This is a genomic window from Haloprofundus halophilus (assembly GCF_003439925.1).
GTDB lineage: Archaea > Halobacteriota > Halobacteria > Halobacteriales > Haloferacaceae > Haloprofundus > Haloprofundus halophilus.
Genome location: NZ_QQRR01000002.1, coordinates 883512 through 938789 on the forward strand (window position 1 = coordinate 883512; position 55278 = coordinate 938789).

General features: G+C 67.6%; 56 protein-coding genes (2 of these 56 running past the window's edge). 30 read left to right on the forward strand and 26 right to left on the reverse strand.

What is annotated here, in order from left to right; translation table 11 throughout:
* The 3 genes in view from DV709_RS14225 to DV709_RS14235 are tightly spaced (at most 45 nt apart) and all read left to right on the forward strand, a layout consistent with a single transcriptional unit that may run on beyond the window.
* A protein-coding gene (locus tag DV709_RS14225) for an acetoacetate decarboxylase family protein (RefSeq protein WP_157972746.1) crosses the window boundary here: on the forward strand, positions 1–72 show its 3' portion. It extends 687 nt beyond the left edge of the window; the window shows 72 of its 759 coding nt (coding positions 688–759); the start codon falls outside the window, past its left edge; it ends in the stop codon at positions 70–72.
* Positions 73–117: 45 nt separating this feature from the next.
* Positions 118–1167 carry a mevalonate kinase gene (gene mvk / locus DV709_RS14230; RefSeq protein ID WP_117595062.1) on the forward strand — a complete coding sequence of 350 codons (1050 nt, stop codon included), beginning with the start codon at positions 118–120 and terminating at the stop codon, positions 1165–1167.
* The gene (locus tag DV709_RS14235) at positions 1164–1925 is read left to right on the forward strand and encodes an isopentenyl phosphate kinase (RefSeq protein ID WP_117595063.1); all 762 of its coding nucleotides are present in this window, start codon (positions 1164–1166) and stop codon (positions 1923–1925) included. The genes mvk and DV709_RS14235 overlap by 4 nt, the downstream gene beginning before the upstream one ends.
* Positions 1926–2013: 88 nt before the next feature.
* Here the strand turns inward: DV709_RS14235 and DV709_RS18320 are convergent, their stop codons facing one another.
* From DV709_RS18320 to DV709_RS14250, 4 genes are all read right to left on the reverse strand, one after another.
* A complete protein-coding gene (locus DV709_RS18320) occupies positions 2014–2148 on the reverse strand; it encodes a hypothetical protein (protein WP_256360030.1) in 135 nt (44 codons plus the stop codon).
* A 73-nt stretch (positions 2149–2221) separates the two neighbouring features.
* Positions 2222–3163 (reverse strand): DMT family transporter, encoded by a 942-nt coding sequence (locus tag DV709_RS14240; RefSeq protein WP_117595064.1) that lies wholly within the window; start codon positions 3161–3163, stop codon positions 2222–2224.
* A gap of 21 nt (positions 3164–3184) precedes the next feature.
* Positions 3185–3988 carry an MBL fold metallo-hydrolase gene (locus DV709_RS14245; RefSeq protein WP_117595065.1) on the reverse strand — a complete coding sequence of 268 codons (804 nt, stop codon included), beginning with the start codon at positions 3986–3988 and terminating at the stop codon, positions 3185–3187.
* A gap of 60 nt (positions 3989–4048) precedes the next feature.
* Positions 4049–5110, reverse strand: a complete 1062-nt coding sequence (locus DV709_RS14250) for an inositol monophosphatase family protein (RefSeq protein WP_157972747.1) — start codon at positions 5108–5110, stop codon at positions 4049–4051.
* A 138-nt stretch (positions 5111–5248) separates the two neighbouring features.
* Here DV709_RS14250 and DV709_RS14255 point away from each other — a divergent pair, with 138 nt between their 5' ends.
* On the forward strand, positions 5249–8065 hold the full coding sequence (locus tag DV709_RS14255) for an ATP-dependent helicase (RefSeq protein WP_117595067.1): 2817 nt from the start codon (positions 5249–5251) through the stop codon (positions 8063–8065).
* Between the two features lie 42 nt (positions 8066–8107).
* Here the strand turns inward: DV709_RS14255 and DV709_RS14260 are convergent, their stop codons facing one another.
* Together DV709_RS14260 and DV709_RS14265 are read right to left on the reverse strand one after the other, a co-directional pair.
* A complete protein-coding gene (locus DV709_RS14260) occupies positions 8108–8614 on the reverse strand; it encodes a DUF6789 family protein (RefSeq protein WP_117595068.1) in 507 nt (168 codons plus the stop codon).
* A gap of 108 nt (positions 8615–8722) precedes the next feature.
* Positions 8723–11440 carry an AAA domain-containing protein gene (locus DV709_RS14265; RefSeq protein ID WP_117595069.1) on the reverse strand — a complete coding sequence of 906 codons (2718 nt, stop codon included), beginning with the start codon at positions 11438–11440 and terminating at the stop codon, positions 8723–8725.
* Positions 11441–11579: 139 nt separating this feature from the next.
* Here DV709_RS14265 and DV709_RS14270 point away from each other — a divergent pair, with 139 nt between their 5' ends.
* From DV709_RS14270 to DV709_RS14285, 4 genes are all read left to right on the forward strand, one after another.
* A complete protein-coding gene (locus DV709_RS14270) occupies positions 11580–11990 on the forward strand; it encodes a hypothetical protein (RefSeq protein ID WP_117595070.1) in 411 nt (136 codons plus the stop codon).
* 57 nt (positions 11991–12047) lie between these two features.
* Positions 12048–12599, forward strand: coding sequence for a hypothetical protein (locus DV709_RS14275; protein WP_117595071.1), 552 nt, complete (start codon positions 12048–12050; stop codon positions 12597–12599).
* Between the two features lie 126 nt (positions 12600–12725).
* Positions 12726–12941 carry a hypothetical protein gene (locus tag DV709_RS14280; RefSeq protein WP_117595072.1) on the forward strand — a complete coding sequence of 72 codons (216 nt, stop codon included), beginning with the start codon at positions 12726–12728 and terminating at the stop codon, positions 12939–12941.
* A 201-nt stretch (positions 12942–13142) separates the two neighbouring features.
* Positions 13143–16736, forward strand: a complete 3594-nt coding sequence (locus DV709_RS14285) for a glucodextranase DOMON-like domain-containing protein (RefSeq protein WP_117595073.1) — start codon at positions 13143–13145, stop codon at positions 16734–16736.
* Between the two features lie 36 nt (positions 16737–16772).
* Here the strand turns inward: DV709_RS14285 and DV709_RS14290 are convergent, their stop codons facing one another.
* The 3 genes from DV709_RS14290 to DV709_RS14300 all read right to left on the reverse strand — a co-directional run bounded on the left by DV709_RS14290 (position 16773) and on the right by DV709_RS14300 (position 20552).
* Positions 16773–18992, reverse strand: coding sequence for a glycoside hydrolase family 3 N-terminal domain-containing protein (locus DV709_RS14290; RefSeq protein ID WP_117595074.1), 2220 nt, complete (start codon positions 18990–18992; stop codon positions 16773–16775).
* A gap of 85 nt (positions 18993–19077) precedes the next feature.
* Positions 19078–20034, reverse strand: a complete 957-nt coding sequence (locus DV709_RS14295) for a zinc-dependent metalloprotease (RefSeq protein ID WP_117595075.1) — start codon at positions 20032–20034, stop codon at positions 19078–19080.
* A gap of 83 nt (positions 20035–20117) precedes the next feature.
* Complete coding sequence (locus DV709_RS14300; RefSeq protein ID WP_117595076.1) at positions 20118–20552, reverse strand: hypothetical protein; 435 nt, start codon at positions 20550–20552, stop codon at positions 20118–20120.
* 235 nt (positions 20553–20787) lie between these two features.
* Between DV709_RS14300 and DV709_RS14305 the strand changes: the two genes are divergently transcribed.
* From DV709_RS14305 to DV709_RS14335, 7 genes are all read left to right on the forward strand, one after another.
* Entirely contained in the window at positions 20788–21282 is a 495-nt protein-coding gene (locus DV709_RS14305) for a 50S ribosomal protein L11 (RefSeq protein ID WP_117595077.1), read from the forward strand.
* A 329-nt stretch (positions 21283–21611) separates the two neighbouring features.
* On the forward strand, positions 21612–22253 hold the full coding sequence (locus DV709_RS14310; protein WP_117595078.1) for a 50S ribosomal protein L1: 642 nt from the start codon (positions 21612–21614) through the stop codon (positions 22251–22253).
* Positions 22250–23296: a 50S ribosomal protein L10 gene (locus tag DV709_RS14315; protein ID WP_117595079.1), complete on the forward strand. Its 1047-nt coding sequence runs from the start codon at positions 22250–22252 to the stop codon at positions 23294–23296. The genes DV709_RS14310 and DV709_RS14315 overlap by 4 nt, the downstream gene beginning before the upstream one ends.
* Positions 23297–23320: 24 nt before the next feature.
* Complete coding sequence (rpl12p, locus tag DV709_RS14320; protein WP_117595080.1) at positions 23321–23650, forward strand: 50S ribosomal protein P1; 330 nt, start codon at positions 23321–23323, stop codon at positions 23648–23650.
* A 161-nt stretch (positions 23651–23811) separates the two neighbouring features.
* Positions 23812–25086: a tripartite tricarboxylate transporter permease gene (locus DV709_RS14325; protein WP_117595081.1), complete on the forward strand. Its 1275-nt coding sequence runs from the start codon at positions 23812–23814 to the stop codon at positions 25084–25086.
* A 92-nt stretch (positions 25087–25178) separates the two neighbouring features.
* On the forward strand, positions 25179–25358 hold the full coding sequence (locus tag DV709_RS14330) for an HVO_2753 family zinc finger protein (protein WP_058582930.1): 180 nt from the start codon (positions 25179–25181) through the stop codon (positions 25356–25358).
* A gap of 2 nt (positions 25359–25360) precedes the next feature.
* Entirely contained in the window at positions 25361–25627 is a 267-nt protein-coding gene (locus DV709_RS14335; protein ID WP_117595082.1) for an elongation factor 1-beta, read from the forward strand.
* Positions 25628–26019: 392 nt separating this feature from the next.
* Here DV709_RS14335 and DV709_RS14340 read toward each other — a convergent pair whose 3' ends face one another.
* Both DV709_RS14340 and DV709_RS14345 read right to left on the reverse strand, forming a co-directional pair.
* Complete coding sequence (locus DV709_RS14340; RefSeq protein WP_117595083.1) at positions 26020–26331, reverse strand: hypothetical protein; 312 nt, start codon at positions 26329–26331, stop codon at positions 26020–26022.
* Between the two features lie 139 nt (positions 26332–26470).
* Complete coding sequence (locus DV709_RS14345) at positions 26471–27637, reverse strand: cystathionine gamma-synthase (protein ID WP_117595084.1); 1167 nt, start codon at positions 27635–27637, stop codon at positions 26471–26473.
* 96 nt (positions 27638–27733) lie between these two features.
* Between DV709_RS14345 and DV709_RS14350 the strand changes: the two genes are divergently transcribed.
* The 8 genes from DV709_RS14350 to DV709_RS14385 all read left to right on the forward strand — a co-directional run bounded on the left by DV709_RS14350 (position 27734) and on the right by DV709_RS14385 (position 33969).
* A complete protein-coding gene (locus tag DV709_RS14350; RefSeq protein WP_058582934.1) occupies positions 27734–28027 on the forward strand; it encodes a 50S ribosomal protein L21e in 294 nt (97 codons plus the stop codon).
* 1 nt (position 28028) lies between these two features.
* Positions 28029–28385 carry an RNA polymerase Rpb4 family protein gene (locus DV709_RS14355; RefSeq protein WP_117595085.1) on the forward strand — a complete coding sequence of 119 codons (357 nt, stop codon included), beginning with the start codon at positions 28029–28031 and terminating at the stop codon, positions 28383–28385.
* A gap of 41 nt (positions 28386–28426) precedes the next feature.
* A complete protein-coding gene (locus DV709_RS14360) occupies positions 28427–29023 on the forward strand; it encodes a DUF655 domain-containing protein (protein WP_117595086.1) in 597 nt (198 codons plus the stop codon).
* 93 nt (positions 29024–29116) lie between these two features.
* Positions 29117–29989, forward strand: coding sequence for a 16S ribosomal RNA methyltransferase A (locus DV709_RS14365; protein WP_117595087.1), 873 nt, complete (start codon positions 29117–29119; stop codon positions 29987–29989).
* Positions 29982–31160 (forward strand): mechanosensitive ion channel family protein, encoded by a 1179-nt coding sequence (locus DV709_RS14370; protein ID WP_117595335.1) that lies wholly within the window; start codon positions 29982–29984, stop codon positions 31158–31160. The genes DV709_RS14365 and DV709_RS14370 overlap by 8 nt, the downstream gene beginning before the upstream one ends.
* Positions 31157–31789, forward strand: coding sequence for a HemK2/MTQ2 family protein methyltransferase (locus DV709_RS14375; RefSeq protein ID WP_232819749.1), 633 nt, complete (start codon positions 31157–31159; stop codon positions 31787–31789). Before DV709_RS14370 ends, DV709_RS14375 begins: the two co-directional genes overlap by 4 nt.
* An 87-nt stretch (positions 31790–31876) precedes the next feature.
* A complete protein-coding gene (locus DV709_RS14380) occupies positions 31877–32899 on the forward strand; it encodes a 5-methyltetrahydropteroyltriglutamate--homocysteine methyltransferase (RefSeq protein ID WP_117595088.1) in 1023 nt (340 codons plus the stop codon).
* A complete protein-coding gene (locus DV709_RS14385) occupies positions 32896–33969 on the forward strand; it encodes a methionine synthase (RefSeq protein WP_117595089.1) in 1074 nt (357 codons plus the stop codon). The genes DV709_RS14380 and DV709_RS14385 overlap by 4 nt, the downstream gene beginning before the upstream one ends.
* A gap of 272 nt (positions 33970–34241) precedes the next feature.
* Here the strand turns inward: DV709_RS14385 and DV709_RS14390 are convergent, their stop codons facing one another.
* From DV709_RS14390 to rpl7ae, 8 genes are all read right to left on the reverse strand, one after another.
* Positions 34242–35081: a hypothetical protein gene (locus tag DV709_RS14390; RefSeq protein WP_157972748.1), complete on the reverse strand. Its 840-nt coding sequence runs from the start codon at positions 35079–35081 to the stop codon at positions 34242–34244.
* Complete coding sequence (locus DV709_RS14395) at positions 35078–35395, reverse strand: 2Fe-2S iron-sulfur cluster-binding protein (RefSeq protein WP_117595091.1); 318 nt, start codon at positions 35393–35395, stop codon at positions 35078–35080. Before DV709_RS14395 ends, DV709_RS14390 begins: the two co-directional genes overlap by 4 nt.
* Position 35396: 1 nt before the next feature.
* Positions 35397–36845 carry a selenium-binding protein SBP56-related protein gene (locus DV709_RS14400; RefSeq protein ID WP_117595092.1) on the reverse strand — a complete coding sequence of 483 codons (1449 nt, stop codon included), beginning with the start codon at positions 36843–36845 and terminating at the stop codon, positions 35397–35399.
* Between the two features lie 104 nt (positions 36846–36949).
* Positions 36950–37540, reverse strand: a complete 591-nt coding sequence (locus DV709_RS14405; protein ID WP_117595093.1) for a hypothetical protein — start codon at positions 37538–37540, stop codon at positions 36950–36952.
* A gap of 186 nt (positions 37541–37726) precedes the next feature.
* Positions 37727–38206, reverse strand: a complete 480-nt coding sequence (ndk, locus tag DV709_RS14410) for a nucleoside-diphosphate kinase (RefSeq protein ID WP_117595094.1) — start codon at positions 38204–38206, stop codon at positions 37727–37729.
* Positions 38203–38385, reverse strand: a complete 183-nt coding sequence (locus DV709_RS14415; RefSeq protein ID WP_117595095.1) for a 50S ribosomal protein L24e — start codon at positions 38383–38385, stop codon at positions 38203–38205. The genes ndk and DV709_RS14415 overlap by 4 nt, the downstream gene beginning before the upstream one ends.
* A 4-nt stretch (positions 38386–38389) precedes the next feature.
* Complete coding sequence (locus tag DV709_RS14420) at positions 38390–38614, reverse strand: 30S ribosomal protein S28e (protein ID WP_058582947.1); 225 nt, start codon at positions 38612–38614, stop codon at positions 38390–38392.
* 6 nt (positions 38615–38620) lie between these two features.
* A complete protein-coding gene (rpl7ae, locus tag DV709_RS14425; protein ID WP_117595096.1) occupies positions 38621–38983 on the reverse strand; it encodes a 50S ribosomal protein L7Ae in 363 nt (120 codons plus the stop codon).
* A gap of 276 nt (positions 38984–39259) precedes the next feature.
* On the opposite strand from rpl7ae, the gene tmcA reads away from it, so the two are divergent.
* Both tmcA and DV709_RS14435 read left to right on the forward strand, forming a co-directional pair.
* A complete protein-coding gene (tmcA, locus tag DV709_RS14430; RefSeq protein WP_117595097.1) occupies positions 39260–41542 on the forward strand; it encodes a tRNA(Met) cytidine acetyltransferase TmcA in 2283 nt (760 codons plus the stop codon).
* Positions 41543–41579: 37 nt separating this feature from the next.
* Positions 41580–42062 carry a DUF456 domain-containing protein gene (locus DV709_RS14435; protein WP_394338692.1) on the forward strand — a complete coding sequence of 161 codons (483 nt, stop codon included), beginning with the start codon at positions 41580–41582 and terminating at the stop codon, positions 42060–42062.
* Between the two features lie 169 nt (positions 42063–42231).
* On the opposite strand, the gene DV709_RS14440 is transcribed toward DV709_RS14435, so the two are convergent.
* A complete protein-coding gene (locus DV709_RS14440; RefSeq protein ID WP_117595098.1) occupies positions 42232–43947 on the reverse strand; it encodes a glutamate--tRNA ligase in 1716 nt (571 codons plus the stop codon).
* Positions 43948–44078: 131 nt separating this feature from the next.
* Here DV709_RS14440 and DV709_RS14445 point away from each other — a divergent pair, with 131 nt between their 5' ends.
* Entirely contained in the window at positions 44079–44441 is a 363-nt protein-coding gene (locus DV709_RS14445) for a hypothetical protein (RefSeq protein ID WP_117595099.1), read from the forward strand.
* Positions 44442–44480: 39 nt separating this feature from the next.
* Here the strand turns inward: DV709_RS14445 and idsA3 are convergent, their stop codons facing one another.
* Positions 44481–45527 (reverse strand): geranylfarnesyl diphosphate synthase, encoded by a 1047-nt coding sequence (gene idsA3 / locus DV709_RS14450; protein WP_117595100.1) that lies wholly within the window; start codon positions 45525–45527, stop codon positions 44481–44483.
* Positions 45527–46879 (reverse strand): ribonuclease J, encoded by a 1353-nt coding sequence (locus DV709_RS14455; protein WP_117595101.1) that lies wholly within the window; start codon positions 46877–46879, stop codon positions 45527–45529. The genes idsA3 and DV709_RS14455 overlap by 1 nt, the downstream gene beginning before the upstream one ends.
* Before the next feature lie 379 nt (positions 46880–47258).
* Between DV709_RS14455 and priS the strand changes: the two genes are divergently transcribed.
* The 3 genes from priS to bcp all read left to right on the forward strand — a co-directional run bounded on the left by priS (position 47259) and on the right by bcp (position 49876).
* Entirely contained in the window at positions 47259–48416 is a 1158-nt protein-coding gene (priS, locus tag DV709_RS14460) for a DNA primase small subunit PriS (protein ID WP_117595102.1), read from the forward strand.
* A complete protein-coding gene (locus DV709_RS14465; RefSeq protein WP_117595103.1) occupies positions 48413–49351 on the forward strand; it encodes a hypothetical protein in 939 nt (312 codons plus the stop codon). The genes priS and DV709_RS14465 overlap by 4 nt, the downstream gene beginning before the upstream one ends.
* 66 nt (positions 49352–49417) lie before the next feature.
* Positions 49418–49876, forward strand: coding sequence for a thioredoxin-dependent thiol peroxidase (bcp, locus tag DV709_RS14470; protein ID WP_117595104.1), 459 nt, complete (start codon positions 49418–49420; stop codon positions 49874–49876).
* Positions 49877–49898: 22 nt separating this feature from the next.
* Here the strand turns inward: bcp and DV709_RS14475 are convergent, their stop codons facing one another.
* From DV709_RS14475 to DV709_RS14485, 3 genes are all read right to left on the reverse strand, one after another.
* Positions 49899–50843 (reverse strand): DMT family transporter, encoded by a 945-nt coding sequence (locus tag DV709_RS14475; protein ID WP_117595105.1) that lies wholly within the window; start codon positions 50841–50843, stop codon positions 49899–49901.
* 388 nt (positions 50844–51231) lie between these two features.
* Positions 51232–53493: a CDC48 family AAA ATPase gene (locus DV709_RS14480; RefSeq protein ID WP_117595106.1), complete on the reverse strand. Its 2262-nt coding sequence runs from the start codon at positions 53491–53493 to the stop codon at positions 51232–51234.
* The gene (locus DV709_RS14485) at positions 53490–53741 is read right to left on the reverse strand and encodes a DUF7127 family protein (protein WP_117595107.1); all 252 of its coding nucleotides are present in this window, start codon (positions 53739–53741) and stop codon (positions 53490–53492) included. The genes DV709_RS14480 and DV709_RS14485 overlap by 4 nt, the downstream gene beginning before the upstream one ends.
* 205 nt (positions 53742–53946) lie before the next feature.
* Here DV709_RS14485 and DV709_RS14490 point away from each other — a divergent pair, with 205 nt between their 5' ends.
* Complete coding sequence (locus tag DV709_RS14490) at positions 53947–54732, forward strand: alpha/beta fold hydrolase (protein WP_117595108.1); 786 nt, start codon at positions 53947–53949, stop codon at positions 54730–54732.
* A 128-nt stretch (positions 54733–54860) separates the two neighbouring features.
* On the opposite strand, the gene panB is transcribed toward DV709_RS14490, so the two are convergent.
* Positions 54861–55278, reverse strand: partial view of a 3-methyl-2-oxobutanoate hydroxymethyltransferase gene (gene panB / locus DV709_RS14495; RefSeq protein WP_117595109.1) — the 3' portion only. Its footprint extends 392 nt past the window's final position; only the last 418 of its 810 coding nucleotides appear in the window; its start codon lies off the right edge, out of view; the stop codon is at positions 54861–54863.

The following is a 55278-nucleotide window of genomic DNA, read 5'->3' on the forward strand; positions in this document are numbered from 1 at the left end:
CCTCGCCTGAAGGCACACGTCCACGCGCCGACGCCCTCGCCCGAACGAGAGCGAGTCGCTGACGACGCCTGACTCGATTCGCATACCCTTAAGCGGACTCTCTCTCTCTGTTCGCCCATGACCGTTTCGAGCGCCCCGGGCAAGGTGTATCTCTTCGGGGAGCACGCCGTCGTCTACGGCGAACCCGCGGTGCCCTGCGCCATCGAACGCCGGGCGACCGTCACCGTCGAACCGCGAGACGACGACCGGATTCGCGTCGAGGCGCAGGACTTGAGCCTCGACGGCTTCACCGTCGAGTACGGACAGTCGCCGGGTGAACGCCCGGACGTCGACGTGCCGACGCCGCTCGTCGAGGCGGCGACCGGCTACGTCGACGCCGCCGTCGAGCAGGCGCGCGACGCCGTCTCCGACTCCGGCGCGGGGTTCGACGTCACCATCGAGAGCGAGATTCCGCTCGGTGCTGGGCTCGGCTCCTCGGCGGCGGTGGTGGTCGCGAGTATCGACGCCGCGACGCGCTCTCTCGGCGTCGAACTCGACTCACGGGAGATAGCCGAACGGGCCTACAGAGCCGAGTACGAGGTCCAGGACGGACAGGCGTCGCGGGCGGACACGTTCTGCTCGGCGATGGGCGGCGCGGTCCGCGTCGAGGGCGACGACTGCCGGACGATAGACACCCCGAACCTCCCGTTCGTCGTCGGCTTCGACGGCGGCGCGGGCGACACCGGCGCGCTGGTCGCGGGCGTCCGCGAACTGAAGGAGCGCTACGGCTTCGCCGCCGACACCGTCGAGACTGTCGGCGACATCGTCCGTCACGGCGAGTCGCTGCTCACGGACGCCGAGGGCACGGAGGCCGACGAGGAGCTCCTGGAAGAACTGGGCGAGCTGATGAACTTCAACCACGGGTTGCTGGAGGCGCTCGGCGTCTCCTCGCGGTCGCTCGACAACATGGTGTGGGCGGCGCGGAGCGCGGGCGCACACGGTGCGAAACTGACCGGCGCGGGCGGCGGCGGCTGCATCGTCGCGCTCGACCCGACGCCGGAGACGGAGACGGGTCTCCGCTTCACACCCGGCTGCGAGGACGTGTTCCGCGCGGAGTTGGCGACCGAAGGCGTCCGTCTAGAGGCCGAGAACGGCGGCGACGCGCCCGCCGAGGGGACGGCCGAATGACGACCGTCCTCAAACTCGGCGGGAGCGTCGTCACCGACAAGGACACGCCCGAAACCGTCGACGACGAGGCGCTCGCCGCCGCCGTCGACGCCATCGCGGAGTCGGGTGTCGAACGGCTCGTCGTCGTCCACGGCGGCGGGAGTTTCGGCCACCACCACGCCGCCAACTACGGCGTCAGCACGACCGAGGGAACGGCCGACGCGACGGGCGCGCTCGCCATCCACGCCGCGATGAAGCGTCTGAACGACGCCGTCGTCTCCCGGTTGCAGTCGCGGGGCGTCCCGGCGCTGCCGGTCCACCCGCTGTCGGTCGCGGCGCGGCGAGACACCGACGAACCCGACCGGAACGGCGCGTCGCTCTCGCTCCCGCTGGACTCGACGGAGACGCTGCTCGGCGAGGGGTTCGTCCCGGTACTCCACGGCGACGTGGTCGCGCACGCGGGCCGCGGCGTCACCGTCGTCTCCGGCGACGAACTCGTCGTTCGACTCGCCGACGGCCTCGGGGCCGGCCGGGTCGGCCTCTGTTCGACGGTGCCCGGGGTCTACGACGAGAACGGAGTCGTCGTCGACGAGATTCGGTCGTTCGCAGATGTCGAATCGGCGCTCGGCGGGAGCGAGTCGACGGACGTCACTGGCGGGATGGCCGCCAAAGTCCGGGCGCTGTTGGCGCTGGACGCCCCGTCGCACGTGTTCGGTCCGGACGGTGTCGGACCCTTCCTGGCGGGAGAGTCGCCGGGGACGAAAATCGACGGTCGGTGAGCGGTTTTCCGAGTCAGTAGCTGCGACGCTATTGGCGGGTACAGGCGGAAAAAGCAGGGTTTCGAGCGAGCGTCCGACGTGTCTCCGCTCAGGCTTCGAGACCGAGTTTCGTCAACTCCTCGTCGGTGTGTTCCTCGCGGAGTTCGTCCTCGTCGTGTTCTGCCAGCAACTCGCGGCGCTCGTTCTCGCTCAGTTCGTCGATGGTAGTGAAGTGGTGGCACATAGCACGAGAAGGTTGGTCGGTGACGGGTAAGTGGGTTTCGTGCTCCGAGCGGCGTGACACTCACCGTCGGCAATCAATCGGACCGCGAGTCGGCCGACCCCGCCCGGTCCCGGCGTCGGTCGAGCGCCGCCGCGATACTGTCGGACTTCACCAGCAGGAACGCGACGAAGACGCCGAGAAAGCCCACGACCGTCGTCCCGTCGAGCGTCTCCTGCAGCACGAAAAAGCCGAACAACGCCGCGAAGGGCGGTATCGCGTACTCCAACAGCCCGGCCTGAATCGGCCCGATGCGGTCGAGCAGGCGGAAGTAGGCGAAGAACCCGGCCGCGCCGGGAATCAGCGCGAGGTAGACGAGCCATCCGAGCGCGTCGGTCGTCGCTGAGGAGAGTGCGGCCGGGGCGAGTGACTCGCCCGGGAGCGCGACGGTCGCGAGCGAGAGGAGCGCGGCACCGACGAGGAGCGTCCACGCCTGCAGCGAGACGGGCGAGAGCGTCGCGTCGTCCTCGCGGGTGAGGACGGCCCCGAGCACCCACGCGACGGCGGAGGCGAGCACCAGCCCTGCACCGACGCTCGCCGACAGGTCGTTCGGGTCCAACTGGGCCATGAGGACGACGCTGAGAAAGCCGACGAGAATACCGACCGCACCCGTCACCGAGAGGCTGTCGTCGTGCCGTGTGAGGCGTGCGAACGCCGGCGTTGCGACCGGAACCAGCCCGAGGAGCGTCGCGGCGAGCGCGGCGGAGACGTACTGCTGACCGGCGAAGAGCAGGGCGTGGTGGAGGCCGATGTTGAACGCGCCGCCGGTGAGAATCGGGAGCCAGTCGCCGCGTCCGTTCGGCACCCAGCTCTTTCGGGCGGCGAAGACGACGACGAAGAGGGCGAGCGCCGCCAGCGAGAACCGGAGCGCCGCCAGCGTCACCGGGGGAAACGAGTCGAGCGCCGCCTTGGTGGCGACGAACGCGGTCCCCCAGACGGCGGCGATGCCGACGAACAGCGCGGCGTCGTTGCGGCTCACTACCTGCGGTTTCGGCGGGGTCTATTCAGGGATTTCGAATCGCAGACCGTCGCGGGCGATTCGCACGTCGCCGTCGAACTGCGCCTCGACGCTGTCGAGCATCTCCCGGTGCTTTCCTTCGGTGTGCGGGTAGAGGTGAGTGAGGTAGAGACGGTCGACGTCGCGGCCGGCGAGCGCCTCGCCCAACTGCGTCGGCGTCGGGTGGTTCGACACGTCGACCTCGTCGGGGAAGGAGCAGTCGTGCGCGAGCACCCGGGAGCCGTCGGCGAAGTTCGCGAGCCCTTCGAACGCCTCCGAGTCGCCCGAGAAGGTGAACGCGTCGCCGAACCGGTAGGCGAGACACGGTACCGAGTGGCGGGTCTCGTGCGCTTCGACCGAGTACCCGGCGACCTCGAACGGTTCGTCGGCGGCGACCTCGCGGACGGCGAGGTCGACTCGGCCCTCCAGGTAGTCGAAGGCGGTCAGCAGGTCGTCGACGAGCGATTTCGTCCCCGGCGGACCGACGACCTCGAGGTGTTCCTCGCCGGCGAGCCAGCGGGCTTTCAGGAGCGCCAGGAGGTCCGAGACGTGGTCGAGGTGGTGGTGGGTGAGGAGCACGGTGGCGACGCCCTCGTAGCCCACGTCGGTCTGACTGAGGCGGTGGAGGACGCCCGCGCCGCAGTCGACGAGCAGGGGTCGTCCGTCGGGTTCGCCGCCGTCGGCTCCGCTCCCGTCGGCGCCGTCGCCGTCGCTATCCCCGTCGACGCTCGGTTCGAGCAGCAGTCCGGTCTGAACGCGGTCCGGAAGCGGCATCGCGCTCCCGGTGCCGAGGAAGGTGACGCGCATACCGAGACGGTCGCGCTACACCCCGAAAGTGGTTCGGGCGGAGAGCCGGAGAACGGACCGTCAGTTCTCGGGCAGCAAGTCGTCGAGAGTCGCCCGCGGGTTGCGGTAGCGGCCGAGGACCGACCCGTGGAGTTCGCCGTTCGTGGCGAGCACGTTCCCCCGCAGGACGGTCTGGACGTCGTCGTCGCCGCGGAAGTCGGTGACGCGGCCGCCCGCCTCCCGGACGATGAGCGTCCCGGCGGCGACGTCGACCGGTTTCAGCGCCCAGCAGGAGAACGTGTCGAACGCGCCCTCCGCGAGCAGCACCATGTCGACCGCGGCGGCACCGAGCTGCCGGATGCCGAGCGACTCCGCGACGAACTCTCTGAACAGGAGCAGGTAGCGCGGGTCGATGGCGCTCGCGCCGCTGTAGAAGCCGACCGAGTTGAGCGACTCCTCGATGGTGGAGACGTTCGTCACCGACAGCGGAACCACCGACTCGACCTGCGTCGGGTTCCCGCCGGTGTCCTCGAACTTTATCGCCCCCTCGCCGGCGACGGCGGCGTACACCTCGTCGCGCGGCGAGTAGTAGACGAGGCCCGCGTGGAGTTCGCCCTCCCTGACGACGGCGATGGAGACGCAGAAGTGCGGGATGCCGCGGACGTAGTTGGTCGTCCCGTCGAGCGGGTCGATTATCCAGACGAAGTCGCCCGAGCGCGTGCCGCCCTGTTCCTCGCCGAACAGCGCGTGGTTGTCGTCCTCGAACTCGTCGCCGAGTTCCTCGCGTATCCGCTGTCGGATGGCCCGCTCGGCGTTTCTGTCGACCTCCGTGACGAGTTGCTGGGGGGCCTTCGTCTCGGCGGTCTTTATCTGTCCGAACTGTTCGTCGTGGATCGCCGCCGCCTCGCGGGCGGCCAGCAGCGCGATTCGGAGGTAACGGTCCTCCAGTACCGCGCCGTCGGTCTGCTGTCTGGGAACCGCCGACTGGCCTCCGCGGCGGCCGAGCGCGCTCGCGACGTCGCTCCATCCCGCCGCGCCGCCGACGCCGGCGGTCGCGCCGGCCGCACCGAGCGCTTTCAGCGTGCGTCGTCGGTTCCTGTCGAGTTCGCCGTCGGTTCCGTGGTCTCGATTCGGTTCGCGCATGACACGCGGAAACGTACCGCGCCGAGCACTGTAATTAACGTCCATGATAGTACGTGCAGCGCCGCGGCGCGGCGACGGCTGGAGGCGTCGGAGACGTACGGCACAACCCACTTACCCCCTCGGTTCTCAGAAGAATCAATGAGTGGTCGGGAGCTGTTGGCGGCGTCGGGTGTCGATTTCGACGCCGAGGCGGTGACCATCGAGGACGAGTCGGTGCTCGACCTGTTGGAGCCGGCGGTCCGAGAGTGGTGGGTCGACCAGTTCGGCGAGTACGTCCCCGGCAACGGCGGTTTCTTCACCCCGCCGCAGCGCGAGGCGGTGCCGCTCATCCACGAGCGGGAGAACGCGCTCATCTGCGCGCCGACGGGTTCCGGCAAGACGCTGGCTTCCTTCACCGCCATCATCGACGAACTGTTCCGGCGGGACAGAGAGGAGGAAGCGGGGCTAAAGAACTCGGTGTACTGTCTGTACGTCTCGCCGCTGAAGTCGCTCGCGAACGACATCCACCGGAATCTGGAGGTCCCGCTGGAGGGAATCACCGAGCGGATGGCCGACCGCGGCGTCGACGCCGAACTCCGCCACGCCATCCGCCACGGCGACACCGACTCCGCCGACCGGCAGAGGATGCTCGAAGAGACGCCGCACATCCTCAACACGACGCCGGAGACGCTCGCCATCCTGCTGAACTCGCCGAAGTTCAAGGAGAAACTCCGGACGGTGGAGTACGTCGTCGTCGACGAGATTCACAGCCTCGCGGAGAACAAGCGCGGGACGCACCTGTCGGTGTCGCTCGAACGGCTCGAAAACATGACCGAGTCGTCGCCGACGCGCATCGGCTGTTCGGCCACCGTCGAACCGCTGTCGACGATGGCGGAGTTCCTCGTCGGCGAGGAGGACGGCGAGCCCCGAGAGTACGAGATCGTCGACACGCGGTTCGTCCGCGAGTTCGACGTTCGACTGGAGTGTCCGACCGACGACCTCGTCGACACGCCGCGGCAGGAGGTCCAGGAGCGGTTCTACGACCGCCTGCACGAACTCGTCACGTCGCACACGAACACGCTCGTGTTCACGAACACCCGGTCGGGCGCGGAGCGAGTACTGCGGAATCTCCGAGAGAGGTCTCCGAAGACCTTCGACGAGTCGAACTCCGGGTGTCACCACGGGTCGCTCTCGAAGGACCGGAGACAGGAGATAGAGCGACAGCTGAAAGCCGGCGAACTGGACGTGGTGACGACGTCGACGAGCCTCGAACTCGGTATCGACATGCCGCACGTCGACCTCGTCGTGCAGGTCGGGTCGCCGAAGTCAGTCGCCTCGCTGCTCCAGCGCGTCGGCCGCGCGGGCCACCGCCTCGGACAGACGGTTCGAGGGCGCGTCGTCGCGCTGGACCGCGACGAACTCGTCGAGTGCGCGGTGATGCTCAAGAAGGCCGAGGAGGGGTTCGTCGACCGGGTGTTCGTCCCCGAGAACGCCTACGACGTGGCGAGCCAGCACGTGTACGGGATGGCGATAAACGGGGTGAAGCGCGAGGCGGAGGTGAAGGCGACGCTCCGGCGGGCGTACCCGTACCGCGACTTCTCCGAGGCGGAGTGGGAGCGGTTGATGGCGTATCTCACCGCCGACTACGCGGGGCTCGAGGAGAAGAACGTCTACGCGAAAATCTGGCGCGACACCAACGACGCGCCCGACGGAGGTGAGCGATCCGACGGATCGCGAACGTCGTCGGACGATCCGTCCGACGAAAATCACCACTACGAGGAGTTCGACGTGGGCGAACCGCTAATCGGCAAACGCGGGCGGTTGGCCCGCGTCATCTACATGACGAACATCGGCACGATTCCGGACTCCTTCACCTGCGACGTGTACGTCCGCGGGTCGAAGGAGTGGGTCGGCAATCTGGACGAGAACTACCTCGACACCCTCGAGAAGGGCGACGTGTTCGTCCTCGGCGGGTCGAACTTCGAGTTCAGCTACCGCCGCGGCTCGAAAGTGTACGTCGACCCCACGTCGTCGCGGCCGACGGTCCCCTCGTGGTTCTCCGAGCGCCTGCCGCTGTCGTACGACCTCGGCCGCGAGATTCTGGCGTTCCAGGGCGAACTGCTCGCGCGGTTGGCCAGCGGCGGCCGCCCCGGCGTCCGCACGTGGCTCCGCGAGTTCCCGATGGACGAGAACAGCGTCCGCGCCGTCGCCCGGACGTTCGACGAACAGGTCCGCTACGGCGGCCCGGAGACGGTGAGCACCGGCTCTCGGCTCGCCGTCGAGGAGGTGCTCGACAGGGACGAGTACCGCCGCAACTTCTACGTCCACTCGAACTACGGCCGGAGGTTCAACGACGGCCTCTCGCGTCTCGTCGCCGCCCGCTGCGCCCGGCGCTCGAACGCGAACGTCAAAGTCGCCGTCGCCGACAACGGCTTCACCGTCTCGATGCCGCTGAATCGGAAGGTGGACGTAGCGGACGCGATTCGGTCGTTGGACCCCGAGACCGTCCGCGAGGAGCTCCGACGGGCGCTCACGGGGACGGACCTCCTGAAGCGCTACTTCCGAATCAACGCGACGCGCTCGCTGATGATTCTGAAGCGGTACAAGGGGTACGAGAAGACCGCCGCCCAACAGCAGGTGTCCTCGGAGATGCTGCTGTCCTTCGCGCAGGACCTCGACGCCTTCGCCGTGATGGAGGAGACCTACCGGGAGATAATCGAGGACAAACTCAACGTCGCCGGAATCGCCGAGGTGCTTCGGGGGGTACGGGCGGGCGACGTGAGCGTGACCCACCGAGAACTGTCCTCGCCGTCGCCGCGGGCGTTTGGCCTCGCCACGCTGATGGCCAGCGACGTGGTGCTCGCCGAGGACGAGTCGGCGGTCCTCAGGGAGTTCCACGCGCGCGTCCTCGACGAACTGGGCGAGGACGACGAACTCGAGCGACTCCGCTCGGACGCCACCGGAACCGACGACTGAGACGCGAAAAAGAGCGTACTCGGCGAACCGCGGGGTACCGTCTCAGACCTCGTACTGCGGAATCGCCGCGTAGCGGTTGTAGAGATAGCCGAGGACGTAGCCGTACACCCAGTGGGCGACGAGCGTGAGCACGAGGTAGCCCGCCAGCGTCGCGCCCGTCTGCTCGGAGTAGAACGCGATGGCGAACCCCGTCCAGACGATGGTCGCGTAGGAGACGCCGCGGCGCGCGAGCGTCTTTCCGGGCAGGAACACCGCCAGCGAGACGAACAGCAGCGGGAGCGTCGTCATCCCGCCCCCGACGAAGATGAACGACCCGATGAGGAAGCTATCGCCGAGCATCACGATCTCGGCCAGCCCCGCGAACGCCGCCGGTTCGAGCACGCCCAAGAGGATGCCGACGACGAGTATCGGCGTCATCGCGACCATCCCGCCGAATCCGGCTCCGGCGGCGACGGTCACCATGTCGAGACTCAGTCCCGCCTCCTGGTCAGGGGTCTCCTGGGTTACGCCGGTGTCTGTCATCGCCGGATTATCCGAGCCGTTCGACATACTCCGATAGTAGGATGCGCGGAGCAAAAGCGTTCGCGCGAATTCGAGTACGAGAGACTGTCGTGAGCGGATTACACTCTCGTGCGGGACACGAACGAGACGCCGTTCTCACCGCGCCCAGTCGAGCATCCGGGCGTAGAAGGCGTCGGAGCCCAGCGCCTCGGCGTCGCCGACGAGCACGAGCGACTTCTTCGCCCGCGTGAGCGCGACGTTCACCCGGCGGTAGTCCTCGAACAGCGGCCCGTCCAACTCGCCGGTGGCGACGAAGGAGACGACGATGACCTCCTCGCTGGAGCCCTGGAATCGGTCGACGGTGTCGACGGTCACGTCGAGGCGCTTCGTGAGTTCGGCGACCTGCGCGCGGAACGGCGCGATGACGCCGATATCGTCGGGGTCGACGCCCGCCGCGACGAACGACTCGACGACTTCCGCGACCCGATCGGCTTCCGTCGGGTTGGCGTTGCCCTCCCTTCGACCGTCGGGGTCGACGAACGAGACGCCGCCGCGGAGTTCCTCGGGGAGCCTCGACTCGTCGACGCCCGGCAGGTCCGAGAGCCGCTGGGCTGCCACCTCGCCCGTCGCCGGGCGGAGTTGACCGTCGTAGAACTCGGTCGAGGAGAACGCCTGAATCCGCTGGGCCATCCGGTACTGGCGGTCGAGCATCACCGACGCCTCCGGGTAGGCGTCGATGAGGCGCTCGAACAGCGACTTTTGGAGGTCGTTCTCTGCGCGGACGACGGGCGGCAGTTGCTCGTGGTCGCCGACGAGGACGAACCGCTCGGCGAGGTTGAGCGCCGCGAGCGTCCCCGGTTCGGTCAGTTGCGACGCCTCGTCGACGAGCGCCGCGTCGAACGCCTGCTCACGGAGGATGCGCGACCCGCAGGAGGCGGTGGTGGCGGCGACGACGCTCGCTCCGTCGAGTTCCGCCGCACGCTCGTTCGGGTCGCCGTCGCGCACGAGGCGGAGGTCCTGCATGTCGTCGCGGACGCCGTTCTCGGTACCGACCCTGACTATATCCTCGAACCCTTGCTCGCGCAGCGCTTCGAGCGCGTTGTCGACGGCGCGGTTCGTGAAGGCGGTGAGCAGCACTCGGTCGCCTCGCTCGACCAGCGCGCGAATCGTCCGGGCGATGGTGTACGTCTTCCCGGTTCCCGGCGGTCCGTGGACGAGCGCGCAGTCCTCGGCGTTCACCGCTACGTTGACCGCCGCGTTCTGCGCCTCGTTGTTGTCGATGTACGTCGTCTCGTCGTCTCGGAACTCGGGTTCTCGGCGGCCGAACAGGACGTCTTTTCGCTCTTCGTCGCCCTTCAACAGCGCGTCGTGCAGTGCCGTGAGCATCCGGTCGACCGAGAGGTCCGAGGGGTACACGTCGAGTCGGCAGAGGTCGACGGGTTCGTCGGCGGTGACGACGACTTCGTCGCCGAGCGTCCGGATTCGGCACAGTTCGGCGTGACCCGCTACGGGGTCGCCGTCGGAGGCCAGCGCCACGTCGCCCTCGCGGAGTTTCGAGACGGCGTCGTCGGTCTTCCTCGCGCGGAGTTCCCAGCGTCCGCCCGGCAGTTCTCGGCGGTCGAGCGGTTCGAGACCGATAACCGCCCTGTCGTCGTCCGCGCGTTCTTCGGCCGTCTGCTCCCACAGCTTCCGGTACTCCTCGTGCGTCTCGCGGCGCTCCTCCTCGATGGCGTCGTAGAATCGCCGGAAGTAGTCGAGTTCGTCGTCGGGGAGCGCCGTGCCGATCTGCCCGGCTTTCGAGCGCTGGTTCAGGCGGCCGGAGACGACCATGCAGGTGTCCTGCTCGAAGCAGTACTGACACTTCGCGTCGGCCTCGAACCCGGTCGGCACGTCGCCGTGGTACTCCATCGCCGCGATTTCGTTGCGGGTGCGGACGACGAAGTCGAGCAGGCCTTTGCCGATGGAGAAGTCCTTCGCGGGCGAGAGGTCGCCCGTCTCCTCGGAGCGGTCCAGCGCCGTGTTCTTCGTGTAGAGAAGCGTGCCAGTATCGACGGGGACGCCGCGTTCTTCGAGCAACAGCGCGTAGCAGGCCGCCTGAATCTTGTCCTGGAATCTGGGGTCGCGCTTGAGGTTCTTGCCCGTCTTGAGTTCGACGGGCGACCCGCGTCGGAGCGCGTCGGCGCGACCCTTCACGCCGAAGGTGGGGCTGATGAGGGTGTACTCCGAGCGCCACTCGTCCTCCATGGGACTACCGTCCCACTCCGGTGAGACGTCTGCCGACGTCTCGCCGTCAGTGAGCGTCCCCTGCGCCAGCCAGCCCTCGATGGCGGCGGCGTTTCTCCGGACTTCGTCCTCCACCTCTTTTCGCTCGCGGCCGAGCAAGCCGAGCTGGAGCCCCGCCTCGGCGACTCTGTCCGAGATGGCGTCGTCGAGGTCGCAGCCCCGGAGCAGATCGCCGAACACCTCGTGGACGATGGTCCCCTTCACCACGGGGTAGTTCAGTGGAATGCCCGAGAGCTTGTTCAGGTAGTACATCCGCGGACACTGCACCCACGAGCGGATGTCGGTCACGTTGACGAGGAAGCCGGGTTCGAGGACGACGTAAGAGTCAGAGCCGGTCGTGTAGCTCACCTCGCCTTGGTACTCGTTCGGCTCCGCCTCCGTCAGCAGCAGTTCCATCCCTTCGTCGGCGTGCTCGGCGGTGTGGGTCCACTTCCCCCACAGCGTCACCGTCACCGACTCGTCGCCGTCGAGGAGCGTCTCGGCGTTCTCGTCCGTCGGTCGGACCGAGAGGTCGGCGACGTTGCGCTCGCCGTACTTCGTCTCGACCGTCCGGGGACCGTCGACGGCGACGATGTGGCCGCGTACGTTCACTACGAGGCTCTGTGCCCCGTGTCTGAAAAACCCTGTCGGTCGCCGGGAAAAACCGGAGTACCGAAGGGGTCGCCGAACCGAGAGTCGGGTATGTGCGACGCGAGCGAAGGTAACGACGGGTACGAGGCGGACGACACCGATGAGTGAACCGGAGCGCACCGACCGGAGCGCAGATGCCGGCGAAGCGAGAGCGGATTCGGACGCTCGAACGGCCGGCGACGACGAGACGGCCCCGCAGTTCGGCCGGAAGTGGCGACTGCTGCTCCTGGGGATGCTCGGCTTCGTCGCCGTGACGACGGTGCTACAGTTCCAAGTCGAGGGTACGAGCGCGCTCCCCGAGATAGTGGTGAGCCTCTACGTCGTCGCCGTCGTCGCCTACGGTGTCGTCGCGGACGCGATGCAGACCCGCCGGTTTCGCATCGCCCTCTACGCCGGGGCCGTCGCGTGGGGCGCGGTCAGACTCGTAGAGGGCGACACGTCTCTCGTCACCTACGCGCTCCTGGGAATCGGCGCGTTCCTCCTGACGAGGGAACTGACGTTCGCGGACTGATACCGAACCGGACTGTCCGACCGACACACTCATTCGAGCGGCACGCCAACGCGACCCATGCGCGTCAGAGCGTGGCGGGACATCCTCGAAGAGGTGACCGCCGACGGTAGCGACGGCGAGGACTGGCGAGCGGTCGCCGGACGTCGCCGCGAGGGCGTCGGCGAGGACCTCGTGCTCGGACACCCGAACCGGGGCGTCTACTTTCTGAAGACGTACGCGAAGAACCCCTACGAGCTCCGCGGCGTCGGCGCGCGGGTCGCCCGCCGCGTCGACGACGGCCTCGAACCGCTGCTGCCGAACCGCGAGAGCGCGGGACGGTTCGCCGTCCAGAACCCGCCGGAGGACGACGAGCACGCGAAGACGATGGCCAAGCGCGTCCGGGAGACGGTCCGGGTCCACGGCGACGCGCCGACGACGCCGGACGACTTCTTCACCGACCTGATGGAGGCGCTCGACAGCCCCGCGTTCGGCCCGATGGAGTTCGACCCCGAGGAGCGCCCCGACTCGCTGGACGCCTTCGGCGACGAGTTCGAGGAGGCCGAGCGCCTGCTCGACGCCGAACTCGACGACCTCGTGGACGAAGACGAGGTCGGCCGCGGGTTCCAGTGAGCGGTACGCCGGAGGGGCGCGGCCGGCGACAGTGAGTAGCGTTAAAACGCCTCCGCGCCCTGGCATCCGTATGAACCGTTTCGACGCGAGGCGTTCGACCGGCGACTGCGGAGGCGGACGCGACTGATGGTCGGTCCGAGCCTCTCGGACGACGAGCGCGACGCCGCCTCCTTTCGACTGAAACTGTTCTTCGTCCTCCTCGTCGGCGCGTCCGGCGGCCTCATCGCCCTCCAGGTCGACCCGACCCCGGTGGAGCTCGCGCTCTCGATTCTCGGCGGGCTTCTCCTCGGCTGGCTGTTGCTGGTGTTTCTCGTCCGCTCGTTCCGACAAGAGCCGCGGTGACGGCAGTCGTCGTCCCCGTTCGTTCTCGCCTCTCTCGCTCTCACGGTTCCGCTTACTTCCGCCTCTCTCGTCTACTCTCGTCTCCGCGAGGTCGATTACGCACCGGGGGGCGAGTTACGACTACCGACCGAGTACGTTATTTTGAAACCGCGTCAACCTGCAAAACATTAATGAGGTAGCATTTCCTCACGAATGTTAGTCATGCAACGGAGACAGTTCCTGCAGGGTGTCGCTGCGACCGGTACCGTCTCGCTGGCAGGCGTTCCGCGGGCTACGGCGGCGGGCACCGCCCCGGGTGCGCCGGGGTCGGACTCGTTCTGGACGACCGGCGAGAAGTACGGCGTCGGCACCGTCGCCGACCACGGCGACTCCGACGCTTCCCACGTGTGGTTCACGCTGACCGAGGGCGCGCTGACCGAACCGCGCTTCCCCCGCGTCGACCTGATGTGCCTGCGCTCGGTCGACGTGGTCGTCGCCGACGGCGACGGCTACGTCGCGCGGACGTACAACGTCGACCGCACCGACGACGACACCGGCGCGGACCCCGTCGAACGGCGAACCGAACGCGTCGAGGACGACGCGCTGTTGTTTCGGCAGACGGTTTCGGCCGTCGACCGCGACTGGACCGTCGAACTGGAGTACGCCGCCGCCGCCGAGAACGACGCCATCCTCGCCGACGTGTCGTTCGAGTCGAGCGCCGAGTACGACGTGTATCTGCTCGTCGACGCCGCGCTCTCGAACAGCGGGGTGGCCGACACGGCGCTGGTCACCGACTCGGACGCGCTCGCCGGCTTCGACACCGACGACAACGACGACGAGGCGGTCATCCTCGACGAGGACGGCGACCCGTACAACGTCGCTTCGGCGGTCGTCTCCGACTCGGGCTTCGACTGGACCACCGTCGACTTCGTCGGCGGCGACAGCCTCTCGCCGCTTCTGACCGACGGCGACGACGCGACGCGCTACGACCGCGCCGAGGACGGCAACGTCGCGCTCGTCGGTCGCCTCGGGACGGGCGTCGACTCGCTCTCGGAGACGGTGGCGCTCGGCTTCGCGGAGGGCGGCGAGGAGGGCGTCGCCGACGCCGAGTCCGTCGCCCGAGCGTCGCTCGCCCGCGGCTACGACGCGGTCCGCGCGGACTACGTCGCCTCGTGGCGCGACTACGTGCCCGACCCGCCGGCGTGGCTCGACGCCGACCTCGCCTCGCAGTATCGCGCGGCGGCGATGGAGCTGAAAGCCGTCGACGACAAGACGTTCGCCGGTGCGGGGCTGGCGAGCCCCTCGGTGCCGTGGGGCGTGGCGGTGAACGCGAACGAACCGCGGGACTACGGCTACAACTACGTCTGGGCGCGCGACCTCTACCAGGTGTTCACCGCGTATCTCGCCGCCGGCGACGTCGACAGCGCCCTCGAAGCGACCGAGTACATCTACGAGTACCAGCAGGACGAGCGGGGGTTCATCCCGCAGAACACCTACATCGACGGGCGGACCCGCTGGGGCGGCGAGCAGATGGACAACATCTCCTTCCCGCAGGTGATGGCGTACCAGCTCGCGGAGCGCCACGGCATCGACTTCTCGGCGGCGAACTACGACTACGAGAACGTCCGCCGCTCGGCGAACTACGTCGCCGACAACGGTCCCGAGAGCGCCCAGGAGCGCTGGGAGGAGGAGTCGGGCTACTCGCCGTCGACCATCGCCGCCGAGATCGCGGGGCTGGCCTGCGCCGCGAGCCTCGCCGACGACGAGGGGCGAGCGGCCGACGCGCTCGTCTGGCTGGCGCTGGCCGACGACTGGACCGCGAACGTCGAGGCGTGGACCGCCACAGAGACCGGGACGGACGAACACACGCGGACGCCGTACTACTTCCGCGTCAACGACGACCGCGACCCCGAGGACGGCGCCGACCGCGGCCTCGCCAACGGCGGCCCGACGCTCGACGAGCGCAACGTCGTCGACGCGGGCTTCCTCGAACTCACGCGACTGGGAATCAAACCGTGGGACGACGAGGTGATTCGCAACTCGCTGGCCGTCGTCGACGACACCATCCGCGTCGAGACGCCGAACGGCCCCGGTTTCTACCGGTACAACGGCGATGGCTACGGCGAGCAGGGACCGAACGACGAGAACTATCCGCGCGGCGCGCCGTGGTCGCTCGACAACGCCGGCAAAGGTCGGCTGTGGCCCATCTTCACCGGCGAGCGCGCCGAGTACGAACTGCTCGCGGGCGACGAAGACCCCGCTGCGCTGCTCGACACGATGCGGGGGTTCGCCAACGACGCTGACATGATTCCCGAGCAGGTGTGGGACGTGCCCGAACCCACCGACTACAACTGGGAGTTCGGCGAGGGCACCGGGTCGGCGACGCCGCTGTCGTGGAGCATGGCGCAGTTCGTCCGCCTCGCGCACGGCGTCGACGCGGGCGAACCCGTCGAGACGCCCGCGTTCGTCCGGCAGCGGTACGTCGAGGGTGAGACCCCCGAATCGCCGTCGCTGTCGGCGTCGATTCCCTCGACGACCGACGGGGAGACGGTCCGCGTCGAGGGCGACACCGACGGCGCGACGGTCGTCGTCCGGACGCCGGTCGAGAGCGTCGTCGCCGACGGCGGGTCGTTCGCCGTCGACGTGGCGGTCGACGACGGCCAGAACGCCGTCACCGTCGTCGCCGGCAGCGACGCAGACTCGCTGGTCGACACCGGGACGGCGGTCGTCCGCGAGACGGTGACGCGCGTCGCCGTCGGCGACCCGGTGGCGAGCTTCGACGACCCCGAAGGCGACGACGACGGTCCGGGCGGCTACGTCTACCCGACGAACGAGGCGTTCGTCGACGGCGCGTTCGACCTCCGGCGCGTGGAACTGTTCGAGACCGACGACCGCTACCAGTTCCTCGTCACGCTCGACGAGCTGACGGACCCCTTCGGCGGCGACGCCGGCTTCTCGCTGCAGACGTTCCACGTCTACCTGCGCGCGACCGGCGAGGGAGCCGACGGCGGTTCGACGGAGACGCGCGAAGGCGTCGACGCGGCGCTCGAAGCGCCGCACGACGCGCGCATCGTCGTCGAGGGGTTCACCGGGGAGTTCTCCCCGCGCGTCGAAGCCGCCGACGGCAGCGTCGTCACCGAGGACGTCGACGTCGTCGCCTACGCCGACGCGGACGCCGTGAAGTTCGAGGTGCCCAAGTCGGCGGTCGGCGACCTCGCGGAGCGGGAGTTCGCGCCGGTCGTGCTCGGTCAGGACGGGTTCAGCGTCGGTCGAATCCGCCCCGTCGTCGCCGAGGCGGGCGGCTACGTCTTCGGCGGCGGCGAGAACGACGACAGCAACCCGAACGTTCTCGACCTGCTGACGCCCGAGGGCGTCTCCCAGTCGGCGGCGCTGGCCTACGACGACGGCCCGGCGGAGATTCCGTACGTCGCCGTCGAGTCGGGACTCGTCGCCGAGCGCGTCGCAGTCGAGGTCGAGTCGACCGTCGCCCCCGAGTCGAGGGGCGTGATTCCGGTGTCGGTCGAGAGCGACGCGACGCTCGACCCGGAGACCGTCAGGTTCGGCACGTCGGAACGCGTCGACGACGGTGAGGGCGCAGCGCCGGCGCACGGCGGGCACGAAGGCGGAAGATACCACTTCCGGACGCAGGAGACCGGCGTCGGCGCGGAGACGGAGACGCTCGTCCTCGTCGGCGAGACGGACGACGGCACGCCGGTTCGCGGCGAGGCGACGGTCCGCGTCGTCGGTGGTCGCGGCAACGGCGGTCGCGGCAACGGCGGCAACGACGACTCGAAGGGGAAACCGGGCGGCAACTGAGCGACGCTCCGTCGCGTCGCGCGACTCGGCCCGCCGCTACTCCGCGACCTCGAACGACGCCTCGTCGTCGCCGACGAACACCCGGTACTCGCCGGACTCGACGACGCGACCCTCGCGGGGCTTGTAGAAGCCGAACTCCTCGGCCGGAATCGACACCGTGAGCGACGCCGACTCGCCGGGGTCGACCGACACCTGCCCGAAGCCGACCAGCCAGCGCTCGGGGCGGACGCGCGAACTCACCTCCTGGCGGGCGTAGACGTGGACCGTCTCGGTGCCCGGTCGGTCGCCCGTGTTCGAGACGGTGGCCGTCACGTCGAGTTCGCCTTCCTCGCCGATTTCGGCGCGCTCGACGGCGACCTCGTCGTACTCGAACGTCGTGTAGCTCAGTCCGTGCCCGAACTCGTACAGCGGGTCGTACGACGGCGGGTGCTCGTCGTCGCCGATGGGCCGCGGGTGCGCGAGGTAGTCGTGGTGCTGCGGCAGGTCGCCGGTCGACCGCGGCACCGAGATGGGGAGTCGCCCCCGCGGGTCGTTCTCGCCGAACAGCGTCTCGGCGACGGCGCGGCCGCCCTCGGTGCCGGGGTAGTAAGCCATCAGCAGACCCGCGGCGTTGTGGTCGAGCCACTCGACGGCGAGCGGGCGGCCGGTGACGAGCACGCCGACGACCGGCGTCCCGGTCTCGTGGACGCGGCGGGCGAGTTCGCGCTGGGCTTCCGACAGCCGGAGTTCCGAGCGCGTCGGCCACTCGCCGGTCTCGACGCCCGCCTGCGCGGCGGGGCCGAACTCGTGGAGGTACCAGCCCTCGCCGAGCGCCAACACCGCCACGTCGGCCTCCGCCGCCTTCTCGGCGGCGGCATCCAAATCGAGCGTCTCGTTGAGCGTCGCTCCCTGTTCGTAGGTGACGCTCGCGCCGTGGTCCTCGCTCTTCGCGCGGAGCGCCTCCAGAATCGTCTCGCCCGCGGCGTCGTCGGCGTCGAGGACGCTCCACCCGCCGAGTTGGTGGACGATGTCGTCGGCGTTCGGCCCGCCGACGAACACCTCCTCGTCGCCCGACAGCGGGAGGACGCCGTCGTTTTTCAGCAGCGTCACGCTGGCGCGGGCGGCCTCGCGCGCCAGCTCGCGGTGGTCGTCGGTGCCGACCGAGTCGCTCGCCTCGTCGGCGTCGACGTAGGGCTCTTCGAAGAGGCCGAGTTCGAACTTTTGTTCGAGGACGCGGCGGACGCTCGCGTCGAGCGTCTCCTCGTCGAGTTCGCCGGCTTCGACCAGCGAGGCGAGGTTCTCGGCGTGTTCGACGCTGCCGACGGAGGCCACGTCGAGTCCGGCGGCGTGCGCCTGTCGGACGGCGTCGCGCTGGTTCTTTGCCGTTTTGTGGTCGTCGGCGAGCTGGCGAACGCCGTTCCAGTCGGAGACGACGTGACCCTCGAACCCCAGCTCGTCGCGGAGCAGGCCGGTGAGAACCCGGCGGGAACTGTGGGAGGGCTCGCCGTCGACGGAGTTGTAGCTCGGCATCACGGAGTCGACGCCCGCGTCGAGCGCGTCCTCGAACGGTCGGACGAACGTGTTTCGGAGCTTGTACTCGGAGACGTCGACGGGCGAGGCGTCCTCGCCGCGCTCGGGTTCGCTGTACGCCGGGAAGTGTTTCGCCGTGGCGAGGACCGGTTCGTCGCTCTCCTGGTAGCCGCGAATCTTCGCCGCGGCCATCGTCGCGCAGAGCAGCGGGCTCTCGCCGAACGTCTCGAAGATGCGCCCCCATCGGGGCTCTCGTCCCACGTCGCAGGTCGGCGAGTAGTTCTGGTGTGCGCCGGTTCGGCGCATCTCCTTCGCGGTGATTTCCGCACCGGCTTCGATTAGCTCGGGGTCCCACGTCGCCGCAGCGCCGAGTCCGTTCGGGAAGACGGTGGTGTCGGCGACGTAGGCGTGGCCGTGGACCGCGTCGACGTTCAACAGCAGCGGAATCCCGAGTCGCGTCTCCTCGCGGGCGACGCGCTGGAGGTCGTTCGCTATCTCGGCGACTTCGGTCGGGTCGGTCGCCAGCGGCGCGGCCCAACCGAACGGCGCGGCGACGCCGAGGTGGTGGTTGCGGACCGCGTCCGCGATGTCCTCGAACGTCTGCGCTTCGCGGAGGTGGCCGCCCCACGTCCCGGCGAGTTGGCCGGCCTTCTCCTCGACGGTCATCCGGTCGAGGAGGTCCGAAACGCGCTCGGCGGTGTCGAGTTCCGGTCGTCGGTACGGCGGCGTCTCGTCGTCGTCACTCATGAGTGACAGTAGCGAGAAGAGCGTGAAGAACGTTCGTGCATCGACGGCAGCGTCGGTGGCGAGTCGCGGAGGCGAGAGTCGGCTCTCAGGCGTCGACGCGCGCCAGCCACAGCCCGGGGTCGTCGAGTTCCTCGTCGGTCGGGAGGTTCTCCGGTTTCTCCCAGACTTTGCTGGCGGCAGCGACGCCGCGGACCTCGGCGACGGATTCGAAGAAGCGCGCGCCGCGCTCGTACTGACGGCGCTTGAGTCCGAGGCCGAGGAGGCGTCGCGCGAGTTGCGCCAGCGGACCGCCGCCGCGACGGCGCGCGTCGAGTTTCCGCCGGAGGTCCTCGTAGTCGTCGTCGAACGCGCGGTCCATCAGCAGTTCCGCGTAGCCCTCGACGGCCGTCATCGCCGTGTCGAGTTCGCGGAACGCCTCGCGGTCGATGCTCCCCTCGGTGAGCGCGTCGACGCCGCGCTCCATCCGGGATTCGAGGTGGCCCGAGAGCCACGGGGCCGCGCCGAACTCCGCGGCGTGCGACACCTCGTGGAACGCGATCCAGCGGCGAAAGCGCGGGTAATCGACGTTCAACTGGTCGGCGACCTTCCGGATGTTGGGGTGGACGAAGTAGAGGCCGTGGTCGTCGTCGCCCTCCGCGAGGAGGAGCGGGTCGTACTGGCCGAGGACGTTGCTGCCGAGAAACGAGAGCATGAACGACATCGTCCCGGTGTTGAGCGTGCGGGCGACGCCGGGAAAGATACCGTCGGCGCGCTCCTCCAGCGGGCGCATCACGCGCTCGAACGTGCGGATGTTGGCGTCTATCCAGTGGTGGCGGTTCTGGACTTCGATGGCCTCGGGGAGTTCGAACTCGACGTCGCCGACCGTCCGGAGGCGGCTGCGAGCGTCGCGCACGTCCTCGGCGTAGCCCGTTCGTTCTGCCGTCGAGAGGTCGAGACTGCCGGGGTCGGTGGCGGCTTTCGCGGCGTCTGCGACCGCGTCCCAGTCGATAACGCCCGTTCCGGACGCACCCGCGACGGCCCGGACGCTACGATAGAGATTCATACGGGTACTCTGTGGGCACGGCAGAAAACGCTTCGTGTGAGGGTGTCGCGCCGGCGGGAACGTCTCGCCGGCGACGCCTTCGCTCAGGCTTCGTCGCTGAGTTCGTCCAGCTCTTCGAGTTCGTCGAAACCGGCGTCGTCGCCCATCAGGCTCTTGGCGGCCGCCGCGATGACGACGATTAACACGAGCGAGAGGAGCAGTTTACCGCCGTTACCGGAGTCGCTCGCGTCCTCGTCCGCCTCCTCGGTGGCGTCCGACGCCGACTCGTCGCGCGCCTTGCGCTCGCGGTTCTCCACGTCGGCGGCCGTCTCTATCTGGTCGACCGCGTCGCTGGTGCCGCCGTCGCTCGTGGCCCCTCCGCGTTTGCCGAGTAGTTTCGAGACTGTTCCCTTCGCCCCGGTCGAATCGCCCTGTTCGTCGGCGTCGCCTTTCTCGCCTGTGAACATGGGTGCGGTATTGGTGGGGCTGAAGCTGAATCCGTCGTGCAAGTGAACCTCGAATAGTGTGAAGTCTCCCATAGCTGTAGATAATCCGACGAGGACGAACTTAGACGTTGTGGCGGGCCAGATGGGGGTCGCGCGAACCGAAATCGCACATCGTCGGTTTCGAGTCCGGTGTGTGACCGACGGACACGGAACGCGGCCGACGACAGTTCTTCGGTTCCCCGCCCACCCCGCCTCCCGCGTGTGACGCCCTCACACCGTCTGCGGCCGAAAGACAATCGTTAAAAGTCGCCGCGGGAATATTCGGGATATGGCTGGAACTATCGAAGTGCTCGTCCCCGGCGGGCAGGCCAACCCCGGACCGCCGCTCGGCCCGGAACTCGGCCCGACGCCGGTGGACGTGCAGGCCGTCGTACAGGAAATCAACGACCAGACCGACGCGTTCGACGGCATGGAAGTCCCCGTCACCGTCGAGTACGAGGACGACGGCTCGTTCGAGATCTCCGTCGGTGTGCCGCCGACGACGGCGCTCATCAAAGACGAGGCGGGCTTCGACTCCGGCAGCGGGACGCCGCAGTCGGAGTTCGTCGCCGACCTCTCCGTCGAGCAGGTCAAGAAGATCGCCGAGCAGAAGAGCACGGACCTGCTGGCGTACGACGTGAAGAACGCCGCCAAGGAAGTCGGCGGCACCTGCGTCACCCTCGGCGTCACCATCGAGGGCGAGGACGCCCGTACGTTCAAGCAGCGCGTCGACTCCGGCGAGTACGACGACGTGCTCGCCGAGCAGAGCGAAGCGAGCGCTTGAGGCGTGAGCGGAGCGAACGCCTGAGTGTGCTCGCGGAAGAACAGACGGCGTAGTTCCACTTCACGCCCTTTTCGCGCAGTTAGAGAGAGAGCAGCAGCGCGATTGAAACGACCGAACGGCACAGGTTCACGCGGTCGCCGTCTCCGACCACGGTCTGACGGACGACGTCGAGCCCCTCCGAACGGCCGCTATCGACTGCGAACGCCTCACACGCGCCGACTCTCGCTTCGACGCTTTTAAGTCCGCGATGACCCACCTTCCAGTGAGACAGGCAGACGCCTGTTTCACTGACCCGTAGGAGCAGTTCCTGCGTACTACGGAGGTGAATAATGGCAGACGACTCTATCGTACAAGCGGTCTCTCGCGCGCTCGACGAGGCACCGGCTCGCAACTTCAGCGAGACGGTCGACCTCGCCGTTAACCTGCGCGACTTAGACCTCAACGACCCATCGAATCGTGTCGACGAGAGTATCGTCCTTCCGTCCGGAACCGGCCAGGACACCCAGATTGTGGTGTTCGCCACGGGAGAGACGGCGCTCCGCGCCGAGGACGTCGCAGACGACGTTCTCGACGGAAACGACCTCGAAGAGCTCGGTGACGACTCCGACGCCGCCAAGGACTTGGCGGACGAGACGGACTTCTTCGTCGCCGAAGCCAACATGATGCAGGACATCGGTCGCTACCTCGGTACCGTACTCGGTCCCCGAGGGAAGATGCCGACGCCGCTGCAGCCCGACGACGACGTCGTCGAGGTCGTCAACCGAATGAAGAACACGGTCCAGCTTCGCAGCCGCGACCGACGCACGTTCCACACGCGCGTCGGCGCAGACAGCATGTCCGCCGAGGAGATCGCGGACAACATCGACGTCATCGTACGTCGCCTCGAAGCCGACCTCGAGAAAGGCCCGCTGAACATCGACAGCATCTACGTGAAGACCACCATGGGCCCCTCCGTGGAGGTGGCCGGATGAGCGAGAGCGAATCCGTCCGCAAGACGGAGACGATCCCGCAGTGGAAACAGGACGAGGTCGACGAACTCGTCGACTTCGTCGAGAACTACGCGTCGGTCGGTGTCGTCGGCGTCACCGGCATTCCCAGCCGCCAGCTTCAGAACATGCGGCGGGAACTGCACGGCAGCGCCGCCGTGCGGATGAGCCGCAACACGCTGCTCGTCCGCGCGCTCGAGCAGGTCGACAGCGGCTACGAGGACCTCGTCGAGCACATCGACGGACAGGTCGCGCTCGTCGGCACGAACGACAACCCGTTCGGGCTGTACAAACAGCTCGAAGCGTCGAAGACGCCCGCTCCCATCAACGCGGGCGAAATCGCGCCCAACGACATCGTCATCCCCGAGGGTGACACGGGTGTCGACCCGGGTCCGTTCGTCGGCGAACTCCAGCAGGTGGGCGCGCAAGCGCGCATCATGGACGGCTCCATCAAGGTGACCGAGGACTCCACCGTCCTCGAAACCGGCGAGGAAGTCAGCGCCGAACTCGCGAACGTCCTGAACGAACTCGGCATCGAGCCGAAGGAAGTGGGGCTGGACCTGCGCGCCGTCTACTCCGAGGGTACGCTGTTCGACCCCGAGGACCTCGACATCGACGTCGACGAGTACCGCGCGGACATCCAGTCCGCCGTCTCGGCGGCGACGAACCTCTCGGTCAACGCCGTCTACCCGACGACGCAGACCGCGCCGACGCTCATCGCCAAAGCGACGAGCGAGGCGAAGGCCGTCGGCATCAGCGCCGCTATCGCCGAACCGGACCTCGTGCCGGACCTCGTCGCGAAGGCGGACGCGCAGCTCCGCTCGCTCGCGGCGCAGATCGACGACGAAGAGGCGCTCCCGGAGGAACTGCGCGGCGTGGAAGCGCCCGCAGCGCCCGCCGAGGAGTCCGCCGAGGAGGAATCGCCTGACGAAGAAGACGCAGACGCCGACCAGGCGGCCGAGGAAGACGCCGACGACGACGACGACGACGACGACGGCGGCGACGCACTCGGCGCGATGTTCGGCTAATCAACACTAACGGAGAACACAACAATGGAATACGTTTACGCAGCTCTCATCCTGAACGAAACGGGCGAAGAAATCAACGAAGACAACGTCACCGCGGTGCTCGAAGCCGCCGGCGTCGACGTCGAGGAATCCCGCGTCAAGGCGCTCGTCGCCGCGCTGGAGGACGTCGACATCGAGGACGCCATCGAGACGGCCGCCGCGGCACCCGCCGCCGCGCCCGCCGGTGGCTCCGCCGACAGCGAAGAACTCGACACCGTCGACGAAGACGAGGCCGAGGAAGACGAGGCCGAAGCCGAAGAGGACGAAGAAGACGACGAGGCCTCCGGCGAGGGTCTCGGCAACCTGTTCGGTTAAACCGGACGCGTCAGCCGACTCCGCCGCCTCGCTTCGACGACTACATCCCGCGTTTTTTGGCCACTCGACCGGCGAGCGACCGCTCACTCTCGCACACACCGCGTTCGTCAGCCGAGCATCACGCGACCGTTTAAATCCGAAGACGGGACCAACTCACCGGGATGGACCCGCTCGCGGTCGGACTCGTCCCCTCAGTTCGCCCGACGCTCGCGCTCGCGCCGACGGCGGAGTTACTGCTGTTCGCCGTCTGCGGCGTCTGCCTCGGCACCGTGAGCGGACTCGTACCGGGCGTCCACGCGAACAACTTCGCGCTACTGCTGGCGGCGGTCGGCCCGACGCTTCCGGGGTCGCAGACCGCCGTCGGTGCGGCGATTCTCGCCGCCGGCGTCGTCCACACGTTTCTCGACGTGGTGCCGGCGCTCGCGCTCGGCGTTCCCGACCCGGCGATGGCGGCGACGGCGCTACCCGGTCACCGCCTCGTCGTCGCCGGCCGAGGGCGGGAGGCGCTCAGACTCTCCGCGTTGGGTAGCGTACTCGCCGTCGCGCTGGCGGTACCGCTCGCGCTGCCGGTGACGTGGCTGATGACGGAGGCGTATCCGGTCGTCCGGGCGTACCTTCCGGTCGTTCTCTCGGCCGTCGTCTTGCTCCTGTTCGTCACCGAACCGTCCCGTCGTGCGGCGCTCGCAGGCGCGTTCTGTTTCGTCCTCGCGTCCGCTCTCGGCGTCTCGACGCTCGATCTGGAACCCGAGGCACCGCTGGCGCTCGGCGGGATGCTCGCGCCGCTGTTCTCGGGGCTGTTCGGCGCGCCGGTGCTACTCGACGCGTTCGACGGTGCAGGCGTCCCGCCGCAGGACGACGCGGCGCTTGCGCTCTCCGGTCGGGAGGTCGGCTGGACCGCCGGGGCCGGGTCGCTCGCGGGCGCGTTCGTCGGATATCTACCGGGCGTATCGGCTGCTGTCGCGTCGGTGCTGTCGCTGCCGCTCGTGCCGGACGTCGACGACGAGGGCGCGCGCGAGTTTCTCGTCGCGTCGAGTGGTGCCAACACGTCGAACACGGTTTTTGCGCTGTTCGCCCTCGTCACGCTCGGGACGCCGCGGACCGGCGTGATGGTCGCACTCGAAGACGGCGGCGGTGGCGTCGGTGCGGGGGCCCTCCCCGCGCTGTTGGCGACGACCGCTCTCGCTGCGCTCGCGGGGTTCGTGCTCGTCGTGGTCGTCGGCGACAGCTATCTCCGCGTGGTCGGGCGGACGAACTACGCCGTCGTCTCGGCGACGATACTCGTTCTCCTGGTCGCGCTCTCGTGGCTGTTCGCCGGTCTCGTCGGCGTCGGGGTTTTCGTCGTCGCCTCGCTCGTGGGCCTCGTTCCGGTGCGACTCCGTACGCGGCGCGTCCACCTGATGGGCGTCCTCGTCGGTCCGCTCGTTCTGGGCGTTTGAGTCGCATCCGCACACCGTCCGGCGGTCTGCGGCGGGCGACGAACCGGGAATGAAAGACAATCGTTAAAAGTCGTCGCCGGGTTTGTCTGGGTATGAGCCAGTCGGAACAGCGACAGGAGCGACAGTGCGTCTCCTGTGGCATCAACATCGCCGGGATGAGCGCGGCGTCGTTCAAGTGCCCGGACTGCGGGCTGACCATCTACCGATGCGCGAAGTGCCGCAAACAGAGCAACCTCTACGAGTGCCCGGACTGCGGGTTCATGGGGCCGTAATCATGGGGAAAGTCGCAGCCAAGATGAAAGTCATGCCGCAGAGCCCCGAGATCGACCTCGACGAACTGCAGGAGCGTCTCGAAGACGCGCTGCCCGAGGGCGGGAAGATCAACGGCTTCGAGCGCGACGAAGTTGCATTCGGTCTCGTCGCCCTCCTGCCGACGGTCATCGTCCCCGACGACGCCGGCGGCACGGAGGCCATCGAGGAATCGTTCAGCAACGTCGACGGCGTCGAGAGCGTCGCCGTCGAGAACGTCGGTCGCATCTAAGACCCACCTTTTTACTGCGGAGGGTGCGCTCCGCACACCCCCGCTTGCAAAAATCTGGACTAGAAAGCCGTTCGTGCGGCTTGACGGTCCCGCTCGCGGTCCGGATTCTCGTTCGCCGGCAGCACCGCTACGAGCGACCGCTACCGTCCACAGCGACTACCGTACTGCGACGAACGCTTATCAGCGAAGACGGGGCCAGACATCCCATGCGCTGACGAGTCGTCACGGAGCGGTCGAGGCGGGTGCACGGCGCGCCGCTCCGCGAGTCGTGGGAATCGGTGTGCCGTCTGTTCGCCACCAGAGCCCGAGGTTCGTTCGAGTCGAGCGTTCGAAGAGTGGTGTCTGTCCGGGAGACGTCCACTACCTGGAAGTCGACAGCGAGCGTCGAGTGACTACGCCTCTCCGACCGCGTCGCGTTCTCCGTACTCCTTCAGTGCGACCCCGGCGAGGACGCCGAGTCCTCCTCCGACGCCGATGCCGAAGATCAGCAGTTGTCCGCCGAACGCCGGGAACAGCGCCGCGAGGGCGAGTCCGAGCATCGAACCGAGGAGCAGTCCGATGACGACGCCGAATCCGAACATCTCGGCTTTGGCGCTCGAATCCCACCTGGCGTGGACGTCGCCCGGTTCGGTTGGTGACGATTCCGACTGTGCTTCGGCGTCGGGAGTCAGCGAGTCTGTGAGTGAGGTTGTCTCTTGTACCATAAGGAAGTGTACGAGTTTCATGGTATAAGGTAACGCGGAACGTATCGCGTTAGCGTACGTACTCGCAGTACGGACCGATATCGAGGAAGGAGGGTGTACTTCGACGTATCGCACCCTTCGGTGCCGACAGCAGATTGCGTCAGTCGAGCGCCGCGTCGAACGCCTGCTGGAAGTCGGCCTTCTGGTCGTCGACGTGTTCGATGCCGACGCTGACGCGGATGAGACTGTCGGTGAGGCCGGCGGCGACGCGCTCCTCGCGCGGAATCGCGGCGTGGGTCATCGGTGCGGGCTGTTCGATGAGACTCTCGACGCCGCCGAGGCTCTCGGCGAGCGTGAACACCTCGGTGTTCGAGACGACCGCGCTCGCCTGGTCGAGCGTGCCGTCGAACTCGAAGCTGAGCATGCCGCCGAAGTCGTCCATCTGCGAGGCGGCGACGTCGTGTTGCGGGTGCGAGTCGAGTCCCGGGTAGTAGACCCGGTCGACCGCCTCGTGGTCGTCGAGCCACTGAGCGAGCTCGCGGGCGTTGTCGCAGTGGCGGTCCATCCGGACGGGGAGCGTCTTCGTCCCGCGGAGGACGAGGAAGCAGTCGAACGGACTCGGCGTCGCGCCGACGCTGTTCTGATAGAACCCGAACCGCTCGTCAAGTTCCTCGTCGTCGGTGACGAGCGCGCCGCCGACCACGTCGGAGTGGCCGCCGAGATACTTCGTCAGCGAGTGGCTGACGACGTCCGCGCCGTGTTCGAGCGGGCGCTGGAGGTACGGCGTCGCGAAGGTGTTGTCGACGGCGCAGAGCGCGTCGTTGTCGTGCGCGATGTCGGCGAGCGCCGCGATGTCGTTGACGCGCATGAGCGGATTCGTCGGCGTCTCGACCCACAGCAGCTTCGTCTCCTCGCGCATCGCGCCGGCGACGGCGTCGTGGTCGGTGGTGTCGACGAAGTCGAACTCCACGTCGTACTGCTCGTACACCTGCGTGAAGATGCGGTGGGTTCCGCCGTAGACGTCGTCGCCGGTGACGACGTGGTCGCCGGATTCGAGCAGGTTCATCACGGTGTTTATCGAGCCCATTCCCGAGGAGAAACACCGGCCGTGCGCGCCGCCTTCGAGGCTGGCGAGGTTCTCTTCGAGGGCCGTCCGCGTCGGGTTGCCCGTCCGCGAGTACTCGTAGCCGCGGTGCTCGCCCGGCGCGTCCTGTTCATACGTCGAGTTGGCGTAGATGGGCGTCATCAGCGCCCCCGTCTCGGAATCGGGTTCCTGTCCGTCGTGAATCGCGCGCGTCTCGATTCGTGGCTCCGAACTGTCGTCCATACGGAGGTCTGTTCGTACGGGCGTGTTACTCTTACTCTTCCGCGGCGCGGGAACGTGTCTTTTATAATCCGACCGTGAGTAACCCACTCCACGACCATGCCGAGTTCGAACGGTCCACTCAAGGGAAGCACGAGAGGCAAGCTGACGAACCATCCGCGAGAGCGCGGGACCTCCCCGCCGCAGCGCGCGATTCAGGAGTTCGAGGAGGGACAGAAAGTCCACCTCAACATCGACCCGAGCGTCCGCAAAGGTCGATTCCACCCGCGTTTCAACGGCCACACCGGCGAAGTCCTGGGTAAACAGGGCCGCGCGTTCAAGGTCGAGATCAACGACGGTGGAAAGGCGAAGACGGTCATCACCCGTCCGGCGCACCTCCGCGCGCAGAAGTAGGATGACGATATTCAAAGAGAAGCTCGACGAGGAGTACCTCACCATCTCGGAGGTAAAGCCGCTGCTCCAAGAGGTCGAAGCGGAGCGAGCGGCCGACGAGGAGCGCGAGCTCCGCTACGAGTTGGCGCGTTCTATCGAGCACGTCAATCGCTTTGCGGTCCTCGACCCGGAGGAGTCGCGCGAACTCGTCGAAGAGCTGCTCGAACTGGAGAAAGTCGACGAACAGACCGCGTTCAAGATCGCCGACCTTCTCCCGCAGGACCGCAACGAACTCCGCGCCGTCTACGCGCAGCAGCGCTACGCGCTCTCCGGCGACGAACTCGATGACATTCTCGACATCGTCGCCAAGTACGCGTAGCCGGCCTATTTTTAAATAGCCCGTCACCGTACACGTTCGTTATGTCTGGTTCCGAACGCGGTGACGACGAAGCCGAGAGTCGACCGCAGTACGCAGTCGTCCTCGACTACCTCCCGTACGGGAGGTCGGACGACGACCGCCCGAGGTACCAGAAACAGCCGATAGCGTACGCGCTCGGCGAGAAACAGTTTCGGCTCGTCGAGCTCACCTTCGACGACGACGCCGACGTGAGTATCGGTGACCGCGTCGCCATCGAACCGAACTCGGCGCGAGAGCACATCCAGCGCATCCGAACCGTCGAGTACGGTGACCTCTCGAACAGCGCGGTCAACGAACTGGAGTACGTCGTCGCCGACATCATCGACGGCGACGAGGAGCGCTTCGTCGAGTTCTACAACGACGCCCAACCCATCACGATTCGCCTCCACCAGTTGGACCTTCTCCCCGGCATCGGCAAGACGCTGCGAAACAACATCCTCGAACAGCGGAAACGACAGCCGTTCGATAGCTTCGAGGACCTCCAAGAGCGCGTCTCGGGTCTCCACCGACCCAAGGAGGTGCTCGCGGAGCGAATCATCGAGGAGCTCCGCGACGAGGACCTGAAGTACAAGGCGTTCGTTCGCCGGTCGAACGGCTGAGAGCGTCAGCGGCCCCTCACCGAACGCCGCAAGGGGCCGAGAACCGCGGACCGGAACGGGAACTTTACCCACGTCGGGCGTGAAAGCCGCCCAATGACTGGGTCGGACGGAGAGTCCCACAGTTCGCAGCGACGCAACCCGGACGCCCTGATTCGACGGGCCGGCGTCCGCGGCGACCCCGACCACGACCAACACTTTCTGGTCGACGACCGCGTGCTCGACCGCATCCCCGACTACCTCCCCGAGGGGACCGACACGAGCCACGTCCTCGAAATCGGCGGCGGTCCCGGCGCGCTGACCGACCGGCTGCTGGCCGTCGCCGAGCGCGTGACCGTCGTCGAGCGCGACCCGACGTTCGCCGCGTTTCTCGAACGGGAGTTCCGCGAGGAGGCCGAAGCGGGTCGGTTGACGGTCGTCGAAGGGGACGCGCTCAACGTCAACCTCCCCGAGTTCACCGCCTGCGTGGCGAACCTCCCCTACGGCGTCTCGAGCGAGATTGCGTTCCGACTGCTGCCGGAGAAGCGGCCGATGGTACTGATGTTCCAGAAGGAGTTCGCCGACCGGATGGTCGCCGAACCCGGCACTCCCGAGTACGGCCGCCTCTCGGTGAGTACGCAGCACTACGCCGAAGCGGAGCTTGTCGAACCCGTGCCGCCGACGGCGTTCTCCCCGCCGCCGGCCGTCGACAGCGCCATCGTCCGCCTGACGCCGCGCGACCCCGACTACGACGTCGACGACGAACAGTTCTTCCTGGACTTCGTGAAGGCGGTCTTCACCCAGCGTCGCAAGACGGTCCGAAACGGCATCCGGAACACGGCACACATCTCGGGGTTGTCGGACCCCGACGCCGTCGTCGACGCCGCGCCCGAAGAACTGCTTCGCAAGCGAGCGGGGAAGGTGACGCCGGAGGAGTTCGCCGAACTCGCCGCCATCGCGTCCGAGTTCCGCAGGGGTGGCGATGGATAACGCGTGGGTCCTCGTCGCGGAGGAACCGAGTTGGCGGGGACTGATTCCGTGGTTGGCGAACGCCGAACCGTACCCCGAGGCGCAGATTCTCGTCACAATCGTCATCTCGGTGGCGCTGCTCGCGTTCAGACGCGGCGCGCACGAGTGGGCCGAGGACCGAGGGTGGAACGCTTCGGAGCTGTTCGTCTCGGGCGTCGTCGCGCTCGTCTCGACTATCGGCATCGTCGTCCTCGTCGGAACGTGGGGTCTGACGAGGGAGCTACGGCGAGCGTACGCGACCCTCGACCTGACGCAGATGCTCCCGAAAGTCGCGCTCGCGTTCATCCTCATCGGGGCCGCCTACGCGCTGACCGGGTTCATCGGCCGCCTCATCCAGCGACTCGCCGGGACGAGCGACATCACCGAACACCAGCGCGAGATCCTCTTTCGGCTGACGCAGGTCGGCATCTACTCGCTCGTCGGGCTGGTCGTCATCGGCCTCATGACCAACGACATCGGCAACCTGTTGGTCGGTGCCGGCTTTCTCGGCATCGTCGTCGGGATGGCCGCGCGCCAGACGCTCGGGTCGGTGCTGGCGGGGTTCGTGTTGATGTTCTCGCGCCCGTTCGAGATCGGCGACTGGGTCGAAATCGGCGACAGCGAGGGCATCGTCACCGACATCTCCATCGTGACGACCCGACTCCAGACGTTCGCGGGCGAGTACGTGATGATACCCAACGACGACGTGAGCGCGAAACCCATCGTCAACCGGACCCGGAAAGGCCGACTCCGCATCGAAGTCGACGTCGGTGTCGACTACGACGCGGACGCGGACCACGCCGCCGAAGTCGCGCACGAAGCCGTGAAGGGTCTCGACGACGTGCTGACGGTGCCGTCTCCGCAGGTCGTGCTCAAGGAGTTCGGCGACTCGGCGGTCATCCTGGGCGTCCGCGTCTGGATAGACAACCCCAGCGCGCGCCGCAAGTGGCGCACCCGGACGGCGGTCATCTCGGCGGTGAAGTCCGCCTACGAGGAGGAGGGTATCGACATCCCGTTCCCGGTGCGCGAACTGATGGGTCGGGGACCGGCGGGCGGTCTCGAACTCGCCGGAGAGTCGCGGTCGATGCAGGCCAGCGCCGACGGCGGCGAGAGCGCCGGCCCGAGAGAGAACGGCGGGGGTGAGAACCAGTGAACGACGACGAGGAACAACCGGAGACGACCCGCGACTCGCTGGCCGACCGACGCGGCGTCGAAACCCACGTGTATCAACCGGCGGAAGACTCGGGGCTGCTGGCGAAAGCCGCGGTCGAACACGCCCGCGGGCGGACGCTCGAAGTCGGCACCGGGTCGGGCTGGGTCGCCGCGAAAGTCGCCGCCGAGACCGACGCCGACGTCGTCGCCTCCGACCTCAACCCCCACGCCTGCCGGCAGGCGAAGGCGCGGGCGGACGACCTGCGAGACGAGGGGGGAGACGGGTTCGACGTCGTCCGCGCTGACCTCTTCTCGCCGTTCGCCGACGGCGCGTTCGACACGGTGCTGTTCAATCCTCCCTACCTCCCCACCGACCCCGACAACGAGTGGGGCGACTGGATGGAAGTCGCGCTGTCGGGCGGCGAGTCCGGCCGAGAGCTCATCGACCCGTTCGTCGACGGTGTCGGTCGAGTGCTCGCCTCGGGCGGGCAGGCACTCCTGCTCGTGAGCAGTCTCTCGGGCTACGACGAGGTGGTCCAGCGCGCCGAGAGCCGCGGATTCGACGTCGACGTCGCCGCCGAGGAGTCCTACCCCTTCGAGACGCTGTCGATTCTCCGACTCGTCGGCTGACTCGCGTCGGACCGTCGCGCCGAGATAACTCTTGGGCATTTTCTTCATTAGCAAATATTAAGCGTCGGCATTTCTTAGCCACGAGTGATGACCGAACTCGTAGCCACGACGCCGGGGCTGTATCCGTTGCCCGACTGGGCGAAACAGCGGCTCTCGGAGTTGAAAGGCCACCAGAAAGGCGACCTCATCAGCGGCGACGAGGGGCCCGAAATCATCGACGCGTACGAGCAGGCGCGCGAAGAAGTCGTCGCCGACCAGCGGGACGCGAACCTCGACCGAGTCGTCGAGGGGCAGCTCCGCTGGGACGACAACCTCGCGCACCCGCTGACCGTCCACGACAGCGTCGAGACGGGCGGCATCGTCCGTTACTACGACAACAACAACTTCTACCGCGACCCGCGAGTCGTCGACGAACTCGGCTTCTCCGGCGACGTGGCGGCGGAGCTGAAAGCGACGACGGAGCTGCTCGACGGCGACGACTCGCTGCAGGCGGTCCTGCCCGGTCCGTACTCGCTTTCCGACCTCGCGACCGACGAGCACTACGGCGACGAGGCGGCGTTCCTGGACGCCGTGGCCGAGTTCCTCGCCGGCGAGGTCGAGGCGTTCCCCGAGCACGAGACGCTGTTCTTGCTGGAGCCGTCGCTCGTCGAGAACGCGCCCGGTGACGGCCTCGACGCGCGAGCGAGCGAGGCCGTCGACGCAGTCGCCGCCGCGACGGACGCCGACGTGGTCGTCCACAGCTACTGGGGCGCGCTGGAGGAGAAAGTGTACGCGCACCTGATGGACGCCGACGTCGACGCCATCGGCTTCGACGTGGTGTCGGGCGACCGCGACCAGACGTTGTACAACGTCAACGAGTACGGTACGAAAGACAGCGTCGCGCTCGGCCTCGTCGACGGCCAGAACACGCTCGTCGAATCGCCGGAGACCGTCCGCGACCGCATCGAGTGGGTGCAGGACCAGATTCCGGCACAGGAGTTCGACGCCGTCTACGCGACGAGCAACACCGAGCTGTTCTACCTGCCGGTGAACAAGTATCGAGAGAAGCTGACCGCGCTGGCCGAGGGCGTCGCCCTCGCTCGCGGCGAGGAGACGGAGGTACAAGCATGAGCCGAGACGCCGACAACAGAGCGCAGTTCCACCCCGAGAACCACGAGAACGACCACTTCCTCCTGACGACGGTCGTGGGGAGTTATCCGAAGCCGAAGTGGCTCAACCGCGCGAAAGACCTCTCGGAGGACGAGGAGGCGCGCTTCGACGCCGACAACCTCGCGGAGGCGTACGACGACGCCTCGGAGGTCATCACCCACGAGCACGAGCGCGCCGGACTCGACACCGTCGTCGACGGCGAGATGCGCAGAAACGAGATGGTCGAGTTCTTCGCGCACCGCATCGACGGCTACGAGTTCAACGGCCCGGTCAAGGTGTGGGGCCACAACTACTTCGACAAGCCGAGCGTCGCGAGCGAGGTCGAGTACGACGAACCGTGGCTGGTCGACGAGTTCGAGTTCACCCGCGACGTCGCCTCCCGGCCGGTCAAGGTCCCCATCACGGGGCCGTACACGCTGGCTAACTGGTCGTTCAACGAGGCGTACGAGAACGAGGAGGAACTCGCGTACGACCTCGCCGACCTCGTCAACCTCGAAATCGAGAAACTCGTCGAAGCGGGCGCGCGCTACGTCCAGATAGACGAGCCCGCGCTGGCGACGACGCCCGACGACCACGCCATCGTCGGCGAGTGTCTCGAACGCATCGCCGACGGCATCCCCGACGAGGTCCGCATCGGCCTGCACGTCTGCTACGGCGACTACTCGCGCATCTACCCCGAACTCAACGAGTTCCCCATCGACGAGTTCGACGTCGAACTCTGCAACGGCGACTACGAGCAGATAGACGTGTTCACCGAACCGGAATTCGAACCGGACCTCGCGCTCGGCGTCGTCGACGCGCACACCGCCGAAGTCGAACCCGTCGAGGAGATAAAAGAGAACATCAAACAGGGGCTGAAGGTCGTTCCGCCGGAGAAACTCACCATCTCGCCGGACTGCGGGCTCAAACTGCTGCCGCGCGACATCGCCTACGGCAAGATGGAGAACATGGTCACGGCGGCCCGCGAAGTCGAGGCGGAACTCGACGCGGGCGAAATCGATCTCGACGCCCCCGTCCCGACCGCCGACTGACGCGCCGCTCCGATTTCGATTTACGGTTAGGCGTCATCATCACGTCGGTCGCTTTGACGACGGCGTCGACGGAGTCGCCCTCCGAGAGTCGGTTGCGTGCGCTGAGTGTCGTGCAGGATGTGTGCCACGAGCAGCCGCAAAGCGTTCGCCGCAACCGGACGAGCGAAAAGCGGACGGAGATTGAGACGGTCGACGCGGCGCCCTTTTGCTGCCGTTTCGGAGCGACCTGAGTGGGGGCTGCGTCTGCAGGCCGGAACGGTCGCGGCGCGCCGCTACTTCGCGACGTCGTGACTCTCATCTCCGGGAATCTGCCCGGAAGATACGACGACACCGGACCCGGCGTCGTCGGTCGCGACGTGTGTTTCGCGCTGGCGTCCGACTCCGTGAGGGTCTGTTCCGTGCGGGCCGACTCCGTGAGAGTCTGCTCCGTGCGAGTGTCTGGCGGTGTGTACGCCGACCGTTGCGAGGACGCCGCCGCTCAGACTGAGCGCGACGACACGCACCGCCGGCGGCAGCACCGCGACCGCCGCGCCGCCGCCGACGGCTCCGAGGACGAAAACCGCCTGAACCGCGAGAACGGCGGCGACGGCCCGTCGGCGGCTTCGCGCGCCGTAGAGAGCGCCGACGGCCGCGGTCTCCCCGGCGGCGTGGAGCGCGAGCACCAGCGCGCCCGCGACGCCGACGACCACGTCGGTGGCCGCGGCGGCGGCGAGGAGCCCCCCTTCGAGCCCCCGGTGGACGAGAACCGCTCCGAACGCCGCGTCGCCGTCGACTTCGCGACCCTCGCGCCGATACAGCAGGGCGGTCGCCGCCGCGCCGCCGGCGCTACCGCCGAGAAGCCCGAAAAGCGGGTCGTCGAAGAGGGCGACCAGGACGGCACCCCCGCCGAGGAGAACGAGCAACGCCGCGAGCATTCGAGTCGGCAGTCCCGATGCGGCCGCGCGACGCGCGACGGCGACGCCCGACACGCCGACGGGAGCGGGGACTGCGAGGACGGTGACGACGACGGCGACGACCGTCGCGGCGGCGACGACCGCGAGAGCGGCGGGTCGGTCGCGGGTTCGGACGCGACCGGAACGACTGTCGGGGAACCGACGGCGGTTCCGGGTCACCGCCACGGGTTCTCCGTTAGTTCGGCCTGCACGTCGGCTCCGACCGCGAGACGGCAGTCCGTGCGCGGTTCGGCGACGCAACAGAGCACGTATCCCCGCCGGCGCTGTCGCTCCTTGAGCGCTCGCGGCGGACGACGGTACTCGACCTCGCCCGCTCGCAACCGGCCGGTACACGTCCCGCACGCGCCGGTCCGACAGCCGAACGGGAGCGCGACGCCCGCACGCTCGGCCGCGGTCAGGACCGTCTCTCCGGGTTCGGCGTCGACGGTCGCTTCCCTCCCGTCGCGCCAACCCAGCGTAACTCTCGCGGTCACATCATATCCACACGTCGCTGGTGCAGTCCGTGTCCGGCCAGCGGATCTCGTGGGCGCGCGCCGGTCCGGCGGGCATCTCGCCGAAGTCGACGAGGAACTCCTCGTCGAGCGTCATCGTCCCCTTCCGGGGATCGACGTCCGCCTTCAACATCACCGACCCGCGCTCGGCCTCCTCCGGGAAGAACTGGTTGTCCCACGTCGAGTACAGCGACGTGGTGAAGTACAGTCGCTCGCCGTCGACCGACAGCTGGAGCATCTGCGGCCCGGCGGCGAGTTGGCGGTCCGCGACCGGGGCCTCCTCGCCGAAGAGACCGCCGACGGCGAGCGTGTCGACCAGCCGCGGATGCATCGGGTCCGAGACGTCGTACATGTGGGCCTCGCCGTGGAGCCAACACGAGAGGAAGAGGTATCTGTCGTCCATCGAGAGGAGGAGGTCGGTGATAACCCCGGGGGCGGGGTCGTCCATCCCCTCGGCCTCCCGCGGTTCGATGTCGATGACTTTCTCGGCCGCCCACTCGCCGTCGCGCTCGTAGGCGTAGAAGACGTTCGACGAGAGCGCCGCGCCGACGAACGCGCCGGCCCCCTCCGGCGAGTGGAAGAACCGAACTTCGAGCGGAAGGTGACCCTCTTCGCCGAGGTCGAGCGTCTGTTTCACCGTCCGGTTCTCCCAGTCCCAGACGTGGATGCGACGGCCGTAGTTGCCGGCCTCGACGTCAGCCGGGTCGAAGCCGGGCTGGTACGTCTTCGGAGCGGCCCACTCCGAGGAGATCATCACGTTGCGCCGGGGTTGGTACCAGAAGTCGTAGTTCATCTCTATCTGGTCCGGCGACTCCCAGCGACCGACGATGTCGAACTCCTCGTTCAGTTCGAGGAACCCTCCCGGGAGTTCGCCGTCGGCGTTGCCGAGCATGCTCACGATAATCGTGCCGCCGGGCGCGCAGTGGACTGTGTGGGGCGCGGAGAGGTCGTACTCGAACACCTCCTCCGGTTCGATCACTTTCGTGATTTCGGGGTGTCGCGGATCATCGGTGTCGACGATGTGGATCCGCGAAGAGCGCTGGCCCGGGACGACGAGATACCGTCGGTCGAGTCCCTCGACGTGGCAGGAGGACGAACAGGCGTTCCAGCCGAAGTGGTGGAGCTCGTCGCCCTTGTTCGGCATCTCCATCCGGTCCGTGACCTCGCCGTACGTCGCCGAGTCGGGGTCGAGGTCGACGACCGCGAGGAAGTCCGGCGCGTCGACGTCCGTTCCGACGTAGAGCGCCGGAACGTAGGCGACGGTCTCGGGTTCGGATTCCTCGATTGCGGCCTGCGGGGTCGCATAGCCCGGACCGCGGTGGTCGTGGTGGTCGTGGTGGTCGTGGTGGTCGTGGTGGTCGTGGTGGTTGTGGTGGTCGTGATCTGCGTGATGGTCCTGCGCCGAATCTTGTGGTTTGTTAGCACTCCCCATAAGTGGAGGAACCTCTCACGCTTTCTTAACTCATTTGCCAGCTTCGCCTGTACATCCCGAATGAGGGATTTTCAGGGGTATCAGCCTCCGTTTCGTCCTGAACGTCACGTCCGTCGTTTGTCCCGCTCCGAGGCCCACCGAACCCCCGCCCCGAGGAGAGCCGTCAGCGGGAAGTCGAACCTCGGCTCCTCTCTCTTCCAGTCGACGACCCACTCGCCCCTCGCGTCCCTTCTGACGGGGACTTCGGTCCCCAAGAGCTCCGAGAGGTCGCTCGGCGGGACGCCGTACCTTCGAAGGACCGCTTCGAGTCTCGACCCCCCGTCGAGTCGCGCGGGGAGCGGGAACCACTCGCTGACGACGGGGCGGTCGGGCGTCGGAATCGCCACGTCGACGCGAACGCCGTCTACCGGGTTTCTGGCGTACGCCGCCGGGCTTCGGCCGGGGCGGCGGCGCTCCGGTTCGACGGCGCGGACGACACCTGCGTCGACGTGGCGTTCGAGCGCGAGCGATTCGAGGTGACGCTCCACGTCGCCGAGGCTTCGACGGTCCGGGACGACGGTCGTCGTTCTCGCGGTGAGCGCGCTCGCGACTCGTGCGAGCAGGAGCGCACCCGTCAAGACGACGAAGACGTACCCGACGAAGACGACGACGAGGAGTATCGCGAACAGGACGAACAGTTGTGAGATGTCGACCATGGGTGACCTTCCGGCGGCGTGGTGTCGCCGCTGATTCAGGCTGAGAGAAGAGGGCCGTGCGCATATCGCTTTGCGCGCGACGATTGAACTCTCCCGGGTTCGGGAGACTCAAGCAGTCGAGACGAACGAAAACGAGCCGAGTACGGCGGTCGCTCGGCGGTCGGAAAGCGAGAGAAAACGCGGAGATTAGTGGTCTTCGTCTTCGTAGAGCCACTGCTCGTCGACGCGTTCGTAGTCGAGCAGTTCCTCGTCGTCGAAGAACAGGCTGATTTCGCGTTCGTTCGCGCCCTCGTCCTCGTGGTCGGAGCCGTGGATGACGTTCCGGCCGAGGTCGAGGCCGAAGTCACCGCGGATGGTGCCCGGCGCGGAGTCGGCGGGGTCGGTCTCGCCCATCATGCGGCGGACCTGTCGGGTCGCGTCCGCGCCCTCCCAGACCATCGCGAAGACGGGTCCGGAGGTGATGAACTCGACGAGGCCGTCGAAGAACGGCTTGCCCTCGTGCTCGCCGTAGTGTTCGTGGGCGAGCTCCTCGTCGATCTGCATGAACTTCCCGGCGACGAGTTTGAGGCCGCGGTCCTCGAATCGGGAGACGATGTCGCCGATGAGGCCGCGCTGGACGCCGTCGGGTTTGACCATCACGAACGTTCGCTCGTCGTGGTGGCTCATTCGGCCCCTCCGCCGGCTTCGGTCCACTCCAAGTCGCGGGATTCGCGGCCGAGGTCGGCGTTCTTCTCGCACTTCGAGGAGCAGTAGTGGATGACGGTTCCGTCGGTGCGGACGAACATCGTCCCCGTTCCGGGTTCGATGTCCGCGCCGCAGTAGTCGCAGTCTCGGTTCTGTGGCATTGGCTTACTGGCCTCCGATGGAGTCCGCGTCACGCTGGGTCTCGCGGAGCTGAAGCACGTCGCCCTCTCGGACGGGACCCAACACGTTGCGCGTGATGATGCGGCCCTGGTTCGAGCCTTCGCGGATGCGGCATTTGACCTGCATGGCCTCGCCGTGCATCCCGGTCTTGCCAACGATCTCGATGACCTCCGCGGACGTCGAGTCGTTGGTACTCTCTTCTGCGCTCATGGTCGCTTACTGCAGGTCCTCGACCTTCGAGGCTATGTCTTCGACGTCCTCGTCGGCCTCGCCGGCGTCGACGATGGCGGCGGCAGCGCTGCCGACTTCGAGACCGGCCGCGTGGCCGATGTCGTCCTGCGTCTCGACGAAGATGTACGCGATGCCCTTCTCGTCCGCGAGTTCGGGCAGGTGCATGACGATCTCCTCGGGGGAGACGTCTTCGGCGACGTAGACGAGGTCGGCGTTGCCGCGCTCGATGGCTTTGGTCGTCTCGTTGGTTCCCTTCTTTACCGTACCGGTGTCTCGGGCGACCTCGAGCGCTTCGAGAGCGCGCTCGGCGAGGTCGGCCGGAACTTCGTAATCAACGTAAACTGGCATTGGTTGTTCACCTCCCTGTTCGTAGGCTCGCGCCCCACACCAGATGGTCGGTCCCTGATGGCGTGGGGCTTCATCAACCTCGAACAGGTTGTACACTCCTGTAACGTAGCACCCCATAAAAGCGCTTTCAAAGCGTACAGGCCGTGGTAGGCCTGCGCATGGCGATTTTCAGAAACGAGAGAGAAACACGTTTGACAGGAACCGAGCGAGTGACGAATCGGTCTGAACCGCCGCCCAGACGAAATCACCATTACCCGTAAGCGACCAGTACGGACGATGGACGTGGCCGCCCTCGCCGACCGCCTCCGCGCCGAGGCCGAGCGTGCGAACGAACGCCGGCTGCTCGTACTCGCGGGCGACCGCGACGCCGGCACCGACGCCGCTTACACCGCCCTCGACGCCGCCGGAATCCCCGACGAGGACGTAACCTTCGTCACCTCGCGCGAGGGGTTCAGATTCGAGCGCTACGCGCCGAACCGCGCTTCGAACCTCCTCGGCCGGACGCGAAAAGCCGTCGTACTCGACGCCCACGAGAAGTTCTCGCCGAACGCGCTCGGACAGGTCGTCGGTGCCGTCGACGGCGGCGGTCTCCTCGTCCTCCTCGCCCCGCCGCTGTCGGTGTGGCCCGAGCGCCGCGGCTGGTTCGACGACCACCTCGCGGTGCCGCCGTTCGACCTCGACGACGTGGGGACGCGGTTCCGGGCGCGACTCGTCGGGACGCTCCGCGAGCATCCGGGGATCGCAGTCGTCGACGTCGATTCCGGGACGGTCGAACGCGACGGCCTCACCGACCCGTGGCCCGCGCGACCGCACGACCCGCCGGAGACTCCCGAGAACGCGGCCTTCCCCGAGGCCGTCTACGAGAGCTGCCTCACCGACGACCAGGCCGACGCCGTCGCCGCGCTCGAAGCGCTCGCCGACCCCGGCCACGCCGTCGTCGTCGAAGCCGACCGTGGACGAGGCAAGTCGAGCGCCGCGGGCATCGCCGCCGGTGCGCTCGCCGCCGAAGGGAGAGACGTGCTCGTCACCGCGCCGGCGTTCCGGAACGCCCGCGAGGTGTTCGTCCGCGCCGCCGCAGTCGTCGAGTCGATGGGCTGTCGGGCCGACGCCGGCGACGACGACCGGCGAATCGAGACGGTCACCGGCGGGCGAGTGCGGTTCGTTCCACCCGTCGACGCCGTCGACCGACTCGGAGAGGCAGATGGCGACGGCGACCACGGCGGCGACAACCCGGACGTCGTGCTCGTCGACGAGGCGGCGGCGTTCCCCGTCCGCCTGCTCTCGAACGTTCTCGACGCGCCCGCCGTCGGCTTCTTCACCACCGTCCGCGGCTACGAGGGCGCGGGCCGCGGTTTCTCGGTGCGGTTCCGCGACCGACTCGACGACAGCGAGTTCGAGGTGTCGGACGTGACGCTCGCGGAGCCCATCCGCTACGCCGGGGGCGACCCGCTCGAACTCTGGGCGTTCCGCGCGCTGCTGCTCGACGCCCGCCCGCCGGTCGACCAACTCGTCGCGGACGCGACGACCGAATCGGTCGAGTACCGCGCGTTCGACCCCGACGACCTGCTGGCCGACGAGCATCTCCTTCGGGAGGTGTTTGGCCTGCTCGTACTCGCACACTACCGAACCGAGCCGAACGACCTCGCGCGGTTGCTCGACGCGCCGAACCTCTCGGTGCGGGCGTTGCTTCACGACGGCCGCGTCGTCTCCGTCGCGCTGCTGGCCCGCGAGGGCGGGCTCCCGGAGTCGACTCGGCGCGAGATGTACGAGGGCCAGCGCGTCGCGGGCAACATGATTCCCGACGTGCTGACGAGTCAGCTCAGAGACGAAGAAGCGGCGTCGCCGGTCGGTTACCGAGTGCTCCGCATCGCGACGCACCACGCCGTCCGCTCGCGCGGCCTCGGCTCTCGGCTGCTCGCCGACGTTCGAGACGAGTTCGACGAGAGCGCCGATTGGCTCGGCGTCGGCTACGGGGCGACGCCGGAGCTGCTCTCGTTTTGGCGCGAGAACGGCTACCGGACGGTCCACCTCTCGACGACGCGAAACGACACCAGCGGCGAGTACTCCGCGGTCATGTTGCATCCGCTCTCGGCGTCGGGTCGGGCGCTCGCGGAACGACACTCGCGGTGGTTCCGAGACAGGGCGGTCGGCGTCCTCTCGGACCCGCTCCGGGACGCCGACGCCGACGTCGTTCGGGCCACGCTCGGTGCGACCGGTTCGGGTGTCGACCCGACGCTCTCCGACCACGAGTGGCGCGTCGTCGTCGGCGCATCGTACGGACCGGGCCTCTACGTCGCCGCCCCCGGAGCGTTTCGGCGTCTCGCGCTCGCCCACCTCGTCGAGGGCATCGTCGACCTCTCGCCCCGCGCGGAGCGTCTGCTCGTCAGAAAAGTGCTTCAGAGCCACCCGTGGGACGTCGTCGCCGACGAACTCGACTACGTCTCGACTGGGCAGTGCATGCGGGCGCTCGGTGCGGCGTTCCGGCCGCTGGTCGACCGTTACGGCGCGGACGAACCGGTCGTCGCCGAGGAACGGACGCGTTTCTCCGACGGTTCCTGAGCGGTACGCCGAAGAGGGGCGTCCGCGTACGGAGAGTATGATCGAACCGCTCGGATGGCTCGCGCTCGCGCTGTTGGTGCTCGGCGTCGTCGGCAGCGTCGCACCGTTGTTGCCGGGCGCGCTCACGTCGCTCGCGGGAGTGTACCTCTACTGGTGGTCGACGGATTACGGAGAACCCGGCCTCCTCGCGGTGGCGGGCCTCACTCTCGTCGGCCTCACCGCGATGATTCTCGACTACTTCGCCGGCCCTATCGCCGCCCGGTACGGCGGGGCGTCGACGGCGACGACGCTCGTCGCGGCAACCGTCGGCTTTCTGGCGTTCTTCGTCGCCGGGCCACCGGGCATCCTCCTCGGCGTCGCCGGAACCGTCTTCGCGCTCGAATTCTACCGGAATCAGGACGCGAACGCGAGCTTCAGGACCGCGCTGTTCGCGACGGCCGGCGTGTTGGCGTCGGCGGCCGTGCAGGTCGTGTTGACCCTCCTGATGCTCGTCGCGTTCGTCCTCGTCGTGTTTCTCTGAGGCCGTGTCGGTGCGAACGTTCAAATACGAAAACGGGACCAACGACCGGCGTGCGCTGACCTTCGCTCCGGACCGGTTCGCGGTTGCGCGACACGGCGGTCCGGAGCCCGCGAGTCGAAACCGGTCGTGTCGCCTGCTCGCCTCCGATTCGACCCTTCGAGCCGCCCGCTTAGTCGTGGCTGAAGTACGTCACCGCCTCACCGTCACCCTGCGAGTCGACGCGAACGAAGCCGACGCGCTCGAACTGGACCACGTCGTCGACGGCGGCGTCGCCGAAGTCGGGTTCGGCGTGACCCGTCACGTCGCCGCCCATCGTCCGCATCGTCACCGAGACGTTCTCGTCGGCCGGGACCCAGTGAACCACGTCGACGCCCTCGTCGCGCACGACGTCGATGTCGTCGCCGACGTATTCGAGCGCGTCGCCCTCGAAGCGGACGCAGCCGTAGCCTTTCAGCCAGACGCGCTCGCCGTCGTTCGGAAGGTCGCCCTCTTCGACGAGCACCGCGTCTCCGGCCGGGACGGTCCGTCGGCCGCGCTCTTCGTGGTCGGGGTGAATCGGCGGTCGACCGGCGTCGGGGCCGCCGGAGAGCGGCAGTTCGACGCCGTCGCGGACGAAGAAGTACCGCGGCGCCTCGTCGTCGACGAGCGCCCGGTTGTTCGCGTAGACGGTGCTCATCGCGAGGTCGACGTTGCTCGTGGAGGTGCCGAGACCGACCATCGATTCGACGATGGCCTCCCCGCGGATGCCGCGCCGTCGAAGGCTCTTGATGGTCGGCGCGCGCGGGTCGTCCCAGCCGTCGAGTTCGCCCTCGTCGATGAGGCGCTTGATGGTCGAAGTCGACATCTTGACGCCGTACTCGTCGATCTGGACGTGGCCCCAGTGGACGACTTCGGGGTACTCCCAGTCGAAGTAGTCGTAGACGAATCGCTGGCGCTTCGCGGAGTCCTGCAGGTCGATGCCGCGGATGATGTGGGTGACGCCCGTCAGGTGGTCGTCGATGCCGGACTGGAAGTCGAGCATCGGCCAGAGACGATACTCCTCGGCCTCCTCGCGGGGGTGCGGCGTGTCGATGACGCGGAAGGCGACGAAGTCGCGCAGCGCGGGGTTCTTGTGCTCGATGTCGGTCTTGACGCGAAGAACCATCTCGCCCGAGTTGTACTCGCCGTCGACCAGCGCCTCGAACTCCCGGAGCGTCGTCTCGGGGTCCTTGTCGCGGTGCGGGCACGCCTCGCCGGAGTTCTTCAGTTCCGAGAACGCCTCCCCCGAGCAGGAGCAGGTGTACGCGCCGCCCTTCTCGATGAGCCGTCGGGCGTGGTCGTAGTAGACGTCGAGGCGGTCGGAGGCCCGAAGCACCTCGTCCGGTTCGAAGCCGAGGTAGTCGATGTCGTCCAAGATAGCGTCGTAGGCGTCCAAGTCGGGGCGCTTCGTCTCGGGGTCGGTGTCGTCGAAGCGGACGATGAACGAGCCGTCGTACATCTCCTTGTACGTCCCGATGACCGCGGGCATCCGCGCGTGGCCGATGTGCCACGGGCCGTTCGGGTTCGGCGCGGCGCGCATCCGAACCTCGTCGTACGCGTCGACGTTCGGGAGGTCCGAGAGCGCTCGGTCGTCTTCCTCGTCTTCGCTGTCGAGTTCGTCAAGCAGGTCGGGTGCGAGTTCGCCCAGTCGCTCGCGGCGCTCGGCGTGGTCCATCCCGTTGACCTCGGCGACGACGCCGCCGACGACGCCGGGTATCTCGCCGCCGTGCGGGCGGAACTCGGGATTCTCGCCCATGAGCGGGCCCATCACCGCGCCGACGTCGGCGTCGCTCTCGTACTTCACTGCGTTGAACAGCGCGTGCTTCTCGGCTTCCGCCTGCACGCGAGTCCGAAGGTCGTCGTCCATTACCGGCGGGTTTCGTCCGCCCGGTAAAAACAGCCGTGGATTGCCCGCAGCGTCGACCACGACACCGGTCCGAGAACGTGACACTCGGCGGTAGCAACAAGCCTATATGACGTCCCGAGCGAGGCCTCGGCGTGAACGCTCGGTCGTGGCTCTCGCTCGACGGGACGCCGGTCACCGAGCGACGCTTTTACTGGGCGTGGATCGCGGCAGCGGCGGGTTACGGCGTCGGCGACGTGGTGACGACCATCGCCATCGTCGCGTTCGCCCCGGGCGTCGTAGAGGGAAATCCGGTGATGGGTGCGAGCATCTCGTCGTTCGGGTTCGCCGGACTCGTCGGGCTGAAACTCGCCGTCTTCGCGCTCTGTCTCGCCGTCAGTCAGTACGCCGCCCGCGTCGGTGACCCGGTGGTTCCGTACGTGCTTCCCGGTCTGCTCGCCGCGGTCGGGGCGGGGCTCACCGGCTACAACGTCTGGTCGATGGTGCAGTTCGGCTGACGGAGCGCAAAAAAGCGCCGAGAGAACCGGAGCGACGTCTCAGTAGCCGCGCGTGATGAGGTAGTCGGCGATGTCTTCGAGGAGCCCTCGCGCCTCGTTGTCCGGCAGCACCGACAGTCGTTCTTTGCTCTGCTCGACGAGGTCTTCGGCCATCTCGCGGGCGTACTTGATGCTGCCCACGGTTTCGAGTTCCGCGACGGCCGCGTCGATGTCCGCCTCGGTCACCTCGTCTATCGACTCGGTGTCGACGAGAGCGGCGATGTCCACGTCGTGTTGGCGCGCGTGCAGCGTGATGAGCGTCTCCTTCTCCTCGACGAGGTCCGACCCTCGCTGTTTACCGAGCTCCTCGGAGGGGACGGTGAGGTCCAACACGTCGTCCTGTATCTGGAACGCGCAGCCGGCGTCGATGCCGTACTGGTAGAGCGCGTCGACGACGTCCTCGTCGGCACCCATCAACACGGCGGGCGTCGACGCCGCCGCCCCGTACAGTACCGCCGTCTTGTACTCGATCATCTCCAGATACTCGTCGGGGAGGATGTCGTTGCGGTGCTCGAAGGAGACGTCGAGCGCCTGACCTTCGCAGATTCGCGTGCAGGTCGTCGCGAGCAGTCGAGTCGCTTCGAGACCACGCTCGGGTTTGGCACCCGTGTCCGTCATGAGTTCGAACGCTTTCGAGTAGAGCGTGTCGCCGGCGAGGATGGCCGTCTCCGTGTCGTACGCCGCGTGTACTGCCGGAACGCCGCGGCGTAGGTCGTCGTCGTCCATGATGTCGTCGTGGATGAGCGTGAACGACTGGATGACTTCGAGACCGACGGCGGCGCGCATCACGTCGACGTCGCCTCCGTCGAGCGCCGGGAACTCGCGGTACTCCCTCGACAGCGGCGACACGTCCGCGAGCGCTTCGGCGGCCAAAAGCGCGACAGCGGGACGGAGACGCTTGCCACCCGCCTCCAAGAGGTAACGCGTGGCTTCGTAGAGGCGCTGTGGTTCGGCCATGGGCACCTCCTCGTCGATGGCCTCGTTGACGAGCTCGCGTCGCTCGCCGACGGCGGCCAGTACCCGCTCTTCTGTCGCGTTCGATGACATCACTGGACCAGCTGAATCATGTTCCCGTTGCTCGTCACGTGCACGTCCCGGCCGAGCGTGTAGCCCTGCGACTCACAGAGGCTGACGTACGGCGCGAACCCTTTGAGGTTCTGGTGGGCCGGAATGACGTGCTGGGGCTGCAACGCGTCGAGCATCGTGTAGTGGCCCTCCTCGCGGAGGTGGCCCGAGACGTGGATGTCGTCGTAGATGCGCGCGCCCTGCATCTTCAGGAGCTTCTCGGACTGGTAGCGCTGACCCTCGTTGGTCGGCTCCGGGATGACGCGGGCCGAGAAGATGACCTTGTCGCCGTCTTCGAGTTCGTACGGCGTCTCGCCGCGGCCCATTCGGGTGAGCATCGCGCGCGGTTCGCCCTGGTGACCCGTGACGATGGGCAGGAAGTTCTCCTTGCCCTCCTTCATGATGCGCTTGAACGTGCGGTCGACCGACTTGCGGTGACCGTACATCCCGAGGTCGTCCGGGAAGTCGACGAAGTTCAGGCGCTCCGCGGTGCCGGAGTACTTCTCCATCGAGCGACCGAGGAGAACCGGCTGGCGGCCGATGTCCTTGGCGAACTCGACGAGGCTCGTGACGCGAGCGATGTGGCTGGAGAACGTCGTGGCGACGATGCCGCCGTCGTAGTCCTCGACGGAGGTCATCACGTCTTTGAGGTGGCGACGAGCGACGGACTCGGAGGGCGTGCGGCCCTTCCGACCCGCGTTCGTGCAGTCCTCGATGTACGCGAGGACGCCGTTGCCCTCGCGGCCGATCTCGCGGAAGCGCTTCATGTCGATGGGGTCGCCGATGACCGGCGTGTGGTCCATCCGCTTGTCGAGACCGTAGACGATGGCACCCTCCGGCGTGTGGATGACCGGGTTGATGGCGTCGATGATGGAGTGGGTGACGTTGACGAACTCGAGTTCGACCTGGCCGGAGTCCCCGATGGACATCGTCTCGCCGGCGCTCATCTTCACGAGGTCGTTGTTGACGTTGAACTTGTTCTCGCCTTGGACCTGCTGTTTCACCAGTTCGATGGTGAACGGGCTGGCGACGACGGGCGCGTCGTAGCGGTGGGCCAGTTTCGAGATGGCGCCGATGTGGTCGAGGTGGCCGTGCGTCGGCACGATGGCCTGCACGTCTCCTTCGAGGTCGCTCATCACGCGGTCGTCCGGGATGGCCCCCATGTCGATGAGGTCCAGGCTGTGCATCTTCTCGGTCTCGACGTTGTCGTGGATGAGAACCTGCGAGAGGTTCAGACCCATGTCGAAGACGACGACGTCGTTACCGGCGCGGACGGCAGTCATCTGCCGACCGACTTCTTCGTAGCCGCCGATGGTTGCGATTTCGATTTCCATGGTTTATCAGAGCATTGAAACGCCACGTCCTGTGGCTGCGGTTGCTCACGCAAATCCGAGGGCGTCAGGGGGCCACCGGCCCCGGCGTCTTGCAGCGCGTCGGTCGCTGGTCCCCGCGTGTGGTCGCGTCCGACCCGATGTCGCGCACGGCACCGCCGCGCGTCGCGTCCACACTTACCCGCGGGCTGTTGGTACTTGTGGGCTACACGCCGGGGTATTAAAAACTACGTGGGTTAGTCGGCCGAGACCGAAACGGCTCGAATCGGACGGCACGGCCGGTGGAGACGGTCGTCGACCGCCGTCGCTCACGAGACGACGACACTCGTCTCGTCCACAACGACAACGCCTTTATCACCCCCCTCGCAACGATGGTGACGCAATGAACCGTCGGACACGAGAGTACCTCCGGGGCCGCTTCGGCGACTACTACCGGAGCGCGGACCTCACGCTGCCGCCGGCGGCCGAGCGGCGCGAGTGGGGTCACATCCCCTGGACCGCCGGCGGCACGACGATGGTCCGCCACCAGTCGCTGCTCGACGTCGGCGACCTGGGCGGCTTCCTCGCCCGCGAGTCGCCGCGGCACGTCTACTTCTCGGCGGCGCGCTACGCCGACCCCGGAGCCAACGAGATGGACGAGAAGGAGTGGCAGGGTGCGGACCTCGTGTTCGACCTCGACGCCGACCACCTGCCGGGCGTCGACCCCGACGCCGCGAGCTACGCGGAGATGCTCGCGGAGTGCAAGGAGGCGCTGCTTCGCCTCCTGTCGTTTCTCGAGGACGACTTCGCGTTCTCGGAGCTGGAGATCGTCTTCTCGGGCGGTCGCGGCTACCACGTCCACGTCCGCGACGAGTCGGTGCGCGAACTCGACAGCGAGGCACGGCGCGAGATTGTCGACTACGTGCGCGCCATCGACCTCGACTTCGACGGCCTCGTCACGACGCGCAGCGAGCGCGGGACGACCCGCCGCGTCCTCCGGACCGAAGGCGGGTGGGGGAAGCGAACCCACACGGCGCTGCTGTCGTTCGTCGAGGAGCTCCAGTCGATGGACGACGCGGACGCGAGCGAGCGCCTCCAGGAGTTCGACGGCATCGGCGAGGGACGCGCGAAGACGATTATCGGGGCGCTGCGGCGCAACCCCGACGCGATTCGAGCGGGCAACGTCGAGGCCGGCGGCCCCGGTCTCCGCCTGCTCGTCGAGACGGTCGCCGAGCGAGTCGTCGCCGACCAGACCGCCCCCATCGACGAACCGGTGACGACCGACGTGCGACGGCTCATCCGACTCCCCGGGAGCCTCCACGGCGGGTCGTCGCTCGTCGTGACGCGACTCGACCGCGAGCAGGTCGAAGGGTTCGAACCCCTCCGAGACGCCGTTCCCGACCGGTTCGCGCGGCGAGATATCGCGGTCGAACTGGACGAACCGGCAGTCGTCGAGTTCGGCGGGGAAACGACTAAGCTATCAGCGGGAGAGAATACAGTGACGGAGAGCGTCGGCGTCTTCCTGATGACGCGCGGGGCGGCGGAGAAAGCCAGAGAATGAACTTAGACGAACTCAGAACGGTCCAGTCGAAAGAGCGCCGAAAGGACGGCCTCCAGCAGCTTCGCGACAGTTTCTACGCCGACGTCGCCGAGTACATCGCCGACCTGAAGGCCGAACGAAAGCGCGTCGCCGACGCCACCGACGACCCGTTTTCGTCGCCCGAAGTCGGCCGCCTCACCGACGAGATAGAGACGGCCGAGGAAGTCGTCGAAGCGGTGTACGAACGCCGCGTCGGCAAGGTGGTCAAACTCGCCAGCTTCGCCGCCGCCGATATGCCCGTCGACGAAGACGGCTTCACGAACGAGGAGCGGGCGCTGTTCGACGACCTCGTCGCGCGCATCGACCGGAACAAGTCGACCGTCCTCGACATCCTCTCGGGCAGACGGAGTCCGCGCGCCGAACCCGACCCGGGTCGCGACGAGACGCCGGAGGCCGGTCCGTCGAGCGCCGGCACCGGTCCCGTCGCGGACGCGACGCCGGACGTCGTCTCCGACGCGCGCGAGTCCCGGTCGGGGCCGTCCGGCGACGGCGACGGTGACGCTCTCGCGGACGCGATGGGCGGTAGCGATGGGTCGGCGGCCGATGCGGCTACCGGCACGTCGCCGTCGTCTCCCGACCCGCCGACGGCCGACGCGGAGACGACGGCGACCCGAACCGAGTCGGAGACGACTGTCGACGACTCCCCGCAGTCGGTTCCGCCGGACACGCCGGACCCGGAGGTCGGGGGCGAGTCCGCTGCGGAGGGAACTGCGGACGCCGATACCGAGACGGACGCGGACGTCGAGCGCACGACGGTCCGCATCACCCAGAACGTCGGCTCCATCTTCGGCGTCGACGAGCGCGAGTACGACCTCGCCGCCGAGGACGTGGTGACGCTGCCGACGGCGAACGCCGAGCCGCTTTTGGCCCGCGACGCCGCCGAGCGGTTGGACTGAATCGAGCGAGCGAACCGACGCGACCGAAGTCACAAACGGTTTTTACGCGGACTCCGAGAACCGACCATGCTCTCAGTCGGCGACGACGCCCCCGACTTCGAACTGCCCGACCAGCGCGGCGAGACGGTTTCGCTCTCCGATTTCTCGGGCGACCGAGTGGTGCTCTACTTCTACCCGCGGGCGGACACCCCCGGGTGCACGACCGAGGCCTGCGGCTTCCGCGACAGCATCGAGCGGTTCGAGGAGCGCGACATCCACGTCCTCGGCGTCAGCGACGACCCGGTGGGCGACCTGAAGTCGTTCGCCGAGGAGTACGACCTCCCGTTCGAACTGCTCTCCGACGAGTCCGGAGAGGTCGCCGCCGCCTACGACTCCTACGGCGAGAAGAACATGTTCGGCAACACCTTCGACGGCGTGTTCCGGAACACGTACGTCGTCGGTCCGGACGGAACCATCGAGCGAGCGTACGAAGGCGTCTCCCCCGAAGGCCACGCCGAGGCCATCCTCGACGACATCGACGCGTAGCGCTCGCGCCGACTTCGCAACGTCAGCGGAACAGGCCGACGACGGACCGGAGGCTCGCGCGTAGCTTCGGCAGTTCCGCGGTCAGCGTCTCGTACTTCACCAGCGCGAATCCGACGAAGACGAGCAGGAAGCCGCCGACGGTCATCGCCGTGATTTGCTCGTTCAACAGCGACCACCCCAGAAACGTCGCCACCACGGGGACGACGTAGGCGACGAGGTTCGCCTGAAACGGACCCTGTCGGTCGAGCAGGTCGAAGTAGATGGAGTACGCGAGCGCACTGGCGAACACGCCGAGAAACAGCAGTGCGAGAACGGTTCGGGGCGTAAACGACACCGGGGGGACGCCCTCGGCGGCGAGACTGCCGGTGTGGATGACGATAGCGCCGAGCGCCATCGACCACGCGGTGACCGCGACGCTCGGCGTCTGCGCGTCCGCCCGGCGGACGAGGACGCTCCCGAGCGAGACGGCGACGGCCGCACAGAAGACGATGGCGACGCCGAGCGCGTCGCCGGAGAGGTCGCCCGAGAGCAGCGACGGGTCCGGGCCGGCGACGACGACGACGCCGACGAGGCCGAGGAGGACGCCGACGTACCCCCGCGAGTCGAGGCCGACGCCGCCGACCAGCAGCGCCGCGAACGCCGTCGTCAGAATCGGGTTGAGGCTGTAGACGATAGAGGCGATGCTCCCGGTCGTCTGCGTCTGCCCGACGAACAGCAGCGCGTTGTTGGCGGCGACGATGAGAAACGCGCTGGCGGCGATGGCGGCGACGTCGCCGCGGGTCCGCGGTATCGGGTCGTCGAGGCGAGACGCGGCGTACCCGAGGAGCAACACCGCTGCGACGTCGAAACGGAGCGCGGCGAACAGCACCGGCGGGAGGTTCTCCAACCCGACTTCGATGGCGACGAACGACCCGCCCCACAGCGCCGACAGGAGAAAGAACAGCCCAACGTCTCGGTATCGGGACACACCGACCGTCGGCGACGGACGGAAAAGAGGCTGTCCGTCCGGGCGGGGGTCGCCGGTTTCGGGTTTCGGGGCGCTCTTCGAAGAGAAACTGTTTAATACGGCGGCTGGTTTCCTTCGGGTCGGACACGTCGTCGCTCGCCGCACCGTGGTTGCGACCGGTCGGCCCGCGGGGCCGAAGTCGTCACGGCGCGGAACGGTATCCACGAGGACGACCCCGTGAAATCGAGAGTGACATCGCTACCGAAACACACCTCGTTTCCGGTGAAATAAACGGTTAACATGTTTTTCGTTCCCGAGTATGAGAGACGACGGAGGCCGACTCGGGAGAGAACGGTCGCAGCGAAAAAGGCGGTAGCGGCGCGTTCGAGGCGCTGTCTTCGCGAGCCGGTTACTGGAACGTTCGGCTCATCTCGTCGGTGTCGCGCTCGATCTCGGCGGTGCCGAAGCGCTTTTCGATCTCGTCGTAGCGCTCGCGCGTCTCCGAGGTCACGCTCGGACCGACCTGGTCGAGGGCGTCCTCGAAGTGGTCCATCGTGATGCGGACGTTGCCGACGGAGTCGTCGACCTCCTCGGGCTTGACGCTCAGGATGAACTCGCGGCTGGCGGCCATCGCCGCCTCGCGGGCGAGCGCTTCGAGGTCGGCGCCGACGTAACCGTCGGTACGGCGGGCGATTCTGTCGAGGTCCACGTCGTCGGCCAGCGGTTTGTGCTGGGTGTGGACCTCCAGAATCTTCCGGCGCGCCTCCTCGTCGGGCACCGGTACGTGGACGTGGCGGTCGAGTCGACCCGGGCGCAAGAGCGCCGAGTCGATGAGGTCCGGCCGGTTCGTCGTCGCGATGACGACCACGTCTTCGAGCGCTTCGAGGCCGTCCAACTCGGTCAGCAGTTGGGAGACGACGCGCTCGGAGACGCCCGAGTCACCGCTGTTTCGGCCGCGCTCGGTCGCGATGGCGTCTATCTCGTCGAAGAACACCACCGTCGGCGCGTTCTCGCGGGCCTTGCTGAACACCTCGCGGACGCCCTTCTCGGACTCGCCGACGAACTTGTTCAGCAGTTCCGGCCCCTTCACCGAGATGAAGTTCGACTCGGCTTCGTTGGCGACGGCTTTCGCCAGGAGCGTCTTGCCCGTTCCGGGCGGGCCGTAGAGGAGGACGCCCTTCGCGGCGGCCATGTCCATCGTCTTGAACACGCCGGGGTACTCCAGCGGCCACTGGATGGTCTCGCGGAGCCGTTCCTTGGTGTCTTCGAGACCGCCGACGTCCTCCCACGTCACGTCGGGCACCTCGACGAACACCTCGCGGAGCGCGGAGGGCTCGATTCCCTTCAGCGCCTCGCGGAAGTCGTTCTCGGTCACCTGTAGCGACTGGAGCACGTCGGCGTCTATCTCCTCGGCGTCGAGGTCCAACTGCGGGCGGATGCGCCGCAGCGCGGTCATCGCCGACTCCTTCGCCAGCGATTCGAGGTCCGCGCCGACGAAGCCGTGGGTGTTGTCGGCGTACACGTCGAGTTCCACGTCGTCGGCCAGCGGCATGTTCCGCGTGTGGACCTGCAGAATCTCCTTGCGACCGTCGCGGTCCGGGACGCCGATCTCGATCTCGCGGTCGAAGCGTCCGCCGCGGCGCAGCGCCGGGTCGATGGCGTCGACGCGGTTCGTCGCGCCGATGACGACGACCTGACCGCGCTCCTCGAGACCGTCCATCAGCGAGAGCAGCTGCGCCACCACGCGGCGCTCCACGTCGCCGCCCGCCTCCTCGCGTTTGGCGGCGATGGAGTCGAGTTCGTCCATGAAGATGATGGCGGGCGCGTCCTCGGTCGCCTCCTCGAACACGTCGCGCAGTTGCTCTTCGGACTCGCCGTAGTACTTCGACATTATCTCCGGGCCGGAGATGGTGTGGAACTCGGCGTCTATCTCGTTGGCGACGGCTTTGGCGATGAGCGTCTTACCCGTTCCGGGCGGCCCGTGCAGGAGGACGCCCTTCGGCGGTTCGATGCCGAGGCGCTTGAACAGCTCCGGGTGGCGCATCGGCAGCTCGATCATCTCGCGGACCTGTTCGAGTTCGTTCTCGAGGCCGCCGATGTCCTCGTAGGTCACGTCCGGGCCGGTGCCGGAGTCGCCGCTCGCACCCTCGCGAATCTGCTCGGCGGGCTTCTCGCTGATCTCGACGGTCGTCGAGTCGTTGATGACGACCGTCCCCGACGGCTGGGTCGACGCGATCTTCAGCGGAACGGCCTGGCTCTGGTTCGACATGAAGCCGAAGCCGAGCGGGAGGCGGACCGTCTGGCCCTTGGTGACGGGCTGGCCGCCGAGTTCGCGGCGGATGAGCGCGTCGATGTTCCCGCGGATGCCGAGCCGCTGGGGGAGCGCGACTGTGACCCGCTTCGCGGGCTTGACGTCCGCTTTCTCGACGGTCACGCGGTCGTCGATGCCGACGTTCGCCTGCTGGCGGAGTCGGCCGTCGATGCGGATGACGCCCGATCCGCGGTCCTCCGGGTAGCCCGGCCAGACGCGCGCGATGGCCGCGCTCTCCTGGCCTTCGATGCGGATGAAGTCGCCGCCTTCGAGCCCCATCTCCTCGGCTACCTGCTTGTCGATGGCCGCCAGTCCGCGACCGGCGTCTTTCTGTTTCAGTGGTTTGACTGTGAGCTTCATTTGGACACCGTGATAGTCAGTACACCGTTGTTGGTCTCAACTGTTGCGTCGGTCCCGGGCAGTTCGAACTCGAACTCGGTTTCGGACACCCGGTCGCCGTGGTCGACGACCACGATGGCCGTCGTCCCGACGACGTCTACGTCCACGGCGTCGTCGGCGACGCCGAGTTCCGCAGCGATGACCCAACTGTCGTCGTACTCGTATCGGCGGATGAACCGCTCGCCGCCGGCTGATTGTTGAACACTCATTGGGTGATTCCTAACCCCAAGTTAGGCACGCAGGTATTTAAACATTTCTTCGCCTAATCGCAGTACACCGGCCGATTTGGCCAACTGCGGTGGAATTGTGGTTCACACGAGAGTAGTCGGTGTGAGTCACTCCGAACGGCGCGGAGATACCGGGGCGACCCGACGCACGGATGCGTTTATCACGAGCGCCACGAAAACACATCACATGAACACGTGTACGCACCACGGACGCGAGACCGCCTACCGCGTCTCCGGCGGAGACGCCGGCGACTCCGAGAACGCGGGGCTGCTCTGTATCCACGGCAGCGGCGGCTCACACGGCGTCTGGAAGTCGCAGTCCAGACTCGCCGACGAGCGGCCGGTCACGGCGCTGGACCTGAGCGGGCACGGCGAGAGCGACGACGTCGACGCCGACGCCGGATACGAAGCGCTGTCGGCGTACGTCTCCGACGTCGCCGCCGTCGCCGACGAGACCGACTGCCGCGTGCTCGTCGGCAACTCGTTGGGCGGCGCGGTGGCGATGCTCGCCGTCCTCGACGGGGCGGTCGACCCGGACGCGCTCGTTCTGACGGGGACGGGGGCGAAACTCGCCGTCCTCGACGACCTCCTGGTGTGGCTCGAAGAGGATTTCGACCGCGCCGTCGAGTTTCTACACGGCGAGGACCGCCTGTTCCACGACCCCGACGAGCGTTACCTCGACCTCTCTCGGGAGGCAATGCGCGAGGCCGGCCAGGAGGTCACCCACCGCGACTTCCTGAGTTGCCACACGTTCGACGTTCGGGACAAGTTGGGGAACATCGACGTGCCGACGCTGGCCGTCGTCGGCGAACACGACAAGCTGACGCCGCCGCGATACCACGAGTATCTCGCCGACGAGATTCCCGACGCCGAGATGGTCACCGTCGGCGACGCCGCGCATCTGGCGATGTTGGAGCAGCCCGAGGCGTTCAACGACGCGGTGTCGGCGTTTCTGGACGAGCGGGGAATCTAGCCGGGGACGCCGTAAGCCGAACCCGCTCGTCGTACCGCGAGCGAGTGAAACGAGCGAACGGCCTTTTTGGTCCAGATTTTCCAAGCGAGGGTGCCAAAGCGCACCCCACGGCAGTAAAAAAGGTGGGTCTAGTACAGCGAGTCCAACTCTTCCTCGACGTGGCTGTGCTCCTCCGCTGGGAACTCGCCGTTCTGCACCGCCTCGCGGTACGACGAGATCGCCGACTCCATCTCGCTGCGAACGTCACCGAACTGCGTAGCGAACGGCGGCGTGTAGTCGCTCATCCCGAGCACGTCGTCGACGACGAGCACCTGCCCGTCGCAGTCCGCTCCCGCGCCGATGCCGATAGTCGGAATCTCCAGTTCCTCGGTGACGCGGGCGGCGAGATTCGACGGAATGTGTTCGAGGACGAGCGAGAACGCGCCCGCGTCCTCGTGTGCCCGGGCGAGTTCGAGAATCTCCTTGGCCGCCTCCGGTGAGGTCCCCTGCCGGGCGTAGCCGACCGATTTGACCTGTTGCGGCGTCAGGCCGAGGTGCGCCATCACC

Excerpts from the sequence above, each read along its gene's own strand:
- DV709_RS14335 (WP_117595082.1), top strand. The coding sequence starts at position 25,361 with ATGGGGAAAGTCGCAGCCAAGATGAAAGTCATGCCGCAGAGCCCCGAG.
- DV709_RS14340 (WP_117595083.1), bottom strand. The coding sequence starts at position 26,331 with ATGGTACAAGAGACAACCTCACTCACAGACTCGCTGACTCCCGACGCC.
- DV709_RS14355 (WP_117595085.1), top strand. The coding sequence starts at position 28,029 with ATGACGATATTCAAAGAGAAGCTCGACGAGGAGTACCTCACCATCTCG.
- DV709_RS14325 (WP_117595081.1), top strand. The coding sequence starts at position 23,812 with ATGGACCCGCTCGCGGTCGGACTCGTCCCCTCAGTTCGCCCGACGCTC.
- DV709_RS14250 (WP_157972747.1), bottom strand. The coding sequence starts at position 5,110 with ATGCGCGAACCGAATCGAGACCACGGAACCGACGGCGAACTCGACAGG.
- ndk (WP_117595094.1), bottom strand. The coding sequence starts at position 38,206 with ATGAGCCACCACGACGAGCGAACGTTCGTGATGGTCAAACCCGACGGC.
- DV709_RS14305 (WP_117595077.1), top strand. The coding sequence starts at position 20,788 with ATGGCTGGAACTATCGAAGTGCTCGTCCCCGGCGGGCAGGCCAACCCC.
- bcp (WP_117595104.1), top strand. The coding sequence starts at position 49,418 with ATGCTCTCAGTCGGCGACGACGCCCCCGACTTCGAACTGCCCGACCAG.
- DV709_RS14350 (WP_058582934.1), top strand. The coding sequence starts at position 27,734 with ATGCCGAGTTCGAACGGTCCACTCAAGGGAAGCACGAGAGGCAAGCTG.
- DV709_RS14370 (WP_117595335.1), top strand. The coding sequence starts at position 29,982 with ATGGATAACGCGTGGGTCCTCGTCGCGGAGGAACCGAGTTGGCGGGGA.
- DV709_RS14310 (WP_117595078.1), top strand. The coding sequence starts at position 21,612 with ATGGCAGACGACTCTATCGTACAAGCGGTCTCTCGCGCGCTCGACGAG.
- DV709_RS14255 (WP_117595067.1), top strand. The coding sequence starts at position 5,249 with ATGAGTGGTCGGGAGCTGTTGGCGGCGTCGGGTGTCGATTTCGACGCC.
- DV709_RS14385 (WP_117595089.1), top strand. The coding sequence starts at position 32,896 with ATGAGCCGAGACGCCGACAACAGAGCGCAGTTCCACCCCGAGAACCAC.
- DV709_RS14420 (WP_058582947.1), bottom strand. The coding sequence starts at position 38,614 with ATGAGCGCAGAAGAGAGTACCAACGACTCGACGTCCGCGGAGGTCATC.
- DV709_RS14235 (WP_117595063.1), top strand. The coding sequence starts at position 1,164 with ATGACGACCGTCCTCAAACTCGGCGGGAGCGTCGTCACCGACAAGGAC.
- DV709_RS14440 (WP_117595098.1), bottom strand. The coding sequence starts at position 43,947 with ATGGACGACGACCTTCGGACTCGCGTGCAGGCGGAAGCCGAGAAGCAC.
- rpl12p (WP_117595080.1), top strand. The coding sequence starts at position 23,321 with ATGGAATACGTTTACGCAGCTCTCATCCTGAACGAAACGGGCGAAGAA.
- DV709_RS14490 (WP_117595108.1), top strand. The coding sequence starts at position 53,947 with ATGAACACGTGTACGCACCACGGACGCGAGACCGCCTACCGCGTCTCC.
- DV709_RS14400 (WP_117595092.1), bottom strand. The coding sequence starts at position 36,845 with ATGGGGAGTGCTAACAAACCACAAGATTCGGCGCAGGACCATCACGCA.
- DV709_RS14415 (WP_117595095.1), bottom strand. The coding sequence starts at position 38,385 with ATGCCACAGAACCGAGACTGCGACTACTGCGGCGCGGACATCGAACCC.
- DV709_RS14290 (WP_117595074.1), bottom strand. The coding sequence starts at position 18,992 with ATGAGTGACGACGACGAGACGCCGCCGTACCGACGACCGGAACTCGAC.
- idsA3 (WP_117595100.1), bottom strand. The coding sequence starts at position 45,527 with ATGTCATCGAACGCGACAGAAGAGCGGGTACTGGCCGCCGTCGGCGAG.
- DV709_RS14280 (WP_117595072.1), top strand. The coding sequence starts at position 12,726 with ATGGTCGGTCCGAGCCTCTCGGACGACGAGCGCGACGCCGCCTCCTTT.
- DV709_RS18320 (WP_256360030.1), bottom strand. The coding sequence starts at position 2,148 with ATGTGCCACCACTTCACTACCATCGACGAACTGAGCGAGAACGAGCGC.
- DV709_RS14260 (WP_117595068.1), bottom strand. The coding sequence starts at position 8,614 with ATGTCGAACGGCTCGGATAATCCGGCGATGACAGACACCGGCGTAACC.
- DV709_RS14365 (WP_117595087.1), top strand. The coding sequence starts at position 29,117 with ATGACTGGGTCGGACGGAGAGTCCCACAGTTCGCAGCGACGCAACCCG.
- DV709_RS14380 (WP_117595088.1), top strand. The coding sequence starts at position 31,877 with ATGACCGAACTCGTAGCCACGACGCCGGGGCTGTATCCGTTGCCCGAC.
- DV709_RS14405 (WP_117595093.1), bottom strand. The coding sequence starts at position 37,540 with ATGGTCGACATCTCACAACTGTTCGTCCTGTTCGCGATACTCCTCGTC.
- DV709_RS14480 (WP_117595106.1), bottom strand. The coding sequence starts at position 53,493 with ATGAAGCTCACAGTCAAACCACTGAAACAGAAAGACGCCGGTCGCGGA.
- DV709_RS14435 (WP_394338692.1), top strand. The coding sequence starts at position 41,580 with ATGATCGAACCGCTCGGATGGCTCGCGCTCGCGCTGTTGGTGCTCGGC.
- mvk (WP_117595062.1), top strand. The coding sequence starts at position 118 with ATGACCGTTTCGAGCGCCCCGGGCAAGGTGTATCTCTTCGGGGAGCAC.
- DV709_RS14315 (WP_117595079.1), top strand. The coding sequence starts at position 22,250 with ATGAGCGAGAGCGAATCCGTCCGCAAGACGGAGACGATCCCGCAGTGG.
- DV709_RS14285 (WP_117595073.1), top strand. The coding sequence starts at position 13,143 with ATGCAACGGAGACAGTTCCTGCAGGGTGTCGCTGCGACCGGTACCGTC.
- DV709_RS14295 (WP_117595075.1), bottom strand. The coding sequence starts at position 20,034 with ATGAATCTCTATCGTAGCGTCCGGGCCGTCGCGGGTGCGTCCGGAACG.
- DV709_RS14485 (WP_117595107.1), bottom strand. The coding sequence starts at position 53,741 with ATGAGTGTTCAACAATCAGCCGGCGGCGAGCGGTTCATCCGCCGATAC.
- priS (WP_117595102.1), top strand. The coding sequence starts at position 47,259 with ATGAACCGTCGGACACGAGAGTACCTCCGGGGCCGCTTCGGCGACTAC.
- rpl7ae (WP_117595096.1), bottom strand. The coding sequence starts at position 38,983 with ATGCCAGTTTACGTTGATTACGAAGTTCCGGCCGACCTCGCCGAGCGC.
- DV709_RS14275 (WP_117595071.1), top strand. The coding sequence starts at position 12,048 with ATGCGCGTCAGAGCGTGGCGGGACATCCTCGAAGAGGTGACCGCCGAC.
- tmcA (WP_117595097.1), top strand. The coding sequence starts at position 39,260 with ATGGACGTGGCCGCCCTCGCCGACCGCCTCCGCGCCGAGGCCGAGCGT.
- DV709_RS14270 (WP_117595070.1), top strand. The coding sequence starts at position 11,580 with ATGAGTGAACCGGAGCGCACCGACCGGAGCGCAGATGCCGGCGAAGCG.
- DV709_RS14330 (WP_058582930.1), top strand. The coding sequence starts at position 25,179 with ATGAGCCAGTCGGAACAGCGACAGGAGCGACAGTGCGTCTCCTGTGGC.
- DV709_RS14345 (WP_117595084.1), bottom strand. The coding sequence starts at position 27,637 with ATGGACGACAGTTCGGAGCCACGAATCGAGACGCGCGCGATTCACGAC.
- DV709_RS14300 (WP_117595076.1), bottom strand. The coding sequence starts at position 20,552 with ATGGGAGACTTCACACTATTCGAGGTTCACTTGCACGACGGATTCAGC.
- DV709_RS14245 (WP_117595065.1), bottom strand. The coding sequence starts at position 3,988 with ATGCGCGTCACCTTCCTCGGCACCGGGAGCGCGATGCCGCTTCCGGAC.
- DV709_RS14455 (WP_117595101.1), bottom strand. The coding sequence starts at position 46,879 with ATGGAAATCGAAATCGCAACCATCGGCGGCTACGAAGAAGTCGGTCGG.
- DV709_RS14465 (WP_117595103.1), top strand. The coding sequence starts at position 48,413 with ATGAACTTAGACGAACTCAGAACGGTCCAGTCGAAAGAGCGCCGAAAG.
- DV709_RS14360 (WP_117595086.1), top strand. The coding sequence starts at position 28,427 with ATGTCTGGTTCCGAACGCGGTGACGACGAAGCCGAGAGTCGACCGCAG.